This window comes from Spirosoma pomorum (assembly GCF_054776615.1).
In genome coordinates, this window is the sequence record NZ_BAAHBP010000024.1 from 115,343 (window position 1) to 173,013 (window position 57,671).

Here is a 57,671-nt window from a genome sequence, read left to right on the forward strand (position 1 = left end):
TTTTGGCTCACCATTGTTCTGAGCGTACTCGCGCAGGTCTTCCAGCGTCAGCTCGCCTTTTTCGAAGCGGGCACCTTCCCCCGAATCGTAGCTGGCGTAGCGATCAGTCCGCATTTGCTTGTACTTCGATTTTCCCAGAATAGCTTCGGCGGCAATGGCAGCGCGGGCGAAGGTATCCATACCGCCGATGTGGGCGATGAAAATATCTTCGAGGTCGGTCGAATTCCGGCGCGTCTTCGCATCAAAATTTACCCCGCCTGATTTGAAACCACCCGCTTCCAGAATGACCAGCATGGCTTCGGTCAGTTCGTACACATCGACGGGGAACTGATCGGTATCCCAGCCGTTCTGGTAGTCACCCCGGTTCGCGTCGATACTACCCAGCATGTTGTTGTCAACCGCAACCTGCAGCTCGTGGGCAAACGTGTGATTAGCCAGCGTTGCGTGGTTAGTCTCAAGGTTGAGTTCGAAATCGTCCTGTAGACCAAATTTGTTCAGGAAGCCAACTACCGTAGCCGCATCGAAGTCGTACTGGTGCTTGGTGGGCTCCATTGGCTTCGGCTCAATGTAGAACGAACCCTTGAACCCCTGTTTGCGGGCGTAATCGCGGGATATTTGCAGGAACTTACCCAGGTGCTCCTGCTCCCGCTTCATGTTCGTGTTCAGCAGCGACATGTAGCCTTCGCGACCGCCCCAGAACGTATAACCCCGACCGCCCAGCTCGATGGTTGCGTCGATGGCATTTTTCACCTGCCAGCCGCCGTGGGCCAGAACGTGAAAATCTGGGTTCGTGCTGGCGCCGTTCATGTAACGCTCGTGCGAGAATAGATTGGCCGTTCCCCACAACAGCTTAACACCACTGGCCGCTTGTTTTTGCTTGGCGTAATCGACAATGGCCCGGAAGTTCTTTTCAAATTCGGCGTTGGATTTGCCTTCGGGGGCTACGTCCACATCGTGGAAGCAGTAATACTCCATCCCGATTTTGGTGATGAATTCGAAAGCAGCATCCATTTTCTCGTGGGCCGCGCCCAGCGCGTCGGCGTTGGCATCCCAGGGGAAATGCTTAACACCTGGTCCAAACGGATCTCCTCCTGTCCCACAGAAGGTGTGCCAGTAGGCCGTAGCAAACCGGAACAAATCTTTCATGGGCGTGCCCAGGATCGGACGATTCGCATCGTAAAATTTGAATGCCAGCGGATTGTCCGATTCACGGCCTTCGTATTGAATGGGTTTCTCGACAAACGGGAAATACGCTTTGTCGCCAAGGGTTAATTGAGCCATACTTGCTGGTTTTGGAACGAATAAGGTCCCAAAGGTCAGATACCTTTGGGACCTTGTCAACTACAGCAAGATAAATAAGCTGATTTACTACTGTTGGGGTAGAGTAATGTAAAATCCGTCCGGCTTTCTAAAAGGAGCTGGAACGACATACGTGTTGTTGTCTTTAACAACTTGCTGGAGAACTATCTCGGCTTCAGGTAACACCTGTACATCCGATGCCCAGAACTGCGTGTCGATATGAAATTCGTTCTTGAAGTCTTTGTCGGTCGACAGTGTCAGGTAATTTCGGAAGGTGAGCGGTGATTTTTCTTCGGAATAAGTAAAGGTGCTGACCGCGATAGGTTGTTTCCGGCTCGGGTTGACCTTGGATTTCTGCTGCGTAATATCCGGCTGGCCCCTCAAAATGAGATTTCCTTCTGGAAAAACGACAAAGTCCTTTTTCTCAATTTTCGTGTTAGGGGGAATAAAGCCAACAGGATCAGCTTTGGTGATGGTGCCGCTGAGGTTACTAACTGCGTAACGTCGGTATAGTCCAGAACTGTAAGATGTGCCTGATAGATTTACATCGGAGACGTCGTACCAGTAATCCATCTTGTTCTGGCCAATGATGAACGACGAGCGCTTCCAATCGACGTAAAGCGGCTGCTTGAGTTTGTTCACCAGCGTAATATGCATGAGGCCCCGGCTACTGGAAAAGTCGTAGGTGAGCGTCAACGTATCGTTGTCCAGGACTAGTCCTTGAGTTGGAACAGTCTGAACGTTGTTACCACGTAACGTAACGAGTTGGGCCTGAGGAGAGCAGGATGCCAGGGCAAGCAGGCACAGAAGGAGTAAAGAGAACGTTTTCATAGGCGTGTATCAGTTGACCGAAATATAGGCAATGAAACATTACTTTAATGTACATTCATTCGATTCTCGCCTGACAGACCATGAATCTAAAACGGATTGGTTTATAGATACTGAGTGCCATTTTGATAGATTGCCAGACACCCATCTGAGTCTATTTCTTCGTCTACTACGAAAGATTCGATAGTAGGTTTATGAATAGCAAGTAAGGTCACAATCTGATCATTAGCCAGATTGCCTGTTCCGCAACCAGATGATTTTGGGGGGATGCCCGTACAGTGCCGTCAGATTGTAAAGGTCTTCATCAAAGGTCACAACGGCATAGTTCTGCTGGCGACAAAATTCCCAGATGGCGCGGTCTTCCCTGTTATAAAGACCATTCTCCCGAACGCCCTCCACAACAGGAAAAACCTCTCTTAACTTCTTTACAACTCGGAATGAGATATTCTGGTCCAGAAGTAGCTTCATGCTGCGATACGAAGGTGGTTTTCCTTGTGCGCTGCAAAGGCTAGGCTGGCGTAAATGTCGTCGGTGGTTAGTTCCGGGAAATCGCTGATTATCTCATCCATTGTCATCCCCGATGTTAACCAGGCCAAAATGTCTCCTACGGCAATCCGCATACCACGAATACAAGGTTTACCCCCTCGCTTTCCGGGTTCAATGGTAATAATCTGGCGATAGTCTACCATAGTAAAAGTAAGTTTAACTAACAAGTTACAATTTCGATTCAAGTAGTTCCAGCCAGCTGTTGTAGGCATTGCGCGATGCTTCCTGCGCTCGCATGTCGGGCTCGATAGTTTTTGTCACGTTAAGGCCAATGAAGGCGTCCTGCTGATTCTTGTAATGACCCAAGCCAATGCCCGCGCCACGGGCGGCTCCTTGTGCACCATCTGTATTGTATAACTCGATGGTAGCCCCGGTCAGGTTAGCCATTGTGTCGCGGAAGAGTGGGCTCTGGAACATGTTAGCCTCTCCGGCGCGAATGGTCTGAACGCCTACACCCACGCTCTCCATAATCTGGATGCCGTAGTACAACGCAAATACGATACTTTCCTGGGCCGCCCGGATCAGGTGAGGCAGGCCGTGGCGCGTCAGTTGGATTCCGTGAAATGAAGCGCCCAGGTCTTTGTTCTCCAGCATGCGTTCGGCCCCGTTGCCAAAAGGCAGGCAGAGCAATCCTTCTGCGCCGATGGGAGCCTCGTGCGCCAACAGATTCATGTCATTATAACTAATCGACCGGCGTAAAATCTGGTTACGGAGCCAGCTATTCAGAATTCCCGTTCCGTTCACGCAGAGAAGAACACCGTAGCGGGGTGTTTCGGACGTGTGGCTAACGTGCAGGAACGTATTGACGCGCGATTTAGGATCATAGTCCAGTTTGTCGCTCACGCCGTACACCACGCCTGACGTACCAGCTGTCGCTGCAATCTGACCCGGTTCCAGTACGTTCAGCGACAGGGCGTTGTTGGGCTGGTCGCCTGCGCGGTACGTAACGAGTGTACCGGCCGCTAGTCCTAACTCAGCGGCTGCCGACGCGGTCAGTTCGCCTTGTGGAGCAAACGTAGGTTTTATATTCGCTAAGAGCGACTTGTCGAAACCGTAATAGTGAAGCAGGAATTCGGCGGGCTGACTCTCCTGAAAATCCCAGAGAACTCCTTCTGACAAGCCCGAAGCGGTGGTAACAACATCGCCCGTCATCCGCATCGCCAGATAATCGCCGGGAAGCATGAACTTGGCAACGTTGGCGTATACCCCTGGCTCATTCGCTTTTACCCAGGCGAGTTTGGCGGCCGTAAAATTGCCTGGTGAGTTCAACAAGTGCTGCAATGTCCGGTCATGGCCAAGGTCGTCGAATGCCTGATTGCCGAATGGAACGGCCCGGCTGTCGCACCAAATGATGGAGGGACGTAATACATTCTGTTGCTCATCGACCACGACCAGGCCGTGCATCTGATACGAAATACCGATTGCCTTTACGTCTTCGGGATTCACATTGGCCTGTTGCAGCACGGCTTTACTCGCCATACAGGCGTTCTTCCACCAATTTTCGGGCTGTTGTTCGGCAAAACCGGGTTTAGGCGCTTCGATAGCCATTTCGGTTTCGGGAAAGAAGGCTGAAGCAACGGCCACGCCGGTGTCAGCATTGACCAGACAAGCTTTTACAGAAGAACTACCCAGGTCGAAGCCAATAAAGAACATGCGGAAAGAGGTTTATAGAATTCACTGCGAAAGTACAACGAACGTTCGATAATCAGTAAGCGCGCCGAAATTGTCTCTTTGCGCTGTAACTTGCTGCGCTATGAATACGTTTTTCCGCCGGACGCTTCTTCTTGTTCTACTCAGTGGATACGCTACTGTTTGGGCCCAAACGGCACCAAACTGGGCAACCCAGTACTGGACCGCCCGCTGGATTGCGCATCCGACCGCGCCGGCTAAACAATACGGTATTTTTCATTTTCGAAAAGCGATCAATCTACCCCAGAAACCCGCTCGCTTTATCGTGCATGTCTCCGCCGATAACCGCTACCGATTGTTTGTGAACGGACAGCCCGTAGCCATGGGCCCCGCTCGGAGCGACATTCTGAACTGGAATTACGAAACACTGGACCTGGCACCGTACCTACAGGTCGGTCGTAACGTACTGGCCGCTCAGGTTTGGCACCTGGGCGAATCAGCTCCGTTTGCCCAGATGAGCTATCAGCTTGGGTTCATTATGCAGGGGGATGGCGAGACTGAAAAAGTAATCAATTCTGACGCGACCTGGAAAGCAGTACAGAACCAGGCCTATTCGCCAATCAAAAATGACAACGCCAAGCTTCATACGTACATCGTTGTGGGAGACGGCGATAAAGTTGATGCTTCTCAATATCCCTGGGGCTGGGAGCAAACCGCCTTTGACGATGCCGCCTGGGTAGCGGCAAAACCCCACTGGTTCAGGGCCAAGCCACGCGGGTTAGGAACCGATGGTAATTGGCAACTCGTCCCGCGAACTATTCCATTGATGGAGGCTTATCAGGAACGACTGGCAACCGTTCGCCGGGTAGAAAACGGAACGATGGACAATAGTTTTCTAACTGGTCGGTCGCCCGTTACGGTTCCTGCTAACCGAAAAGCCACTTTTCTGATTGATCAAGGTCATTTAACGAATGCCTATCCCGAACTAACGGTGAGCCAGGGCAAAGGGAGTGTGATTACGCTTACGTATGCTGAAGCCTTGGTTGATGCTGCCGGGAAAAAAGGCAATCGAAATGAAGTGAACGGACGGACGATACGTGGCTTCGATGATCAGTTTGTAGCCGATGGAGGCAATCAGCGCCAGTTCAGACCACTCTGGTTCCGTACCTATCGGTATTTACAACTGACCGTCGAAACAAAGGATCAGCCCTTGGTGCTGAACGATCTGGTTGGCCAGTATACGGGTTATCCATTTTCGGAAAAGGCAACGTTTGCGGCTAACGCCACTACACCGATAGCTACTACCGGAAGTGCTGCGGTGGCTACTTCCGTGGCGGGTAATTCTATGAAGGGCGACACTGCACTCCAGGCCATCTGGAAAGTAGGTTGGCGAACAGCTCGGCTGTGCGCGGGGGAAAATTATTTCGACTGTCCGTATTACGAGCAGCTTCAGTACGTGGGCGATACGCGGGTACAATCGCTGATTTCGTTATACGTAACGGGCGATGATCGACTGATGCGCAAAGCTATTCAGGACTTTGACCACAGCCGTTTTAATGACGGGCTGACGCAGAGTCGCTACCCCAGCGCCGACTTTCAGGTGATTCCTACGTTCTCACTGTTCTGGATCTGCATGGTGCACGATTACTGGATGCACCGGCAGGACGACGCCTTCGTGAAATCCATGCTGCCCGGTATACTGAGCGTCCTGAACTGGCACGAACAACGGCTGACAAAGTCGGGCATGAACGGACCGCTGGAGTGGTGGAATTTCGTTGACTGGTCGGCCTGGAAAAACGCCGGTGGCGAAACGGCCGGTGGTGTACCCGCCGGTGCGCGTGCCGGTGGGTCAAGCATCCTGACGCTACAGCAGGCCTATACGTATTTTCGGGCCGGGGATATATTAGCGCACTACGGGCAGAACGAACGGGCCGAATACTACCGCGATTTGGGCCGACGACTCAACAAAGCTGTCTACGAACAATGCTGGGTACCCAGTCGAGGTTTGTTTGCCGATACGCCCGCTAAAACGTCATTCAGTCAGCACGCCAATATACTGGCGGTCCTGACGGATGCTTTACCCACGGCCCAGCAAACGACTCTGCTACAGAAAGTCATGACCAACGTAGCGGCTGATTCTCTGACGCAGGCTACATTTTACTTCAAATTTTACCTATTCGAAGCGCTCAAAAAGACCGGCCTGGGTGATCAGTTGATTGCGCAGTTGAAACCCTGGCGTGACATGCTGGCGATAGGGTTGACGACCTTTGCCGAGAATCCAGAACCCACTCGGTCCGACTGCCATGCCTGGAGCGCATCGCCCCTCTACGAGTTGTTGTCAACTACTTGTGGAATCCGGCCCGCCGAGCCCGGATTCCGATCGGTACGCATCGAGCCGTTCCTGGGCGAACTGAACAGCGTTACCGGCAGTGTGCCACATCCTGCTGGTGATATTGCCGTGAAGTTTCAGAAAACGACCTCGGGCGGGCTGACGGGTATCGTTACGTTACCCGCCAGCATGACCGGTACCTTACGCTGGCGCGGTAAATCGCTCGCGTTGAAGGGCGGAGAGCAGACGATTAGTTTGTAGCGTTATCCCGCTTGGTGCCAATTTTGTACAGCAGAATGGCTAAAGCAGCAAAGGTGAGCGCCCCGAGTAGCATGTAACCTCCTTCGCCCAAAGTATTGGCCAGCGCCGGTTCTAACGTTAGGGAAGCCAGACCATTATAGACCGATTCGTTGACAGAGAGCAGCGCCACGGCAACTCCTGCTAGGGCTCCTCCGGCAACGAGCCCGGTAGCGAACAGATTTCCTTTGCCGAGATCTGCGTCTTCTTCGACGGTGTTTGTGCGTTTGGCCTGCCAGTCAACCAGCGATTTGACAAGCCCTCCGGCGAAGATGGGCAAGGTGGTCGATAAGGGTAGGTAGAGGCCTACTGCAAAGGCTAGGGCGCTAACGCCGACCAGCTCAAACACAAAGGCGATAAATGCGCCGACGAGCACAAACTGCCAGTCGAGGTTGAACGACAGAAGACCTTTGATCAGCGTAGCCATCAGCGTACCCTGGGGGGCCGGAAATTTGTCCGAGCCAATGGCGTGTGTAATACCCTGCGCCAGTAAGTCTGGTGTAGGCGTGTCAAGCACTTTAACGGTTGCCCCAATGACCAACGAAGAAACGATGACACCAATGAATAGCGCAATCTGCTGATAGCGGGGCGTCGCGCCGATCAGGTACCCCGTTTTGAGGTCCTGCGACGTAGCACCTGCATTAGCAGCCGCTACACAGATCATACTACCGACAACCAGTACGGCAGGTTCATACGCCTTCCCCGTTAGCCCAAAGCCAATAAAGACCAGCGACGTACCCATGATCGTGGCGATGGTCATTCCCGATACGGGTGAGGAACTGGAGCCAATCAGACCAACGATCCGGCTGGCGACGGTCACAAAGAAAAAACCGAACACGATCACCAAGATGGCAATCAGGAGTTTGGTCAGAAACGAGTCACCTGGTATCTGCGGAAGCAGGACCATTAGCCCTACCAGAATGATACTGCCGATAATCACGATCTTAACGCTTAAATCCTGCTCGGTACGGGGCACACGGCTGCTTTCGCTAAGCTTACTTTCGGTTTCAATCGCACCAATAGACGATGAACTAAAGCTCTGACGGAATGATGAAACGATGGTTGGAATTGTCTTTAACAGCGTCATAAATCCACCCGCCGTAACAGCTCCTGCGCCGATCTGCCGGATATAAGCCCGGTAGATGGCGGCAGCATTATCGGAAAAGGTATGTGTCGTCGGATTCCACCCTCCCGGTCCCCCCGCCTTTTGCAAATCGGTGAGATACCCTAATTTCTGAAGCTGCAAGGCAATGGTGTCGCCCGGAACGACTGAAGCCAGCAATGGAATCAATCCCAGCCAAGCCAGGATACCGCCACCCACCAATACGGCCGAGATGCGAAAGCCAATAATATACCCCACACCTAAGTATTCGGGCGTGATTTCACCCGCTACCTGCGCCGACGGAAAATACCGATTAGCCTGTTTCGTGGCCCATACGGGTACTTCGGCAACGATATGCAGCACTTTTTGCAGGACGGCGTATACCAGAGCTACACCCAGTCCCTGGTAAGCTGTTTTGGCGAAATTCCCGCCTTTCTCACCGGCGATCAGCACAGAGGCACAGGCCGTGCCCTCGGGGTAGGGGAGTGTACCGTGTTCCTGAACAATTAGCGACCGACGTAACGGAATCATCATCAGGGTACCGACTAAGCCACCCAGAATGGCGAGCGTCAGAATCGTCCAGTAATTAAAGAAATCGGCGCCGGTACCGTTGGTTAGAAAGAGAAACCCCGGCATGGTGAACACGACGCCCGAGGCAATACTCTCGCCTGCTGACCCCGTGGTCTGGATGATGTTATTTTCTAGAATGGTCGTGTTCAAAAACTTACGTCCCAGCGAGATAGCCAGTACTGCAATCGGGATGGAGGCTGATACCGAAAGTCCTGCTTTGAGCGATAGATACACAGTGGCTGCTCCAAACAGGACGCCAAAGACGGCACCCGTAATAATGGCTTTCAGGGTAAACTCGGCGGGGGCTTCAACAGCCGGAACAAATGGCTTATGAGCAGAAGCTGGTTGCATAGAATGACGATTTTGGCGAAAGTACGCGAAAAGGGTCGAAAACAGATGAGTTTGCATGTGTGAGCAATTCTTTCGCCCGCATCTCTTGACAACATCATCCGCTTGAACGTATGTTTGTCTTTCCGCAAGCGGGAGTAGCTCAGTTGGTAGAGCGGCAGCTTCCCAAGCTGCAGGCCGTGGGTTCGAGACCCATTTCCCGCTCAAGTGCAAATATTTAACAAAAGCGCTTATGGCAGTAGCCATAAGCGCTTTTTGCTTTTGTTGATCTGTGGTTGAAACAAATGTCTGCTTGCTTTATGATAATAATCTACGAAGCATATAGTGTTTTATTTGATCCCTACTAGCCATGAATTAAAGGTCATTAGACGTAAACAGTATGCTCAGGCAATGAGTGATCGATGGTAGGGCCCCGGCGGCATTGTATAGCCTATAGTTATATGAGTTAGATAACATTTGTATTATACGCTGGTTGTTGCAATATGACTAAAGCCACCCAGCAAAGTACCGCCCTTTCCCTAACTGATTCCAATGGCCGCGAGCTACTGGAAGCGACCCTCAACGATTACGTTTCATTCTTACGTCGTCAGCCAGCCATTTGTGGGAGCGCAGAGCAGCAGGAGGCTCTGATCAAGCATGTTGCTCAAGGACATGAGCTAATGAAACTGGTGGCCGCTGAACGGCTTAAGATCACCCGGCAGCTCGACCATCAAAAGCATGACTGGATGGAGCTTGAAAAGCAGCTAACTGCCCCGATCCTGTCGGCTATGCAACCACTAAAGGATGCTGTTGAGCACTACAACCGGGAGATGCTGCGAATCCGGGAGCATCAGCAAGCCGAAGCCGCTCAACAGGATGCCGCCGATCATGCCGATACTACCAACTGGCTGACTCCGAAGGTAGCTGTTATCGACAAGCCTAAAGGTGTGCAGATGCGCTGGACATTTGAAGTGATTGATCGTAACCAAATTCCGAATGGTTACTGGACCATTGACGAGGGAGCCATTAAAACTGCCATTGCGGAGGGAGTGCGGGAGATACCTGGGGTGCGTATCTACGAAGAAGCCGTCACGACATTTAGAAAGTAGAAAGCAACTGTGCCACCAACTGATAAGCAAAAATCTATCGCTAGGCGAATCGGCGAGTGGTCACAGCAATGCCCCCCAATTATTAATGAATGATTGTTCCTGTTTCCCGTGTCCAGCGCGCATTTCGTTTGCTTGACTGACTATTGGTGACTGAAAAGGTAGGTACGTAACTGCCCCGCTCGAGAACCGTACGCATCATGCTCACCTGATCCCGGGTAAAACTACGCCGGTGGTTTATATGATAGTCCATTACATAATCCGATACAAAAGCTGCCCGCTGGCAACTATATTTCAGCCCGTTTGCATCAACGTATGCTTCCAGATGCATGGGTACATCGGCAAATTGCCCAGTACCGTTACAGCTCAGCGAAAAAGTATGTCCCAGACCCAGAAAGTGGCCTATCTCATGGGCTATAGTCCCTCCGGCATTTGGTAGGACTTCGGGCGCTATGTATACCGCAGGAAGTTCAGGCTTGGACCAATCGGCCGTTTTTAAGTCAGCGCAGCTGGGTAGTGGACTACCTGTGGGTTGTAGTGTCGGGTAAAAGGCATAGGAATAGCCTACTGGGTAGCGCCGGTACCAATCAATCCCGATTACTACGTTGAGGTATTGACGAGGGCACCACTGGTGGAGCAGATCGCCAACGATACGTTGAGCCTGGCTGGCAGAATCTGGATTGGTAACGCTCAGGGGATGCAAGCCCGCGACGGCCAGTGGCTGGCCAGTTGGGTCCAGCGTAGCGGGGTAGAACTCGATATACGCGTCAGCCTGGTTAGGCGTGCTTGATGGTAACGACCGACGGAAGAGTTGATTGACATGGGCCAGCAGGGCGGCTGGGTCGACCTGATCAACCATTGCCTGGGGAACGTGCATGATAACCGGCAAGCGAACCAGGGGGTAGTTGATGGCTGGGCGAGCGGTCACTAATATGCCATTGGAAGGTACGCCTAAAAATGAGGCATACAACCGGTGATAACCGACTTGGCGGGTCGAATAGTAAGATGCGGTCGGTTGAGGTCGATCGTCGGCTAACAGTTGAAGGGAGGGATAGTCTGCCGGATCCAGTGGTTTGCCCTGTTTAGGAATCAGCTCATAACTCAGAGGGAGCTGACTGACTGAATCGGCATTGAGCAGAAGCATGGGGGCTTTAAGGATGACTTTCTGGAGATAATCAGCGGCCCGACTCACGGTAAGCACGAGTTGGTTATCGCTGGTTCGGTTTTTGACGCGGGCCGAGATGGTGTACTGGCCAGGGCTGGGAAAGACAAAGGTATTACCAGCGAACGGCTGACCATCGACCAGGAACTGAGGTGGCTCGGGTGGAGCGGTGAAGGCCTGATTCTGGTCGTAGTAATAAAGCTCCAAGCTTAGTTGGCGGTGCAGGGAGTCTTCCCAGAAATAAACCGGTTTGAGTGGCTTATTACCAGTTAGGACTAGTTGCAGCCTGGCTTTCTTCGACACCTCATCGGCTGGTGGTCGACAGGTCCAAACGGTCATTGCCAGTAGGGCAAGGCAGCATTGATTTAGCCGGATACGGTTGAGACAAGGCATGGACATGGATCTGTCAAATAACCTAGCAAAAAGAAACAAATCGACGTTGTCTACCTAGCTGCTGGTGAAAGGAAACAACTCTTATGAGGTAATGATCATCATTGTCGTTGATAGTGCTGTTTGATGAAGTTCTACTGACTTTATTTCGTCCAGCTTTCCATCATCTTAATATGCCGTTGGACAAGTAATCAGTGTCTGGTCGACTGCTAAGTATTGTTGCTGCACCGGCCGCCAAACTAGCGGCAGCAAGAGGTCATCAAGATGAGATGTACCAAACTATTCAACAGTGACGTATAACAAGAAGCAATAAACTACTTACTGTTGATTTTATTGATTATTTGGTAAATACTCAAGTATATATACTCTTATCTTTGCCCTTCTATCCATCTAATCCATAATGATTGTGCACAGAGTGAATTTACAGAAACGAGCAAATTCTATTCTATATCTATCCGGAAAAGGAAATTACACCAACGTTCATTTTGACGGCAAAAAGACAGAGCTATACTCGTTGACCTTGGCGCGATTTTGTGAAGATTTACCCGGTTTCATCCGCATTCACAAAGCCTATTTGGTTAATCCTCAATACATACAGGCCTATATTTTTTATCCTATTACACAGGCGCGTGTACTAGTAGGTGATACGTGGCTACCTATAAGTCGACGGCGAATACAGGAAGTGCGTACGCAGCTTACTCTTGCCTTATCCAATTGACAAGGGATAAGATACACTTTCTCAATTCGTCCACTGTACAGGGGTAGAGCAAACAATCAGTGATTCCCCATTCTATGTACTGATCGCGCTCTCCTTCCTGAATCGAGGAAGTAACCAGAAAGACAGGAACGCGTTGGGAGTTGGCTTGCTGTACAAAGCTTTTCAACCGATCTCTATCCTGTTCTAAAGGGAAAAGTTCTGCTTGTAAAATGAAAGCGGGTTTTTGGGAAAGTAAAGCACTCTTATCCCAAAATTCGTTAGCGCTTTTGAACCAATGTAAATTCAGGTCTTTAGCCCAGTTTTTGAAACCGTACTGCCAGAAGATGACATCATCTTCATCCTCATTTAAGAATGCTATCCAAGGGTTGGTGCTTTCCATTTTGCTGGTTAGGTGGCCTACTGGCTTAAAGTATTTATATGACGCAATTGTTTGGCTTTGTCACTGAGTGACAGGGTAGACGGAAGTATGTGATTCTTATTTGCAACAGAGCGTCATTTATGAATTTGCTCTGTATATTTGAGGTCTTTTGGCTACCGCCTAATCAACAACTACTTACTTAATGGATAGCTCACTACCGATTGTTTTTGTCGCTGATGACGATGAAGACGATCGTTATCTGTTGCGTTTATGCTTTACCCGGCACGCACCAGCCTATCGGTTACACTTCTCGGTAAATGGCAAAGAGTTACTAGCTGATCTGGCCAAGCAACTTGTAGTGCCTGGACTGCTATTGCTGGATTTGAACATGCCCTTTATGGGTGGTCTGGAAGCACTGGAAAGACTGCGCAGCACACCTCGGTATGCCACAATGCCGATTGTTATTTTGACTACCTCCAACAACCCGGATGATAAACGAAAAGCGCTGGCGCTAGGGGCGACAAATTTTATTACTAAGCCAATTAGCCAACCCGAACTGGCGAAGATAGTTGTTCAGCTATGCAATCAATGGCTGGACGGCAAAACCAATGATTGATAGTATTATTGGTTACGCATTCATTACGACTTTTTCGTAGCCAGGAAAATCACCTAGTAAATGGTGCTTAGGAGACTGAATAACTAAGCTCAATCCTTAATATGGGCAGTTGAGTGATTCAATTCGTTTTTAATCAACAACTATGTTACTCGGTGCAAGTAGCTCAACTACTCTGTTTACTTTATAGGTCGTTAGTTGCAACGTATTTTGGGTGTATCAAATGGCTCTGGGATTCCAGAGCTTTTTTGTATTAAGTAGATTCTGTAAACAAAACCTGTGTATTTACACTTATTTCTTGCGCGCCCGAAACTGGAGCGTTAATTAGGTGTGGTTTGGAAAGGGCTCTGGATTTTCCGGAGCACCTTTTTTGAACAAGACATAAGCAGTTAGAGGCATGAGTACCATTGTTGTACTAGTTGCTTTAGGATCATTACTTAAATAACTCACAAAGAGTAATAGAAATCGAGTCGTAATTTTTTTCGCAAGTCATTGACCAGTAGCATTAATAGTATGTTCACTGGCCAGCAAACAGGTTTCGATTTTCGGGACCTGTTTCTTTATAGTAGGCTTGCTCATCGCTCAAATTACGTGCGCTTTTAAAGATGAGTGTCATACACTTGGGGTAACGCAGCAAGAAAGATCATTGGGCAGATCTTGCCGAAACTTATCTCGATTTACCTAAACATGAGTAAAGTCGACCAAGCAGGTGACGAGTTGAGTACCGTAAAGCTCACTTCATTTAGTAGAAGCGGTATACGTTGTTATCTGGTGAATTCACTTGTTCGCTGTGTGTCATGCTATCCCGTTCGCTTGGATATATGGTCATTTTTGACCGTTCCCTCGCTGATTTTAACTGGGGACTCAATTTTGTAGTTGTTTACCACCCATTACGCTTACCGTCTAGTAAATAACTAGTAACCTAAAATCTAACAAACGGTTCCTTGCGTAATGTGTCGTAGACACACCTGATTAACGCAGCCCTCACTTTTCGATCAATCGGAGTGAGGGCTATTTTTTTGTGGTTGCCACTAGTCGCTCGACGTTAGGTGAGAAAGGCAATTATGGAACCTTACGTGGTGAAGGCTACCGGGTCTGGGCGTTGATTGCTGAACCCCTGCCACTTAATTCCCAGTAAGCAACTTGTCAAATAGACTAATTCTGGTCAGGCTTTGCCCGCATTTCGCAAATAACCTGCATTTGGGATATAGTGGAGCCGATTATTCAAGCGTTTTGATTGGGAAGTATCGGGCCATAGCCAGCATAAACACCGACATCAGTAAAAAGCCCAGCGCGGCTACCAGTTGTAGACCCCACCCCCCGGGAAAGTTTTGCAACGCCTTCACTAGATCATCCATGTTTCTGACCCAGTCAGGATTCTTGGTCCAGGCGCCCTTCAACAGATACCAGCCAGTGCCGGCCAAAGTAATTCCTAACGTAACAAAGCCGACCAGGCTACTAATCCTGAGAAAACCCCGTTTGACGGCGCTGGCGTTACCTATAGCCAAACTGTGACATACGCTGCCGGATAGCCCTTTGTAGATCTGTAATCCAGCCCAGGCTAAAAACAAACAGCCTACCAGAATAATCGCCCAATCTCCGCCCGGTAGTTGGAGCAGCTGGGTTACCCATAATCGCTTCTGGTTGTCTTCTCCGCTCCCTTGGCCAATCAGCAGCATAAGTGCCGTCCAGCCCAAACCGGCATAGGTGATAGCGCTCAGCAAATAGTTGAGTCGGTAAAGCCACCCCATCGGACCTTTTCCCTTCTTGTAAGGATCATTCCAGATTTCGACCAGCCGCCAGACGGTATGACCCGCCAGTGCTATGGCCATCAAAGCGATGAGGAATTTACCAAACGTATTCCCGGCGAAGTGTTCAAGAACCTGTTTACGGCTGGGATCAGGGCCCCGTGATCCTAGAGCCAGAGTAACAGTAAAAGTGGCAATGGCAGCGTAAAAGATGGCCTTAGCCACGTAGCTGCCCCTGGCCAGCCACTCCACACTTTGTAATGATTTAAGTTTAGCTTGCTGAGCAGTGATCATTGCTGTTAAGACTACCAATTAAGCCACATATGTAGCTATTGAAACTATCCTAATTTCTAACGGAGGCCAAGGTGAAAGGTTTAAGGATGCCATAGCCGGACCTACCATCTACTCAATTTTTGTCAATTGATAAGTAAACAAGACAGGCTATCTGCTTGCTACGTCTATGGTAAAGCGAAACGACTTATTTAACGTAAGAAATATCAGCTTAACGAACCTCGCTACTTGGATAAGTGTCGGACTGATTTCCTGTGGTTTTTTTGTCTTCTTGTTGAGTTTGTTCTTATAGTCTATAGCAGCAAGCACCTGAGAAGCCTAGTCGTTTTTACTGATTGAATACTAAGGTAAGCGACCTGGCGTTTTGCTGTGTCTGCAAGACTTGTGGCCGTTTTCGGGTATTAAAAATAAAAACAACTGTTTACTGTTATCTCGCTCATAGCATTTACTAACTGCTTTGGGAAGCCCAGTCGATGGGCTTTTTTGATGGTTTCTAAAAGTGTAGTGTTGTAAACAACTTCTTCACTATTTGTGCTTCATGGGATCCGTCAAACAAACTGGACCGTCTTCGCTGGAACCACTCAGTCAAATCGGTCTGGCTGTGTCGGGGGGCGGATTTCGGGCAGCTGCCTTCGGTCTGGGTTGCCTGTCTTATCTCGATCACTGCTCGCTACTGGACTCTACTGGAGAGAAGCGCTCTTTACGGGAGGCTGTGACGTTTATGTCGACCACCTCAGGGGGATCTTTTCTCAGTTTGCTCTACGCGGAGAATCTGTATCAGGGAAAATCGTTTGCTCATACTTATGAGCAGCTCCGGGCGCTTATGGATGGCGAAAAACTGCTGAGCGACGCTATGCGGATTCTTAAAGATCCCGATGCCTGGACAGATACGCCTACTAAGCAGCGAAATTTAATCAATGCGTATGCGCTGGCACTAACCGATAGTCAACGATTAGGCAAGGCAACGTTCGATCCGCTTTGCCAGCCCGATAACGATCTGCCCCACTTGCGGCAAATCTGCGTAAACGCGACTGAATTTAAGAACGGGCTTTCGTTTCGCTTTCAGAACGTCGACGGACAGCAGCGCAAAGGGTTCGTTGGTAATTATGTGCTGCATTTTCGGCGTAGCGCTCTGCCCATCATTCGTAAGATTCGCCTGGCCGATATTCTGGCGGCCTCTTCCTGTTTTCCGGCAGGTTTTGAGCCAATCATGTTTCCTCGCGATTTTGCTTACAGGGGTGAAACGACGGAGAAGAGTTTATCCGAGCAGGAGCTTCAACAGGCCATGCTTTATCAGGATGCGCCAACGGAGACGGCGCAACTGACTTCTCAGTTTGACTCAGTTCAACCGAGTCTTGCCGAAGTTTCCCTAACCCTTAAGGCTGAACAGACGGAGGATTCACCAGCAGTGGCCTTTTCGCAAAGTATTCCCCAAAAGCAGTCGATTACGTTCGGGATTATGGACGGGGGAATCGATGACAACCAGGGTATTCAGGGACTGATCCTGGGTGATTACCGCGCCCAAACGAGTGGTCATCCTTTTGATACTCTGATTGCCTGTGATGTGTCCAGTCCACTGCTGGATGATTACGAAGCACCAGCGGTCAATAATCGAGGATGGCGCCAATTATCGTTGTTGAAACTGACTTTTCTAGCTGCCATTGCCTTAGTTGGTCTGCCCTTCATTTGGGGAGCGCTATACGCTGATCCTGACAAACGTAATATTTTCATCACGTTCGCAGGAACCATGACATTACTTTTGGGCGGGGGATTGCTAGGCTTGTGGTACGGGGTTCGGCAGATTGGTGGAAAAGGGACCTGGGGGCCAGTAATACGTACCTATGGCGATTATTTTCTCCGGATACCTTTTGGGTCTTTATGGCAGATGATCGCTGCGCGGACTAGTTCAGTTGTCCTGCTGTCAGGAGACGTATTTATGAAGCAAATACGTCGGTTAATCTATCAGCAATTTTATACTAGCGACACATACAAAAATCGTCGGATGACCGTACTGATCTATGAGTTAAGCACAACTTACTACAAGATCACAAAGGCACGTAATAAGCAGTGGAGTCCGTCGCCTGCCCCATCGGAAACGCTAATGGATATTGCAGAAAAAGCCCGGACGATGGATACTACATTATGGTTTAGCAAAAGTCAGCTTGACATGCGCGACAACATCATCGCAACGGGGCAGTTTACGATGTGTTATAACCTGATGGCTTATCTCAACGAGATGAGAAGGGCTCCACTATCGCCCGCTTACAGAGCCGCATTGGAAGAACTCAACGTACAGCTTGAGGCTGACTGGAAACGATTTTGCTCAAATCCGTTATGGTTAGTGGATGCTCCAATGTCTGCCGAATAAACTTTAGCCCACTATAAGGTTGCCTTTTCGGTGGATCCGAGAGTATTTCCTGGAAGCGATTGACAAGGCTGAAGCAGATAAAGACACTATACTACGAAGCTTTTTCGTGAAAAAAGAAAGCGGCCAAGCAGCCGCTCCTTTTCCTTTAACGTATTTTGTTACATCATTATCTATTCTAACTCGCTAGACATAATGGTTGTACTGGAGAGTAAGGATACGGAACAAAAAGGGACAGCCCACTGGACTGCCCCTTTACACTACACACCAAAAAAGCCTTTCGGCTAACAATGTTAACTACTCTCACCAGAGGATGCCCGAATTAGTAAGGGTATGGAACAAAAAAGAAGCGACCCTCTGAGCCGCCCTTTCTATTGTCACCTGTAACTTATACTATGTTACTTCCGGGGTAGCAAGAATAGTGCCGGTATGCTTGATAGTGAGGTTGGTAAATACTAATAGAGTATCATTGCCCACCGCGCGCGGCTTAGCTGATTAGCAACAGCCAAGTATTCCAACTCAGGGTACACGAAAATGCGGAATCTAAAAGTTGGCTGTGCTGACCAGCATCATGGGCTTTACATCAAGGCTAGGTTTGGTTCGCTAGCTGCTGTTCGCTGCGCTAAGCGCTATTAAAATACACAGACATGCGGGCAAGAAAAGGGTAGCCTAACAGGCTGCCCTTTTTCACTAACACACCAATTCTTTACTCTTACCTTCTGCTTAACCTATATAAATTGTGCGTTGTATAAATGAGTAAGGCAATGTGTAAAAAAAGAAGCGACCTACGAGGTCGCCCTTTTATCTCACACCTTTAAAACATACTACATACTAGCTACGAAAAAGCAAGATTAATGCCGGAGCTACTTGACTAAGACGACATTGAACGTAACGGGCTGTTTTACTAATTGTATTATCGCTGCTGGTTTCTTCGGCCATCCATAGGTAGAACAAGCTTCGAGGCAGCAAGTCCATTGGATATAGAATTTTAACAAAAAGTGAGTAATTTTACTTATCAATAGTACTCCTGAAAAGGGACTAATGTTAATTAGGTGTGGTATTCTAAAGAGCTCTGGATTTCCAGAGCTTCTTTGTTTTACTGTAGTCTATCCAAAACAGTTGCTTCGTAACGACGGGTGGTCATCTCGTCCCCTTTCTAGTCCGTTTCTTTCGGATGGCCTTCCACAGGCTAGTCGATAACATTAACCTGCTTTACTCAACTCCACTGCTTACCTTGTTACGTCTTATTTTCATTTCTATTGAAAACACAATTGACGAAACAGGCGTATCCTTTTCTGGGCGAAGGGGGCGAAATGGGACAGCTTATTCGGGAGTATAACTGGACAGCAACATCAATTGGCGAACCAGACGCGTGGTCGCCGAGTCTTCGTACGCTGGTGGCGATGATGTTACGCTCACGATTTCCCATGCTTATTTTTTGGGGAGAAGAGCTGATTACGTTCTATAACGATGCGTTCCGGCCTAGTTTGGGCAATAATGGGAAGCATCCGTCTTCGCTTGGGCAACGGGGAGAGGAAAGTTGGGCTGAGTCATGGACTGTGATTGGTCCTATGATTCATGCAATTATGGGTGGTGGAGAGGCCGTTTGGTTTGAAGACCAGAAACTTCCAATTTATCGTGAAGGACAAATGAGCTACGCTTACTGGACGTATAGCTTTAGTCCTCTTATCGATGATACGGGAGCAATCGGCGGGGTACTGGTGACCTGCTCGGAAACGACTAAAGCTGTTGAAAATAAGCAGCGTTTAGAAGACAGTCAACATTTTACGAACAGTTTGTTCTACCATTCGCCTATTGCCAATGCCCTTTTTGTTGGGCAGGATATGACGATTCAAATGGCTAATGAGGCCATGTTGTCCGTATGGGGACGTGATGAGTCCGCAATAGGCAAACCTTTTCTTAGTGTACTGCCAGAGCTGTCCTCAACCGTTCAGATGCAACGGCTTCTCAACGTGTTGCAAACTGGCGAAACGTTCACTAAAACAGAGGAACGATTTGATCTGATCCGTTACGGAATGCCTTATGTGGGTTATTACAACTACATCTACAAAGCGTTACGGACCAGTGAAGACGAAATCATCGGTGTTGTGTGTGTGGCCTACGAGGTGACAGAACAGGTGGTTATCCGCCAGCAAATTCTTGATAGTCAGCAGCAGTTACTGAGCTGGTTTGAGCAGGCTCCGGTTGGTATTGCCCTTGTCGAGGGACCGCAGTTCATTTATCGCCTGGCCAATCCATTTTACTGTGCACTCGTAGATCGAACAGCGGATGAGTTGGCGAATCAACCTATGTTGAAGATCATACCCGAACTGGCTGGTCAAGGCTTTGATCAACTGCTCGATCAGGTACTGGTAACCGGACAACCGTATGTAGCGAAAGAATTAGCGGTTATCTTGACACGTCATCAGCAGACGGAAACCATTTACGTCGATCTCACCTACCAACCGAGTCAGGATGCTAATCAGCAGGTAACAGGTGTGCTCATCATTGCTACTGACGTTACGCAGCAGGTTCGTAGTCGTAAGGCTATTGCCGTTCGAGAAGCGCGGTTACGCAGTCTGGTGGATAGTGCTCCCTTCCCTATTGGGGTATACGTGGGCGAACGTATGTATATTCAGCTGGCCAATCGGTCAATAATGGACGTCTGGGGGAAAGGATACGACGTGATTGGGCAGAGTTATCAGGATATTCTACCCGAACTGGCTAATCAACCGATCTTCGCGCAGGTAGAAGGCGTGCGTCGGACGGGAATACCGTTTCATGCGCGTCACCAACAGGTTGATATTGTTGTCGACGGGCGTCTACAAGCTTTTTACTTCAACTATAGCTTTACGCCCTTGCTAGATGATGACGGTCAAGTATATGGCGTCATGAACACGGCTGCCGAGGTAACTGATCTGGTTGTGGCGCAGCGAGGGGTCGCCGAGAGCGAAGCACGCTACCGGGCACTCGCGGAGAAATTAGAGCATCAGGTCGCCATCCGGACGCAGGAACTAGCCAAAGCCAACCAGGAACTGGCAACAAGCAACGCTGATTACGCTGCGGTTAATAAAGAATTAGAATCCACCAACCAGCTACTGGTACGTTCTAACGATAACCTGCAACAGTTTGCTTATGTAGCCAGTCATGATTTGCAGGAGCCACTGCGTAAGATCCAGCAGTTTGGCGATTTACTCAAAACTCACCTGACGGATTTAGTAGAGGACGATAAGCTAATTTACCTGGAGCGAATGCAGTCAGCTGCCAGTCGCATGTCGACATTAATTCGCGATCTACTAAGCTTCTCCCGAATTGCTATTCATCAGGAAAAAAATACGTCAGTATCCCTCAATCAGGTCCTGAACGAAGTGATGACGACCTTAGAGCTAGTGATTGTTGAAACAGGAGCGAAGGTAGAAATCGACAACTTGCCGACAGTCGCCGGTGATGCCGTTCAACTAGGGCAACTCTTTCAAAATCTGCTGTCTAACGCCTTAAAATTTCGTCAGGAGCACGTTGCCCCGTTCATTCGAATCAGTGCGCGCTCAATCCGTGCGTCTGAATTACCACCATCGGTCAACCCTACACGGGCTACCGCATCTTATTACCGCGTTGAGGTAGCTGACAATGGAATCGGTTTTGACGAAAAATACCTCGATCGCATCTTCCAGGTTTTTCAGCGGCTGCATAGCCGGAGTCAATATGCTGGAACAGGGATTGGACTGGCCATTTGTGAGAAAGTCGTTCTAAACCACGGTGGAGCGATGACCGCGACCAGTCGACCAAACCAGGGGGCTACTTTCAGTATTTATCTGCCAGCATAAACCGGTGGGCGCCTTTGTAGACGGGAGAAGAAATTAATTGTTACCGGGAGCGGTTCGCGAGTCTCAAACTTTGTCGTTCATTCTGCTAAAACAATGTATATCTCATGGGCATTCGAATACCTTTTTTTAGAATAATGCCGGCAAGAGATGTACCTTTTACAAGGATTTTTGAAAATTTTGAAAAAAAAAGAGGTAGTATAAATACTTAAGGAACTTTTGCGCGTATATCTGATTGCATGTAGATACAATTAGTTTGCAAGATTGCACCTACCGTACACTTGATCAATTCACTTACTCTACCGTAACTCCGTGAAACCTAGTCGCTTGGCCGATGAGCAGCTCGTCGCCTGTTATCAACAAACCAGTAATGAGGACTGCTTTGAAACACTTTATCAACGTTACGTTAGTAAAGTCTATCAGAAATGCTTATCCATGACAAAGGATACGGATCTTGCTGAAGATTACACGCAGGATATCTTCCTGAAAGTCTTCAACAAGATTGACTCGTTTCAGGAGCGGTCTAAGTTTTCAACCTGGCTCTATTCCATCTCGCATCATTACTGCCTGGATCAAATTCGGATCGGTAAGCGAATGGTGCATGAGTCCTGGTCAGAAACGCTGCAAGATCAACTGCCAGACGAGCCCGAAGAAAACAATCTGGCCGTACGACTAAGTGATTTGGGCAAGCTGCTGGAAGGGACGCCGAGTGAAGAGGTATCACTATTGCAGATGAAGTACGAGCAGAATCTGTCGATCAAGGAAATTGCCCAGTTGCATCAGTTGTCAGAGAGTGCGGTTAAAATGAGACTTAAACGCACGCGGGACAAACTCTACGAACGGCACAGGGAATATATGAGTAAGGACTGGTAATCTGCCACCATAAAACGACGGTGAGCAGCCAGTATCGTACTACGATACTGGCTGCTCACCGTCGTTTTTTTCTTCTGGAAGGAGCCAGTCGATCGGGGGGCTGGGTCGATGCGCCCGGCTGATACGTCAATTCTAGGATGCATCCTCGGCAGGCTGATTCTTTAGCGGCTGCACTCGAAGGTCCCGACGTGACGGTAGAGCTGTCAGTCGCTAGATACAATTTGGTGCCATCCGGTGAAATAGCAACATCACGGTAGCGTACGGGGGACTTGAAATACGTCAATGTATCCCCGGTCACCTGACTACCATCGGCTGACAAGCGCAAACGAATAAGCTGACCCGTTTTTAAGGTAGGAACCAGCAACGAGTTTTTCCAGTCGGGAATAGCCTCGGCGGAGTATACCGCCAGACTGCTTGGGGCTTCGGCTGGCCACTCGGGTTGTTTCGGGTCTTTGGTTCGGATTTTAACAAAAGCGTACTGAAGGGTATCAGCAGGTAACGAGTGCAGACTTTTAATGGGCTCTCTAAACGTATTGATTCCTATTGTTCTGGCATTATCCTGTTCACTACTAATAGTTGGATAGGTCGTATTCCAGACGCCCGGCAGGCTATCGTACTCCGTTACGCCCGCGGCCAGGCCATTGTAGTTACCGTCATTGTAGCCAATGATCAGCGGGTGGCCGTAGTTCTTCCCCTTCTCGATCAGGTTTAATTCGTCGTCGCCGAATGGACCGTGCTCCGATACGTAAAGCCGTTCCTGCCCGCCAATCTGAGCATGAGCCAGCCCCTGTGCATTCCGATGGCCATAGCTCCAAACCGCATTTTGCCCATTGCCATTGAACGGATTGTCATTTGGAATCCATTGATCGGTTGGGGCCTGATCGGTGTCCGGTTCCAGGTTGAAACGTAACACCTTTCCCTCATACACGTTGGTCTGCTGCGCGTGGTTCGGGCGACCAGCGTTTGCAAACTGGCCAGCTCCCAGATCACCCACGGTGTAGAACAGATAAGGCTTGCCGTTGACAGGCGCAATTAACACGCGCCCGGAGTTATGATCGTTGCTGCCGGGAATTGTGTCGCACAGAATAACAGGTTTAATTAACTGCTGAGCGTTTTGGTCGTACGTGTAACGTACCAGCCGCGTTCGGTAATAATAGCCACCATGGCCAGGACGGCCACCGTCCCCAGCTTTTTCTGCTCCCTCATAGGCATACAGGTAAGCCAGATAGACGTAAGGTTTGCCCCGTAACAGTTGAGGATGTAGTGCCAGACCCATCAATCCGCCCTGTGGCCAGGGTTTTCCGCCATCCTGTTCGTCGGGAATAACGTCATAGCGAGGAAACTGCCGTTCGCCGGTTACGTCTAGTAGAATGGTTTTAGTGCCCGTCGTTGGGTCAATGCGACTGACGACATACCCTTTGGCTTCGGTAATCCATAGTACCTTATCTGGCCCATACGTAATTTCCCAGGGATCGCTGAGACTATCTTTGACTACGCGTCTGGTAAACACCTCCCCACGAGGACTGGTATAGGTTTGCGCCCGTGCGGCCTGAAAACAAATGGCCGTGATAAGACACCAATAAAGAAGAGTATAACGCACACAAACTAATGTTGATCCACTACTATAGCCTCTCGGGCTGGGTGAATGTTTCGTTGAACGAAGTAAAAGTGAGCGTGTAGATCAGGCAACAGCACGCAGTTGGTAACGTCCGGTCAGGAAAGAAAACAAAGGTGCCGGGCTTCTACGTAAATTAATGGTCACTCATGATCAACGAGTGGCTGTTAGCCGAAAACCAGTTCTGCTTCAACTCTTGATACACCAGCCAGACCTGTTGTTTTTCGTAGGGAGTGGCCAGGGTTTTATCCGTTTGACCCATGAGTAGGTCAATCTGCTCCCGAATGACAGGGAGTCGTTGCTCGGTGTTGACGTGGTTGCCGATCAAAACCAGCGCGCGTAATAACCGACATAAAACCGCATGATCTCCCTTGGCATTAACGCGGGCCAGGTCAAAGGCTAATCGGATAAAATCCTCGAAGCTGGCGGGCTGCGTCTGAACCCGAAAATGGTCTCCGTCAGAGCGTAATCGCTCCGGGAAGGTACGCTTGGCTAGTTGTTCGCAGATCGTACCGAGATGATCAATGCCCATAATCGCCGTTGTTGTGTCATTGATACCGCTGGACAAGGCTCGCAACGTAATATCGACCAGTTGCTGGATACCAAAGCTGACATCCTGTTCGACGCTGCGGTGGCGACCAATGTCGACGTAATCGAGTAGATCGGTTGGCCAGTCGGGTTTGCTGACATCCGACCGTGTCACATCAGTACGAACGCTGAAAAGAATACTGTCCTGGGCGATAAAGCTCCCCAGTTTCTGCTCCATGCGCACGATGACTTGGTGCTGAGTCGCCCAGTCGAGTAACTGATCGGTGTCGATGTGCTGAAGGTAGCCCCACCGGCTGGAAAAGACGGGATGCCAGCCGGTAGTTTCACTAAAATAGCGTCGTGCAGCGGCCAGCTCTTCAGGGCTGCCAACGGGTTCGCCAACATTACTCGGAAACAGGTTCTCGATCGCTTCGAGCGTTTCGTTGGTAGTGCTTTGCACAATAGTGCCGCTCTGCATCGATTCGGCAATGTGGTGAATAAAAAATATCAGCGCTATGACCCCACCGAGTGCCAGCACTAAACCTGCCAGCACGGCCGTGGCCGGTACAAATTTTTGCTCATCAGTGCCGCGAATGGTACCGAGTACGATCAGGCAGTACGAAAAAACGCCAACGAAATAACCCATCACCAACTGGTTGAGATGGTCGCGCATGAAATTGCGTAATACGCGGGGTGAGTACTGGCTGCTTACTTGAGCAATCGTTGACAGCGTGAGCGAAAACGACAACGTAGCAACGGTCAGCATGGAGCCAGCAATGGCCGAGAGCATACCACGCGAGCCTTCGGCGCCAATCCCAAACAGCAGGGGGAATTCTTTCTGACCCTGCCAGGACGTACTTGCGTCAAACTCAACCAGACCATACGCCAGCAAAAACGAACCAACGAGCATTAGTCCCGGTATGAACCAGAGTGATTCGCGAAGCTGATGCCAGTAGTGACGGATACGGTTTGTCATAGAAAAACTATTTCAGTTGACAACCGCACTTGGTGGAAATGGTTACAACAGTAATCGAATAGGGAAATTAGCAGCCGGTATGCTGAACATTAAATAGTACGTCAATACCTGCCGTAATCAGAGTTAGTATTGACATTGTAGTTTTGCGACGTAGCCTAAAACCCCTGGAGGATAATCGATCAGGCCAGTTTACTTCTGTATATGAAATCGTTACGTATTACTTTCTTCATAATCATACTCCTGGCTGCGTGGGGTTGCGCCAGCGTTCGACAACATAATGAAATTACGGCGCTGAATCAGGTTTTTACCATACCGGCTAACCAGCAACTGTTTGTATTCAGCAAAGGAAAGGTGGTTTCTAAAACGCTGTCGCATCGGGCCAAAGCGGCTCTGTACGAGAAAGGGGATACGTTATACGCCGAGTTCATCGCAAATAGTCTACGCCCTGATGACAAGAATCCCGTCACGATTGACCAGACGGATTCGTTGGCAACCTTATTTGTGCACTACAATCCAGTCCTCAACAAGCTTGAGGAGAAAAGCCCCTGGTTTCGCTACAAAACCTCGGGGCTCGATATTGACCTGGTTACCATGCCATTACAGTATCATTTTGCGACGAATGGTCTACCGGGACAACTAAACGATTACCCGCTGAATTTCCATGTGCACGTCGGACTGCTGTCGGAGATTGGGCGCTACCGCACAACGTATTTTCGGCGCAATCGACGGTCTGAAATCCAATCGTTTAGCTTTGGGATTGGTGGCCTGGTTGGGCTGTCGCCCATGCTGGTCAACTCATTCAACACGAACGGGGCTGTCCCTGACGAATACCAGGCGCTGGGCATTAATTATGGATTGTCGAGCGTATTTAGCTTTAAAAGCTTTTCGGCTGGTTTTGCGCTGGGGTACAGCAAGTTGACCGATCGAAATGATCCTGTGTGGGTTTACAATAGTCAGCCCTGGCTGGGACTCACGCTTGGCGTTAACCTAAACTAACAGCGGTTGAGGCAGATGAGTCTACTACGGTGAGGGAGCGGAGCTAAGTTTACGAATAAATAAACTTATCCTATAGACTAGGGTTGTACTGGGAATCTAATCCGTGTATCAGCAAAGTCATTCATTGTATGAAGGCCGCCGTATTCCACAAAATTGGTGACATCCGTGTTGAAAACACGGCCGACCCCCGCGTCGAAGAACCACGGGACGCACTCATTCGCGTTACGTCAACCGCCATCTGCGGTTCCGATCTGCACATTTACGATGGATTCATTCCGCAGCTTCAGAATGAAGTGCTGGGGCATGAATTTATGGGAATTGTTGAAGACGTTGGCTCCGGCGTGACGAACCTGAAGAAAGGCGACCGGGTAGTGGTACCCTTTACGATTGCCTGCGGTAAGTGTTTCTTCTGCGACCATAACTTGCAGATGCACTGTCAGAATTCGAATCCCGACCATTATGGACCCGATGGCGGACTGTTGACCGAAAAAGGTGGTGGCCTGTTTGGGTACACCGATTTATACGGAGGGTACAATGGCGGGCAGGCTGAGTACGTTCGAGTGCCCTATGCCGACTATGGACTACGTCACGTACCGGAAGGCCTTACCGACGAACAGGTGCTGTTTCTGACCGATATTTTCCCGACGGGCTGGAGTTCGATAGAATGGGGCGAACTGCGAGGTGGTGAAACCGTTGCCATCTTTGGTTCGGGTCCGGTAGGGCTAATGGCACAGAAATCAGCCTGGTTGCAGGGAGCTGGGCGAGTCATTGCTATCGATCCATTGAGTTACCGACTGGAACGAGCCAAACGGGTCAATAAAGTAGAAACTCTAAACCCAAACGAGGTTGACGTAGTTGAAGCTATTCGGCAGATGACGCAGGGCCGCGGTGCCGATGTTTGTGTGGATGCGGTGGGCATGGAAGCCGATCGCTCGTTACTGGAGAAAGCAAAAGCAGCGCTGAATCTGGAGAAAGGCACACCTAAAGTACTCGAATTGTGCATGCAGGCTGTTCGGCGGGGCGGCATTGTGTCGGTAGTGGGTGTCTATGGGACGCCCTTCGATAACTTCCCGGTTGGTCGGCTGTTCGACAAAGGCATCACGGTTCGGTTCGGTCAGTCGCAGGTTCACAAAAACATCGATCACCTGCTGGATCTGGTTGTACAGGGTAAAGTTGTGTTGGACGATATTATCTCGCACACCTTACCGCTATCGGAAGCCGCAAGGGCGTATGATATGTTTAAGAATAAAGAAGACGACTGTACCAAGGTCGTTCTGAAACCTTAAGTTAATCAATTAGTAAACTCAACAATGGAAAAACTAACTGGAAAAACCGTCCTGATTACAGGAGCAACCAGCGGCATTGGTCGTGAACTTACCAACCTGTTTGCTAAAGATGGTCATAACCTGGTGTTGGTAGCTCGTTCGGGCGAAAGCCTCGATCTGATCGCCAAAGAATACGAAGAACAATTCGGCGTACAAACCATGACGATTGCTCAGGATCTGGCTGATCCGAAGGCCGCCGAAAACATCTACGAAAAAACAAAAGGAACTACGATTGATATTCTGGTAAACGACGCAGGCCAGGGGACTTACGGTAAGTTTGCCACTGAAACGGATATTGAGCAGGAGCTGGCTATCATCCAGACCAACGCTACGTCGCTGGTGCACCTGACCAAGTTGTATCTGAAAGATATGGTTGACCGGAATTCGGGTAGAATCCTTCTGCTCGGATCGGAAGTGTCCGTGTTTCCAAACCCCATGATGGCGGTTTACGGTGCAACCAAGGCCTTCGTTAAATCATTCGGGGAAGCCATCCGCAATGAACTGCAAGGAACAAACGTAACCGTTACGGTACTGATGCCCGGTGCCACCAACACTGACTTCTTCCAGAAAGCGGGTGCAAGTCACGTGAGGGGTGCCGATCCTTCCAAAACGGCCGATCCAGCGGAGGTGGCCAAAGAAGGGTACGAAGCGTTACTGCAAGGTAAAGATCACGTTGTAGCTGGCTGGACGAACAAAGCCCGTGTCGCTATGGCGCACGTTCTACCCGATCCGCTGTTGGCAAAAGGTGTACGGCGAGATATGACGCCAAAAGACGAATCGGAGGAGAAGTCGAACGACGCAGCTATGAACATTGCAATTGGTATTGGCGTAGTAGCTGGTCTGTTGGCAGGGCTTTATTTTGCCTATCGGCAAAGCAGCCCTTACGACAAAGTTAAATACCGGTATAAAGCGCATAAAGCACTTAGTGGGTTGAAGAACTCGTCAGCCGCAGCCGCCGATTCGGTTAAAGGGTCGCTACTCAGTGCCAAGGGTAAACTAGAAGACTCACCAGCTGGTCTGATCGACTCTGTCAAAGGATCACTGTATAAAGCAAAAGCAGGTGTAGAAGGAGCACTTGCGTAAGCTGAAACAAATAAACTGTAACTGAAAAGGGCGTCGTTAGACGCCCTTTTTTACTTGTTATGCAGGCTGATGACCGACAGAGTAGCGATAAAATAAGGTGTACGTTTTCGGTAACATATATTACTTTTTGCTGCCAGTCAGCCCGTTCATTAAATCGTATGTAAGTTTATAGATTTGCATTTTTGTAAACATGGAGGAAGGTAGTTCGACACATAGTCCAATTATTTTTCGTCTGATGAAAACATAACGATCTATTTTTCGCGGTGTTAACGTAACTTATTAAAAAGTAACTGATGTGAAGAACAACAGGGTGAGTTACAAGTTGTAACTCACCCTGTTGTAAGTAATTGACATACAGCGATTAGTATATTTATTTTGTCACTTTCATGGTGCCTTGCATTACATAAAAATGGCCTGGGACCGAGCACTCGTACGAGTAACTACCAGGTTTTTCGGGGGCGATAAAATAAATGGATTCGCTGGTATTAGGCTGCAACAGGTTTGTATGGTGCAGAACCTTGTCACTTGTTGGAATGTAATTACGTTCCTGGCCTTCGAGACCTAGCTTCATGGCTAACTCCCCTACCTGAACAGCTGAACCTGGGGTAACTACGACGAAGTTGTGCAGCATGTCATCTTCGTTATTAAACACAACCCGTACCTTACTCCCCGCTTTCACCTGGAATTGCTCTACCGAAAACTTGAGGCCCGGCTTCGTTCCCATGTTAATTGTGTAATCCGGTTCGCCCCAGGAGGCCGGCATTTCAGTAACTCGTTTTGGGCCGGCATTGGTTGTTGCCTTGCTGGCGGGGGCTGGCTTTGTCGCTGCTTTTCCCTTCGGTGCCGTCGCAGCGGGTTTCGCCGTATTCATGGCCATAGCCGAGTGGTCGTGCTTGGGGGCTGCCTGAGCAATGTTGAGTTTCTCGCCATCGGGTAGGTTGTTCAGCGTGTAATAGCCAACCGTGTGCAACAAAGCGCGACCCTTCTCCGAGCGGAGACCTTCCGTTTTGATCTCGTGGATGTAGCCAAGTCGTAGACTATCGACAACTAAACGGGCTTTCATTCCATCTTTTGACACAACAATGCCGCGAATCGGGCTGTTGGCGCGGTTGATAACCGGACTGCCGTAGGTCGAATGATACTTGTACGAAAAGCCAGTTACTTTATACGACTCCGGATTGGCGGCCAGTTCCTGATCAACGGGCTCTGTGAATTCAATCTCGAAGCCATCGGGCATCGCGTGAATAGTTCGCATTTCGAACGGCATCTTACCCGTCCAGACAACCCGTTGCAGGCTGAACAGCTCCTTGCCGGTCGACGACCAGCCCCGGCTGGTCATGCCTACAAACATTGACGCATCATGCCCCCAGACCAGCCGAAGTACGCCCGACGAGAAACCTTCCCGGAAGGGAAATACGACGCCCTGATACGCGCCTTTCACTTTTTCCAGATCAACGCGGGAAAGGATACTCTGCCCCTGATCACCCACGAAAAGTTGGTTGGCAAACGGCCCAAACTTACCGTTCGTGTTATCCGTTAGTAAGCCCGAGGTCGAGATTCCCAGAATACCGTGAGGTAGCCAGACGGCAGGCGCTTTCAGTTCTTTGAATTTTTTCGATACGTCGTAAAGCGGTTCGCCCGTGTTCGGTACGTCCTGCGGCTTAATCTTTAGCGGAGAGCCGGGCAGATCCGTCCAGCGAAGGCTTTCGGCGTTACCCAGAAAGTCGCCCTTTTCGACCTGCGAAATCCGGCCGGAGCCTACCCAGTCGCCCTGGTTTTCGGTGTAGAAGTAATCCCCGGCTGCATTCATGCCGTAACCCGCCGGCGAGCGCATACCGGCCGCAAACGGTGTCATCTTGCCTTGTGGGTCGACCTCGATGGTCCAGCCGCGCCAGGGGGCCAGGCTTACCCCGTGCCCTAAGCTGTTACTCCAGCCCACGTTGAGCGTAATGAGCATGTTGCCGTTGGGCAGGAATGTAGGGCCGTAGGAGTATTCGTGGTAGTTGCCCGATAGCGGCCAGGAATATACTTTGTCGTACGAATCCGCCTGACCATCGCCGTCGGTGTCGCGCAGTCGGGTAATCTCGCTACGTTGCGTAACGTAAATAGCGCCGTCGCGATAGGTCAGACCCAGTGGCTCGTGCAGACCGTAGGCAAAGCGCTTGTAAGTAGGCTGGACAGTCCCCGAAATGTACGGATTCGATACCATCCAGACCTCGCCACGCCGGGTGCAAATGGCCAGATTGCCGTCGGGGAGGGTAACCATACCACCTACCTCCAGGATAATATCTTCCGGAACGGGCAGCGAAATTAGTTTGTAAAAATCATCTTCTTTCTCGGGGTCCGCCTGAACTTTGGCCAGACCTTTCGGCTGGGGGGCGGGTTGTTTGCTGCTGGAACTAACAGGCAGGCCGTCTTTCGACTGAATCTGCCCGAAAAGCAACCCACTGCTACAGACAATACCTGCCGTCAGGAGCGCCGTTTTGAGCAACGAGTTTATGGGGGAAAATGGCTTGTTCATGAATCAAAGAATGAGGTAGGGCCTACCAGATAAAGGAATAGGTGACGACACCGCCTTTTTTAGCGTTGACCGGGAGCAGGAGTTCTTTTGTGTTCGTTGCTGTCGTGCGGATAACGGGTTTTTCTTTATCCGCCAGCTCGATAAAATATTGTTTACCATTGATAGCGTAGAGGCCGTTCGGTAGCTGGGTAATCTCATTGCCCGCGGCCAACCGGCACCAGATTTCGCCCGGTGTGGATTCGCCCGACGTGACGGTGAAGGAGCGCGTTAATTTTCGTCCTTCATCTGCCGTCGTAATCGACTCTCGTACAGAGGCCGCGCCCAGTGTGTATTTGAAGATGGGTCGGCCAGCTTTGTCGATGTCGTATCCCAGGTTATTGTAGGTAGTATTAGAATCTGGCCAGGCGGTTTGCTGATTCGTTAAGACTGCCAGCGACGGTTTGCCCGGCAACTCGATTACACTGCCCCGTGGGACGGCCAACTGGGTTTCGCCCCGACCATGCCACATGGGCGTCGTTTCCAGGAAGTCACCCCGCCAGATGGCGAGCATTTCGCCTTTTTGTAGGTCAAGGCTGTAGCTGGCGCGTCCAGGCTCGCCCACGGCGATGGTATGCGTGTGCTTTTTGCCGTTGTGATTCATAAACCCCCGCTGCATGGTGGTTTCATTATCGGCCCGCAGCCGAATCTGGCCTACGGGCTCCTCCGCCCGGATCACTTCATTGAGCGTGGTGTATTGCACCCCCGGTCCTTCGACTGACAAACTGATGTCATCACCTTTGGCGTACCACAACTTGTAGGTTTTGTAGTAAGTCAGCTCGATAGGATAATCACCCGCTTGTAATTGAGTCGTCAGGATAGCGGTACCACCGTTCTTGCCCGTAATGTCGAGTAATTTCTTACCGTCGATGGTCAGCATACCTGCGCCGTTGGGGCGTTCGGGGTTTGTTTCTGCCGGAATCCAACTTAGGCTTAATTTGAGCAGATACGTTCCTGAGGTAGGTAGATGAAGAGTTCCGGTGATTTTTCCGCCGAATTTATCCCGGCTACCGGTACCCCGGTGCGCCAGCAGATCAATGACCATTTCCGGGCGTGGCGTTTGCGCATTGAGGTCGGCAAACGAGCGGAAGTTGCCTTCGTAGGTCGACAGTTTGAGGTTTGATAACGTAACGGGCTCGGTACCATAAGCCTTGTAACGAATATCCCGCACCGCCAGCGAGCCTTGCTCTCCTTTGATAACCAGTGGCGCTGTGGCTTTCTCGTCCTGCGCGACGGCAGAACGGGTTGGCCCGGTCAGTTCGATGTTTTCATGGAGAGTAACCCCGTTCAGCTTCACGCTCACGAAACGGGCATTGGCAGTTTTACGTCCCTGCGCATCGAAACGGGGTGCCCGGAACACGATGCTGTAATGTTGCCATAGACCCGGTGCCCGATTAACGTTCTGAGCGGGAGCGTGGCCTTCGTAGCCCTGCTGGCCAGCTGTAGCCTGTTCTTTCCAGCGCTCTTCGATAGCTCCCCCGTCGTGAATTGTTGGCGTTTTGATGCCCCAGCTATCGACAAGCTGAAGACCGTAACGGCCCTGAAGCAACAGCAACGCTTTCGCGTCTTTTTCCAGCATGACATCCATCTCCAGCGCTAGGTCGCCATGTTGCAGGCTGGTATTGATCGGATCATTGGCTTTGGCCGTTGGGACGTTAACCAGAATACCAGTGCCTTTGCTCAGGCTGGGCTTGCCAGCTTTGTTCACATCGTAATAGACGTCTCCTGCCAACTGCCAGTTGGAGCCGGTAGCCAGGAACCCCTGCAGGGTTTGTAGTGGTATAGTGGAGTAGGGTAGCTCGTCGGTTTGTGCCGCTGTTCTGAATGCACACGCAAGGAGCAACAGCAGGCAGTACCAGGGTTTGTGTTGCATAAAACGAAAAGTAAGAAAAAGGACTGTTGGTAGAAAGACGTTTACGGCTAGGGATTACTTACCAATAATGCGGTTTTGAAGAAGCATCGAAGGAAGAAATAAGGCCATCATAAAGGTTAGAAAGGCCATAAATAACTGCCGAAACGGAAAATTATATTTTTTGGGAAAGTTCTTACTATTTTAACGAATTTTCACCGGTAAGCAGGCGTTTAATTTCGCTTACTAGTTAAAAAAGTACTAAAGCCGACTTCGGAGTATCCTATTCGTTTCGATTTTCTTTTCGCCCACCAATCGAATCATCTGGTTTTTTCATTCATTTTTGAGCCGTTTTACCAATGGGTACATATGCCCTACTTGTACATGATTCGAGTTTTTACGCTAATACTGACGGGACTGGTGCCTGTCATGATGCAAGCCCAATCGACAACGGACACTGACACAACAAAAAATCTGACCCCTGTTTACGTAACTGCTTCCCGGCTGCAACAAACGGCTGCCGAACTGGGACGGAACGTAACGATTATACCTGGCCGGGAGATTAGCCGCTTTCCGGTCAATTCCCTGGATGACCTACTACGGGTACTACCATCAATTGACGTACAAAGCCGAGGAAGCTTTGGCGCTCAGGCTGATATTACGTTACGGGGTAGCACGTTCAATCAGGTACTGATTCTGATTGATGGTATGCGTATCAACGATCCGCTGACGGGGCATTTTGCGGGGTATTTTCCCATTACACCAGCGGAGATCGAGCAAATCGAGATCGTTCGGGGAGCTGGCTCCGCCGTTTACGGTCCTGACGCGGTGGGTGGTGTCATCAACATCGTAACGAAAACATTTGCCGTTCGCGCGCAGTCGACAAAAACAACGGAAGGGCAGGCTACCGTACAACGGGGTCAGTGGAACCTCTGGAACGTAAATGCCGGCGGTTTTCGGCAGACGGAGAAGTTACGTCTGGGTGGTGGAGTGTTAATCAATACCACGCCGGGCCAGGCCCTGGCGGTCCCCAGCACCCAGCGGAACGATGTCAATCTGAAAACGTACTCGCTGTCGGGAAGATACAGCTTTACGCCAAAGATCAGTCTGGCAGCCCGGGCTGCTTTCGACCGGCGTGATTTTAACGCGCAGTGGTTTTATACGACAAGCTCGGCCGATTTGTCGCGGGAAACGACGTTGCGGAATCTGTACCAGGGGCAGCTGCGGGTTCAGGAAAGCGAGCGGCAGCAGACGGAAGTGCAGTTCACGCACATCTACTCGACGGACCGTTACGTGTTCAATCCTGCCCCAACTTTCGTGCCCAGCAACCACCGGATGCAGTTCTCGCTGGCGCAGCTGAACCATTTCATGCAACTAAGCGACCGCTGGAAAGCCAGTGTAGGTGGTCAGTACGATAACCGGCAGATTCAATCGAACGACCGGGGCAACCACGCAACCTGGCACTGGGGTACGTACGGTATCCTGACAACCCAAACCAGCTTTGGTCTTACGGCGACGGGAAGTCTGCGTTTCGACTGGGATCAGTCATTTGGGCGGGAGCTGGTACCGCAGTTGAATCTGAGCTATTCCCCATCGGCGGAACTTGTGGTGCGGGGTTCGATTGGTAAAAGCATCCGGGCGGCCGATTTCACAGAACGATACACATCCAACAACCTACCCGGTCCATTGTCGGCCGGCCGGAATATTGGTTTGCCAAACCTACAGGCCGAGCGGGCACTAAACGCCGAAGTTGGAGCCGACTGGATGCCTGCATCGGGTGTTACGGTAAAAGCAACGGGATTTCTTCGCAGTGGTACCAACCTAATCGATTACGTAAGCCTGTCTGGTGCCGAAGTAATCCGGCAAACGGGTCTGACCAACGTGGCTACAGATCGCACCTACCGGCTCGCGCAGAACTTGTTCAATGTACAGACCCGTGGCATTGAGGTCGAACTCTGGATTAAGCGCCAGCTCAGCGACAAGGTGCTGCTCGACTTCATCGGCAGCTACACGCTCCTGAATACCGCCAGTCCAGTTGTTTCTCAGTATCTGGCCAACTTTGCTCGTCACCAGGTGAACAGCTCCCTGAGCCTAACCGCTGGCCGGTTTAATCTCGGTCTGACAGGGCAATTCAAAGCTCGTAACCAGGCTGCGGTGGAAGCTATCAACCGACGTATAACGGCCAATTACAAAGTGATCAATGCCAGAGCCGAGTTTGCTGTTTTACCCAACCAACTGTACGTAACGGCACAGGTATTGAACCTCTTCAACGAGCAGTACGCCGATATTCTCGGAGCACAAATGCCCGCTCGTTGGGCTATGGGTGGCCTGCGCTGGCAGTTGCGGAAGAACTAGCTAACATCAGTGCTACCCTACCGATTTCGGTAGTGAAAACCAGCGCTTACTTATGTTTTCAACACTCTTTGCTAGGCTTTTGTGGATAAGTAGCACTTGCTGTCTCGCCGAGGCAGTTAGGTAGACCTACTATGTGTTGATCAGGGGTAAATCCGTCAGCAATGGTTTATACTGCTTTTGTTGTAGCCTACTCTAAATCATACAGATTTAATGGGTTACCTTTCAAAATTTCAGGTATTAAAAGAGGAACTCGGTTTAAGAACTCAAAAAAATCAACCAAGATAATGAAATCGCTTATCAAATCTGCTCTGTTTACGATGTCGGTCATTGCTATGACGACAGCTTGCTCTTCGAACAAATCGTCGGAATCAACCACGACGGTTCCAGGTGATTCGACAACGACGATGATGGCTGATTCGACAACGACGATGGATTCTTCATCGACGATGTCGTCTGATTCTGCTTCAATGCCAATGTCAACGTCGGCTACGTCGACGACGACCAGCAGCACGACCAACTAGTCATTTTTTACTGCTGATAATAAAAAAGCCCGCTGGTTAACCAGCGGGCTTTTTTATTGGGCATCGGGTGTGAGTTGTTCTTCCTGTTTCTGCCGAACCTGCTGACCAATCGGGATATAGTCGACTTCGCAAGGATAACCGAACAGGCAATAGTCCTTAATTCGTTTGGCAACCCGTTCGGGTACCATCTGCTCCCAACCGTCTTCGCCCTGCTGAATCATTTCCAGCACCCGGTCGGTAGAGATATGCAGGTTTTCTTCGTTGTAATCGGTAATGTCCTCGATCTTGTCGTTACGGACCAAATACTGAAACAGCGGCTCCAGCGTTGGTGGTAATTCAAACTCATTGCAGGTATAAACCGTGTCGTCGCGCAGGGTGGGGTAAACAAATAGCTTGACCTTTCGACTGAACAACGTGGCGAACGATTCCAGAATCCCCCCCGGTAAAAATTCGTAATGATCTTCCTCGAAGATGTATTCGAGATTCGGAATCCCGACGACCAGACCAATTTTGAGCCGAGTCAGCCGGGCTAGGTAAGCCACCAGCTTATAGTATTCCAGATAGTTTGAAATCATCACCGTCTGCCCCATCGAGCAGAGAATATCAACCCGATCCAGGAAATCTTTCTCATCAATGCTCTGATCGCTTGACTTCAGGTTGTGCAGCGTTAGCTCAGCAATAGACACCACTCGATTTTCGTCGACGTCGTGCTCGGCTTTGAACTGCTTAACCCCGTTTTCGATCATGTCCATCTGCACATTCGTAACGGGTCGTAGCCGGCCGCGCATAACCAGGATGTTTTTCTTATACAGCGCTTCTGAAGGCTGCAACACCTGCCCGTCGGGCCCGAACAGAGCCGCATCGGTAAAGCCGTTACGAACCAGGTGCAGACTCATCAGCCGATTATCGACTTCCGCAAAGTCAGGTCCGCTAAACCGAATCATGTCGATCTGGATACGATCCGGAGATAGATCGTCCATGAGCGAAAGGACCAGGGTTTCTGGAGACTTCGCATAATAGAAAGCACCATAAATTAGATTAACTCCAATAATACCCAGCGCCTGTTGCTGAACGACATTTTCGTTGTCCAGCATTTTGACGTGAATGATCACATCGTTGTAACCGGACAGGGGCGACTGCTGGAAACGGCAACCGATCCAGCCGTGGGCGTCATTAGTTTTCTGGTAGTTAAGAGCGACTACTGTGTTGGCAAACGCAAAAAACGTGGTTTCTGAGCCACGTTGTTCTGCTAGTCGTTTCTCCAGCAGGCTGTATTCTTTACTCAGCATCTTGACGAGCCGAGACTCGACAACGTAGCGTCCACTCTCTTCAACTCCATAAATCGAGTCACTAAAGGTCATGTCATAGGCCGACATGGTTTTGGCGATGGTACCCGACGAGCCGCCAGCTTTAAAAAACATAGCAGCCGTTTCCTGGCCCGCACCGATCTCAGCGAAGGAGCCGTAAATCCGGCGATCCAGATTGATACGTAATGCTTTTTGCTTAGTGCCTATATTCTTTTCGTACATCGTGTGTTGGATACTTACTCAGTATAAAGATACGCATACTAAGGTATAAACACATATTCGTGCCACTTTGGGCATCCTGGCCCCGGATTTGTCAACTTTTCCCCAATCGATTCTTCGGTGCTATTTGTCGTACCTTTGCCTACGCGTTTATTGTTGCGCTATTTACTACTGAATCAGGGTGAATTTGCCTGCCTTTAGCTGATTAATTCACGAGATCATTTGCATGAACATCCCCGTTTCTCCAACCCAAGAGCCAACGCTACTTACGCAACCCGTCTGGCGTCAGTTTTTGCTGCCGGGCTTGTTGGTATTGGCCTTTTTCTGCTTCCTGTTGGATATCGCGCTGGGGACTGTTTCAATACCATTGAAAGAAGTGACCCGGATCGTTCTGGGACAAGGGTCAGAAAATACAGCCTGGCTGTACATCGTGCAGAAAATTCGGCTTCCCAAAGCAATTACCGCTGTTATCGTTGGTTGCGGCTTATCGGTCAGTGGCTTACAGATGCAGGCGCTGTTCCGGAATCCGCTGGCTGGCCCCTCGGAGTTGGGAATTACGGCGGGGGCTGGTCTTGGTGTGGCCATGGTCATGCTGGGTGGAGGAAGTAGCGCCAGTCTGTACGCGATTCGTCAACTTGGCATTTCCGGAAGCTGGTTGCTGGTGCTGATGGCATCGCTGGGGTCGGCGCTGGTGTTGCTGCTGGTGCTGACAATTGGCGGACGCCTGCGGGACAATGTTGTTCTGCTGATTGTGGGCGTCATGATAGGAACCATCACGTTGTCGGTCATCAGTATCTGGCAATATTTCAGTCAACCCGAACAGCTACAGGAGTACCTGATGTGGACGTTTGGCTCGCTGGGGGGCGTAGTCGAAAGTCACCTACTGGTTTTGAGCGGAACCGTACTACTTGGGCTAACCCTTGCCTTTGTCTCGTCCAAATCCCTGAACGTACTGCTGCTGGGCGAAAATTACGCCCGAAGCATGGGGCTGCACGTTGGCCGGAGTCGCCTGTTCATCTTGATCAGTACGAGCCTGTTGACGGGGAGTATCACTGCCTTCTGCGGGCCTATTGGCTTTATCGGTATTGCGGTGCCACATCTTACCCGGTCGCTATTCGACACGGCTAACCACCGATTGCTAATCCCGGCTACCTGCCTGGTCGGTACGGTATTAATGCTGCTGTGTGACAGCCTGGCGCAGCTACCTGGTACGCAATCCGTGTTGCCAATCAATGTGGTTACGTCATTGCTGGGCGCTCCCGTCGTTATCTGGATTATTGTTCGTCAAACGAACCTACGGGCCGCTTTCGCATGAACGAATCAATTCCTATCCTGTCGGCCCTCGACCTGACGATTGGCTACACCAGTCGGAAACAGGCAGGACGAGTTGTAGCCGAATCACTAACAATCGACCTCTGGCCAGGACAGCTTGTATGTCTGTTGGGTCCGAATGGTGCCGGAAAGTCAACGCTGATGCGGACGCTGGCCGGACTTCAGCCGCCAATTAATGGGATAATCAAGCTGGGGAAACAGAGTATCACTGACGTATCACCTGCGCAGTTGGCACGTAGCTTGAGCCTGGTGCTGGCTGAGCGAGTTGAAGCGGGTAATCTACGGGTACGGGAGCTTGTTACGCTGGGTCGGACGCCTTATACAGGCTGGCTGGGACGTAACACGCAGGACGATTTAGACAAAGTAGAGGCTGCCTTACGGATGACCGATACGCTCCAATATCAGGATCGTCGGGTAGATCGACTGAGCGACGGAGAACGTCAGAAAGTGATGTTGGCCCGCGCCCTGGCGCAGGATACCGACCTGATTCTGCTGGACGAACCTACTGCCCATTTAGACCTGCCCAACCGCGTGGAGATGATGCTGCTGTTGCACCAGCTTACGCGCCAGACGCGTAAGGCGATCCTTCTTTCAACCCACGAGCTTGATTTAGCGCTACAGGCCGCAGATCGGCTTTGGCTGCTCGCACCCGGTGGAAGGCTGGCAACGGGAGCACCGGAAGACGTGGTGTTGAGTGGCCATTTTGAAGCTACGTTTACCCGACCCAATGCCCGTGCCGGATTTTACTTTGATCGGGAAACGGGCTCATTTGCTATCCACGCTGATGGATCGGGACCCGCAATTACGCTGACCGGTGAGGCCGGGTTAGTTTTCTGGACACGTCGGGCGCTGCAACGCGAAGGTTTTCGGGTGAACCAAACGGCTACGTCTGAGTGCTCTATTACCGTGGTCCGGAAGGGTGATGTTGCCATCTGGACGTGTGCGTATCTGGATCGTATACAGCAGGTGAACAGTGTCGAACAAGTGCTGGCGTTTCTTCAACAGTTAAAAGCTACTACTGAGTCAATCAACCCAACGACCAAGATTTTAGTTGACGATGATTATTTACGTAACGGGGGGCGCGCGGAGCGGTAAAAGCCGATTTGCGCAGGAACGAGCCCGTCAGTTGAGCGACGCGCCGGTATACGTGGCCACGGCCCGAATCTGGGATGATGAGTTTGGTAAACGAGTCCAGCGGCACCGCGATGAACGAGGTCCGGAGTGGACAACCTACGAGTCGGAACGGGACCTGTATAAACTTCCCCTGGCCAACCGCGTTGTTGTGATCGACTGCGTTACGTTATGGCTGACCAATCTGTTCATGGCGTATGATAGCGATATCGACCAGACGCTTACAGCCTTCAAAGCTGATCTGGACAAGCTTCGGCAAATTCCCGCTACATTTCTGATTATCTCCAATGAGATCGGTATGGGGCTGCATGCTGACACCGAACTTGGCCGAAAATTCACCGATCTACAGGGCTGGGCCAATCAATACGTAGCCAGCGTGGCAGACGAAGCCGTCTTTATGGTATCAGGCTTGCCAATGCGTTTGAAGTAACCCCAGGAAAAACGAAAGACGGCCTTGTTGAGCCGTCTTTCGCATTCTGTATGATTATGAACTGCTTAAGGATGGACCACAGGTAGCTGTCCCGAAAAGAACATGTTGCTGCCGCCCGCTTTCCGCTCAATAGAAGAACCTACTTCGTAAGTAGGAGTTGATGACTGGGAAGGTATCCGGGCTGAACCTGAAATGCGCGCCAGCGCTGTACTCAGCATGGTTTCCCGCGTGTCACCCAGTTGCCGCCAGGCTTCATTTGTATACTCTTTAACTTCAATCGTTGGCGTAAAACCAGTTGAATAATCAGACTGCCCTAACGAGTTGAACGATTTCGTAACAATAGGCTGCATACCCCATTTGTACTTGCCTGTTTCATCGGAGATGGTGATTGAGCCTACGTTCTTACCATAGGTCGTCGTTCCAATTGTCGTAACAGGCATGAAGGGCTTTAAGCCATTGATTACTAGTTCGCTGGCTGAAGCCGTGCTACTCGTTGTTAACACAATAACGTTGTTCAGGCTATTGCCGATATTCGCTGATTTCTGTAGAAAAAAGCCGTTGAACGAATCCGTATTCTTCGACTTATCATAGGCCTGCAACTCAGCCATGATGTCCTTGTTATACTCTTTACGGTAGAAAATCTTAGACGTATTGATACCTTTCCCGATCAGGCTGGCTAGATTTTGCGCTGAGGAAACGTATCCACCAGGGTTATATCGAAAATCCAGAATCAGATCCGTAACGCCCTGCGCTTTAAATTTGGCGAAGACATTATCAACCTGCGTATCATACGTACGATCATTAGGGCCACTTGGTCCGGTAACGAACTGATTGTAGACAAAGTAACCTACCTTCTTGCTACCAACGGTGTATACGGAATCCAGATAAACAGGGTTTGCCTGAAATACAATTGGCGTAGTTTGCTTCGTCGTTGTCGTGTTAACGATAGCGTTCCCTTCTACCTTGGCTAAGGTATACGTTTTTGTATCGCTGGCTCCATAGGCGAGACTAGAGTAATTCGCTTTGGTCAAGTTCTGGCCATTGATCTGGTAGAAAATGTCACCCCGTACCAAACCTGCTTTTTCGGCAGGAGAGCCTTTCAGCACATAAAGAACCTTTCCGATAATATCATCGCCGGTTGACGAGCGCAGATAAAGCTTGAATTCAAGACCATCTGTTTTGCTGACGCCACTCAACGAAGCTTTCAAGTCATCGGCACTTTCCTGAATCCAGGAAAACCGGTCGCCCGTTGGATTGGTGGTAACGTTGTAGGTATACAACAGGGAGTTAAAAAACTTGTCAGGCGATAACGACTTATCCGGAGTCGCTGGAATCTTATCGTTCCAGTAGTAGTAGTACCGCATATTGTTCAGAATCCAGTCATTGACTGTCGCTGCGTCAGTGGCCGCCAGACTAGTCGTTGCAGCTGTCGCCGTGGCCGCCGGGGTAACATTGTCAACGTCTTTTTTGCAGGAAGTAACTAAAATCGAACCAGTGACTAGCGTTAGCAGAAACGAGCGTCCGACGCGAAGTGTGTTCATAGAATGTTGTTTACTGAGCAAGGAATTGTTTGTTATTGATAAACGTAAAATATGAAACAAAAATTAATAATAAGATCGTCAGGGGCAAATTATTTTTTGGTTAAACGCCCTGTAACCTCGTTAGTTGTCCGGCGTGAATGAGTTCGCTGGTAGAATGTCAGTAAATCAACGTTCTTTGTATTAGAAACCGCTTACACCGAGCCCAAAGCGGATTTTGACTAACTCATGAAAAAGAAAACTACAGGCTGGCCGTTACTGGCCGTCATTTTAGTATTTGTACTTAGTGCTTTTCGGACGGTCGATCAGAATTACGTTTGGGAAACGTATAAGCTGCAGGTAACCGTACCCGAGGACTTTAAAGTGCTTAAGAACACCAACGAAGAATTCGAACTGGAGGGTGACGGTATGACGATTGCCTTCGATACGTTCGAACAAAACGTGTCGGCCGACGAGCTAGGCGAAGCAACAACCGAAGCTGCGGCCGCGCTAAAAATGGAGAATATCCGGGAGCAACAGGATATACAGCCCAACGGTCTGGAGGGACGTTACGTAGAAGGTCGCATCGGCGAAGACCGGGTAATCCTAGCGGGTATGCTGGACCCGGAAAGCAACGTAAATTTTTTCGTAGCCATCACGTTCGATAACGAAGACGACGCTGCGGAAGCTGATGCCCGAACTATCCTGAATAGTATCCGCCGGTTGGCTGATAATTAATAGAAAGCGTCTTCCAGGTGCCTGATACGTTGTTCGTTGCCTGCCAACGTAACGGCTATAATGTCGAACCGTAGATCGTGAGGCCAGTTGGTAGCAAAGACGTAATGTTCGGCGGCTTTCATGACCAGCTTAGCTTTCGTGTAGGAAACGAACTCTTCCGGGTTGCCAAAGCTGAGATTCGTCCGTGTTTTTACTTCGACAAAGACCAGCATCTTTCCTTTCTGAGCAATTAAGTCAATCTCTGCGTGCTGATGGCGGTAATTACGGGCAACGATCTCGTAACCTTTTTCTTCCAGAAACCGTACGGCTTCGGTTTCGCCTTTTTTGCCGACTTCGTTGTGCTGGGCCATGCTTCTATTGATTGACGCTGGAATAACGCGCCGGGATAGGACTGGAAATATCGCAAATAAGACGTATACTTGGTGAGTACAGACGGGGCACAATGATTATCTACGACGCAAAAGACTGGTTCAACGCAATTCGGCATTTTCATACCAGCTATGTAATTCGGGTGCTTCTCCAGCGGGTAGCGTACGTAACGGGCTACGGGGTGGTCGTTACGTTGATTGATCAATATCTGTTTAGTCTGGAGGTGCCTATTGACGGCATCTTTTTTTCGTTACTGGGCATCCTGCTCAGTTTACTACTGGTCTTTCGGACCAATACGGCCTACGACCGCTTCTGGGAAGGACGTCGCCAGTGGGGTTCGCTGGTTAATACCAGTCGTAATCTCGCTGTGCTGCTGGACGCGCTCTTGCCGGATGACGATAGCTTGAACCGACGTTACTTTGCTTCGTCCTTATCCAACTTTTCCCTGGCGCTAAAAGGCCACCTGCGTACCGGGGTTGATTGGACCGATATAATCGAAACGGACGACGAACCGCTGGAATCACTAAAGCGACGCGGGCATATTCCCAGCCGGCTGGCCGCCCTGCTGATGCGCCGGTTTCAGGTACTCAGGCAGGAACGAATCGTTAGCGACGCGGATCTGATCACGTTGCGGCTGTACCACCAGGCGTTGCTGGACATAACGGGGGCCTGCGAACGAATTAAGAAAACCCCGATTCCATTCTCCTACAGCTTTTTTATCAAGTTCTTCATCACGCTATACCTGCTTCTGATGCCGCTGGTGCTGGTCAACACCTACGAGTCGGTTGTCATCATCGCCAGCGCGATGGCAGCTTACGCCCTGATTGGTGTACAGATGATCGGTGATGAAATTGAGGAGCCGTTTGGTCTGGACTGCAATGACCTGCCGTTAAACCAGATTGCGCATACGATTCAGCGAAATATGCATGACATCTTATCGGTTGAGATGCCGGTGGCGTCCGGTGTCAAACCGGAGGTTGAATACACAAAAGTCAATTGACCCAACGGAGGTAAAAACGCCCCGAATGGTCAGCCAATCAGCTATTTCGAACGAAACCCGTCGGTTCTATTGTTAATAGACCAGCGGGTTTTCCTTTTTTGCCGCGTTGTCATGAATTCTCGTTTAAATAAGCAGGTTACCGTTCGCGAGTTGGGGTTGATTGATTACCAGGCCGCCTGGGACGAACAGGAACGTCTGTTCGCGCAAATCGTCGATCAGAAAATGTACAATCGGACGGTGGCCCCCGAAGCACAGGAGCTAACGCCTAACTACCTGTTGTTCTGCGAGCATCCACACGTGTACACCATGGGTACTAGTGGCCACCTGGACAATCTGCTGGTGGATGAAAACCAGCTAACCAACGAACTGGGGGCTTCGTTTTACAAAATTCGGCGGGGAGGTGATATTACGTATCACGGGCCGGGGCAACTGGTAGGGTACCCAATCTTGGACCTGGATAATTTTTTTACTGACATTCACCGGTATATGCGGTTGTTGGAGGAAAGTATTATCCGGACGCTGGCCGATTATGGTTTACAGGCAGGCCGTATCGAAGGGGCCGGGTCTGATCGATTGACTGGCGTCTGGCTGGATGTTGCTGGCGAAAATCCCCGGAAAATCTGCGCGATGGGCGTGAAAGCGAGCCGCTGGGTAACGATGCACGGTTTCGCGCTGAACGTCAATACGGATTTGAGTTATTTTGGTCATATTGTCCCCTGTGGCATCAGCGATAAGGCCGTTACGTCATTATCGGCTGAAGTAGGGCACGGGGTGCCGCTCAGGGAAGTGGCTGGGCACGTGCAGCGGCATATGGCTGATTTGTTTGACATGGAACTAACGTACCCGCAGCCCATTCAGCTGGCGGATAGTAAGAAATAAAAGCGGTTGGCTTCCGCCGGAGCCATACCGCACTGTGTTTACCAATGAAGAAAGATATTAACTTTTTGCCTGTTGAGGGCGTACAGGTTGTCATTGCTCGTAAGGAAAACGAACTAAATGAATATGACTGGCAGGTGTACCTGCTGAACCAGAACGACGTCGCAATTACCAATGTGTTTGTTACGTCGAAAGGATATGGTCTGAAAAACGATGAGGAGCAGAAGACGTCCACACTACGGCACTTCTTCACGGAGGTGAAGCCGGGTGGACACGAAGTCGTCGAAACGATTATGCCCGACGTGTTTCACCTGAACAACGAGTACTGGGTTAGCTATTTTATTGGTGGTCAGATTTTTGATAAAAAATTTATTTTCGTTCCCGATAGTATCGTGGAAGAGAACCTGGTAACTATACCAGCGCTGGGGCTGGAAGGTATCCTACACGATTAATCAACCCTTTACCCGTTTACGCCTATGCCGCAGTCCGTCTCCTGGAAACGTCGACTTAAGAACTTTCTGTTCATTGATCTTAAAACGGTAGCGGGCGAAGCGTCGCTGCTGTCTGTCGACCCGCGGCTGCAACGACAGTGGGAAGAAAAAATTAGGCATTTCCGGAACGAAGAGGATTTGTCGGCGGCTGCCTGGTACGACCGCCGGGCGTCCTATTACGCGGAGTTTGGTAAAATTATTGCCGTTGGTATTGGCGGTCTGTATTTTACCGATGATGATGAACCTCGCTTAAAGGTTAAGGTACTGGCCAACGACGACGAAAAGACGTTGCTGGAGGAGCTGCTGGGGATACTGAACCGTTACCCAGCGGGTGAGTTAACTTTGTGCGCCCATAACGGAAAAGAGTTTGATTTCCCTTATCTGTGTCGGCGGTTAATGGCAAATGGGCTGCCGCTGCCCCACGCCCTACAGATTGCCGGCAAGAAACCCTGGGAAATTACCCACCAAGACACACTCGAACGCTGGCAGTTTGGCGATAAACGGCATTTTGTTCCCCTCGATCTGCTGGCTGCCGTTTTGGACGTACCCACCCGTCCGCTGGAATGGCAGGGTGATCGAACCAGCGAAGTGTATTACCGCGAACACGACTGGCCGCGTATCGAGCAGTACACCCAGGATTCGGTGGTGATGCTGGTACAGGTGTATCTGCGCATGGTGGGAGCCCCGCTCGTGGCCGACGAGCATATTGTAGTTAGTGAGTAAGCCCGCTGAGATAGCTGGGCATTGAATATGAAAAACGAAAAACCAAAACAAAATAAATATAACCGATCGGCTAGCCCGTCGTCGCGTTCTGCTGCCGGAAAGGCACCAAGGTCGCGGGAGAAAGGGGCTGAAAAGGTCGGGCAGCGGCCTATCAAACAGGCTAACTCGTTTCTGGACGAAGTAAAGAACGATTTGATTGCGTTCTTCCAGATCAACGACGACCAGACGTTCACGCAGGATCAGATACTGGAACACTTCGACGTAGGTGATCGCAAAATGAAGCTGATCATGCACGGCCTGATTGGTGAACTGACCGATGAGGGCTCGCTAATTCGGAATGAGAATGGCAGCTACCGCGCTAATGCCGACGGTAACACCATCGAAGGCGTAGTTGACCACGTCAATTCCCGCTTCGCCTTCGTCATTCCTGCTACCGCAACGGGTATCCGCGGGGATCGTGATAACGACATCTGGGTGGCGACCGAAGATCTGAACGGTGCTGTTGATGGCGATCGGGTGAAGGTCATTCGCTTCGCTGATTCGCGCAATGGATCGGGCGGGCGTTCCCGCCGTCGGATCGAAGGTAAAGTGGCCAGCGTTGTTGAGCGCGGGCGGGGAGAGCTGGTTGGTCGGATCGAAACATGGCCGACGTATGGCTTTGTGATTCCGGATAACAAGAAGTTTTACGAAGACATCTTTATTGCGGAAGATAAACTTAGCGGGGCTAATGATGGCGATAAGGTTATTGTTCGTCTGACGAAATACCCGGACGGAAAAGGGAGTAAGCAGCGTTTCGAAGGTGAGGTCATTACCGTTCTGGGCGTAGCCGGACAGAACAACACCGAGATGCATGCTATCCTGGCGGAATTCGGTCTGCCCATCGATTTCCCGAAGGACGTAGAGCAGGAGGCCGAACGGATCTCGACGGAGATTCCGGAGCAGGAAATTGCTAAACGGCGCGATATGCGTACGACAACGACCTTCACGATTGACCCGGTTGACGCCAAAGACTTCGATGATGCCTTGTCGGTGCAAATCCTGGACAATGGCAACTTCGAGATTGGTATCCACATTGCCGACGTAACGCATTACGTAGTACCTGGTTCCAAACTGGAAGAAGAAGCGTACAAACGCGCCACGTCTGTCTATCTGGTAGACCGTGTGGTGCCAATGCTACCCGAAAAACTGTCAAACGGGCTCTGTTCGCTACGTCCGAACGAAGACAAACTGACGTTTTCGGCAATTTTCGAACTAACGCCGGACGCTAAAATCGTAAACGAGTGGTTTGGCCGGACGATTATTCACTCCGACCGCCGGTTTGCTTACGAAGAAGCGCAGGAAATCCTGAACAACGAAAAAGGTGATTTCATCACGGAGCTGTTGCTACTGAACGAACTGGCCTACAAACTTCGTGACGAGCGATTCAAAAAGGGAGCTATTAACTTCGAAACCGTTGAGGTACGCTTCAAACTGGACGAAGAAGGTATTCCTATCGCGGTTTACCCAAAAATCCGGCAGGATACGAATAAGCTCATCGAAGAGTTTATGTTGCTGGCCAACAAGCGGGTAGCCGAATACGTCCATACACTGTCGAAGCGAAACAAGGACGGCGAAGAGAATACGATGGTTTATCGAATTCACGAAGGACCCGATAGCGACCGGCTTCAGCAGTTTGCAGACTTTGCGGGTCGGTTGGGGTACAAACTCAAACTGGACGACGAGCACCTGTCGAATTCGATGAACCGGTTTATGGCCAGTATCGAAGGCAAACCCGAAGCGAACATGCTGTCGCAACTGGCGGTACGTACCATGTCGAAAGCGCGGTATAGCACCGAAGATCTGGGGCACTTCGGGCTGGCGTTTAAGCGATATTCGCATTTTACGTCGCCCATTCGTCGCTACCCGGATATGATGGCGCACCGCCTGCTTCAACATTACCTCGATAAGGGTAAGCCCGTTGACCAGGAACCGCTGGAAGAGCAGTGCAAACACGCATCGGCCCGCGAGAAAATGGCGTCCGATGCCGAACGCGCCAGCATCAAATACAAGCAGGTAGAGTTTATGAGCCGTATGGAGCCCGCCCGTACATTTGCCGGGGTTATTTCGGGCGTAACGGAGTTCGGGATCTTCGTGGAGATCACGGAGAACAGCTGCGAAGGACTAGTCCGGATGCAGGACCTGAGCGACGATTTCTACGAATACGACAAAGACAATTACCGGATCATTGGTCAGCGCAACAAGAAGATGTATACGTTTGGCGATCAGGTTGAAGTTCGCGTTAAGGAAACAAACCTGGCCCGCCGGAGCATGGATTTCTTGCTGGTGAGCGACAAGGCCGGGCGTGCTACGGATACGGGCAGCGACGTACCGTTCGGTGGTCGTCGGCGTTCTGATCGGGGTGAGGAACGTAACGCGAAGAACTCCAGAGGGAGCCGTTCGGGAGGTTCATCGTCCCGTAGTTCGTCCTCCCGCCAGGAGGGACCAGCCGCCAAAGGGCAGAACCGACGTGGTGGCCGCGGCCGGCGGTAATTTCGCTTAGCAACAGAGCCCGGCAGATAGCCTCTGCCGGGCGTTTTTATTTAGTAATTAGACAGCTGAGAATCATGGATGAATTTATGCGGGAAGCCATTCGGCAGGCCCGGAAGAGTTTGAGCGAGGGTGGAATCCCCATCGGCTCGGCACTTATTAAAAATGGTGAACTCGTCGCGTCGGGTCATAACAAACGGGTGCAGGAGGACAACCCAATCCTGCACGGCGAAATGGACTGCCTCAATAATGCCGGTCGGGTAGGGTCCTTTCGTGATACGGTTATTTACTCGACGCTGATGCCGTGCTACATGTGTGCGGGTACGATCGTGCAGTTCAAAATTCCGAAGGTTATTGTCGGTGAATCCCGGACGTTTGCGGGAGCGCGGGAGTTTATGGAGCAGCATGGCGTAGAGGTCGTTGACCTGGATTTACCCGAGTGCGTGGATATGATGAATCAGTTCATCGCCGAAAAGCCAACGCTCTGGAATGAGGATATTGGTGAACTATAAAGTAAGCCGCTTACGAAATAAGTAACGATACTTTGTGTAGTAGTTTACTTCGGTGCGTTCGATGACTGCGTAAAAACGTATTTTGCCAGCAAAGAATCGTAACGTACTGAACCTGTGAAACTTTGCTACACCTTAACTACACTGATGGCGCTGTGCGTTATCGGACTGGATACATACGCCCAGCGTTCTGAAATCTGGCAGGAGAAACCCGGTACCTGGCTACTGAACCTGGGAATAGGAACCACTCATTATACCGGCGACCTGAGTCAATGGGGTGATCTAGCTCACCTGCGATTAGGGACGGCGATAAGTATCGCGACCGCTTATCGATTGTCAAAACAGCTAAGCCTACGAGCCGAAGCCCAGGTGTACTATATCCGGGGGAATCAGCGTGAAACCGCATTGAGCTACAACAATCTTTCCTTCTTCAGCGTCAATCCCGATGTGTGGGCGGGTATTCAGGTCGATTGCTGGCCGGTTGATGATCAACACAAAGCGAGTATCCCGTATGCACTGGCGGGTATTGGCGTTACGTACATGACACCACAGGCAACGTACAAAGGCCAGAATTATAGTCTGGCCCCATTGCATACCGAAAATGTTGAGTACAACCGCCTGCCGCTCATTATCCGGTATGGTCTGGGAATACCCGTCCTGGCGACGGACCGTTTTAAACTGCATCTGGAAGGGACCTACACGCACGTAGTGAGCGACTATCTGGACGACGTCAGCACGGTGTATGCCGACCGCACAAAAATGAGTACCCTAGCTGCTGCGTTGTCTGACCGACGATCCGAAATTGGCTTGCCGCCCAATGAAATCGGTGAGCAACGAGGAAACCCCAGCCGAAAAGATGGCTATTTCATCCTCTCAGCCCGGTTTATTTTTGTGTTAATGACAGCTAATCAACGGAATTACCGCCGGATGTTTGGCGGTTAGGGTTTTGGGGGTATTTGCCTTATTTTTGGCCAAAACTAGGTGAGTTATTGCCCGAACCGAATGAGTCCAGCTATTTTCATTGACGCAATACAAAACGAACTTCAGCTTACCCAATACGGGCAAAATCCGCCCGAACTCTACGATCCAATTCGCTACATCATGAGCCTGGGTGGCAAGCGGATGCGTCCGTTGTTAACTCTGATGGCCGCTTCGCTCTTTACCGATGATTGGCAAAAAGCGGTAAAACCGGCACTGGGCGTTGAGGTGTTCCATAATTTTACGTTGATGCACGACGATATTATGGATCAGGCGCCACTGCGTCGGGGACAGCCAACCGTGCACGAAAAATGGAATCAGAATAGTGCCATTCTGTCGGGCGATGTCATGCTGGTGAATGCCTATGATTTGCTGCTGAATGTAGAGCCAAGTAAACTACAGCCCATTATGGTCCGGTTTAGCCGGACGGCGGCCGAAGTTTGCGAAGGGCAGCAGCTCGACATGAATTTTGAAACGCGCTGGGACGTTACGGAGGCTGAATATATTGACATGATTCGGCTGAAAACATCGGTTTTGCTTGGCTACGCACTCGAACTAGGCGGTCGTGTTGCCGGGGCCTGCGACCAGTCAACTCAGCAGTTATACGACGGTGGCGTAAACATCGGGATTGGCTTTCAGTTGAAAGATGACCTGCTGGATGTGTATGGTGACCCGGCGAAATTTGGTAAGCAGGTAGGCGGGGACATTATTGCCAACAAAAAAACCTACCTACTGATCGAAGCGCTGGAGCAGGCATCGGGAGCAGTAAAAGAAGAACTGATCGGTTGGCTAAACGCCACCGACTTTGATAAAATCGAGAAAGTGCAGGCTGTCACGGCCATCTATGACAAACTAGGTATTCGGGAATTGACCGAGAACCGCATTAACATGTACTTCGACCGCGGGTTCGATTGTTTTGAACAGATCAATGCCGACGCTGATCGGAAGAATGTACTGATTCAATTCACCCGCCAACTGATCGAACGAGAAAGCTAATATGAGCGTCACAATATTGATTATAGTGATTACGGCTGGCCTTAGTGTCTGGGCCTGGAATAATTCCAGTATCATGTATGGCTGGGTGTTGAACCCGTACGATGTGGTGAGTAAAAATCAGTATTATCGGCTGATTACCTCTGGTTTTCTGCATGCCGACTGGGGCCACCTGATTTTTAATATGATTACGCTCTACGCATTCGGGGGCGTTATCGAGTACCTATTTGGTGAGCTATTTGGGCCGCTTGGGGGGCTTTATCTGGTATGTTTCTATCTGGCCGGAATTATTGTATCCGACATTCCGACCTTGATAAAGCATCGCCGTGATCCAGGATATAACTCATTGGGGGCTTCGGGGGGGGTATCGTCGATTGTTTTTGCGGCTATCATGTTCAGTCCGCTACAAAAAATCTATATTTTCTTTATCCCAATCGGGATTCCGGGCTTCATTTTCGGTGGTCTGTATCTGGCCTATTCGTATTACGAAGCGCGTCAAAACCGTGGCAACATTAACCACGATGCCCACTTTTACGGTGCCCTGTTCGGAGTAATCTGCATGATTCTGGTCTATCCGCCGGTATTGCCGCAGTTTATTGATCAGATAAGTAACTGGCGTCTTTTCTAACCCCATGTTCCGGCTATTCAGGCAACCCTATCCCACAAACGACTCGCTCATAAAGACGATCCGGAAGGCGTTGATAATCGGGCTGTTCGTCGGGTTGTTTCTGCTCGTATTTCAACCATTTGGCCTGAATCTCTGGCAAACAGAGAACAAGACATGGAAACTACTGGGATTCGGCGCAATAACGGCGGTTGTTACGGCGCTGAATTTCACCCTCTGGTCGAACCTATTTCCTAAGCAATTCTCAGAAACGAATTGGACCGTTGGCCGCGAGATTCTGCTCATTACGTTTAATATCCTGCTGATTGCCGTTGCGAATGGTTTCTACTTGGCTGCTCTGATTGATGATCTTGGTACTACGGGGCTGAATTGGCTGAGCATGGTACTGATTACCTACCTGGTTGGCCTATTCCCCGTGACGGGCGTAGTGCTGCTCAACTACATTACGCAACTTCGAAAATACAGCCGATCGGCCGCTGAGTTATCTGTCCATCCGACAATCCAGGATGCACCTGTTATCAACTCTGAAATCGAAACGGAAGAAAGGGTAGATACTTCATTGCGACTAACCGCCGAGAACGAGAAAGATCACCTAACCCTTCCAACGGCCGACCTACTGTTTATTGAATCGAGTGACAACTACTGCACGGTCGTCTACCTGAAAAACGGCCAGCCCACTAAGCCACTGTTACGCAGTAGTCTGAGCCGATTAGAAAATCAGTTGAACCGGGCGCATATTGTTCGGTGTCACCGTTCTTACCTGGTGAATCTGGACCGCGTTGAGCGGGTGACGGGCAATGCTCAGGGCTATAAGCTTCATCTTCTGAATGGGCAGTTCATTGTCCCGGTAGCTCGCCAGTATAATGATACGCTGGTAGCAGAGCTGAAGGCTTTGTGATTGACCCCGCCGTTTATCCCGATTAGCTAAACCCGTTACCATTCGTCCCAAAAACTGCCGTACGGCCCTTTAAACCGTCATTTTGTATTTCGTCGCTGTAGGTTTGCTTCATCCAAACGCAAACCAAAAACAGCTATGAAAACGCTGATCGTTACCCTTCTGATTACGCACATTGCTACTGGTATAATTGCCTTATTGACAGGACTGATACCCATGTTCTCAAAAAAAGGGGGTAAGCTGCATAACCGAGCCGGCCTAGTCTATGTCTACTGCATGATTACCGTAGCGGTTACCGCTCTGCTGTTGTGTGGACTACAACCGTTCAAGATGATGCGGTTGTTTCTGACCGGCATTGCCGTATTTAGCTTTTATCTGTGCTTTACAGGATGGCGCGCAACCAGTCAGAAAACAGGACAGATCAGCGGTTTTGATCGGGGGCTGACATACGTAACATTAGTTGTAAGCGTGTCAATGGTTGGGTTTGGGCTGTACCTGATCAGCCAGCCAATTAATTCGTTCTTTCCGATCCTGTTCACGTTTTTTGGGATATTGACGGGCGTATTTGCGTCGCAGGATATTCGGCGGTTTGGCAAGCCAACCGAGAAAATGCACTGGTTCTTCCAGCATTTCATCCGAATGGGCGGTTCCTACATCGCTACGTTTACAGCCTCGCTGGTAACAAACATTGATCGCCTGCTTCCTGATAACGCACCAGGCTGGTCGGCTACAGCGGCCTGGATTCTACCTAGCGTCATTGGTGGTATGATCGTCGGCCAGACAGTGAAGTATTACAAGCGGAAATTCAACAAATCAACAATAAAACCTGCGGCTCTGGCGCTCGGGGTGGTAGTATGGTGTATCAGTTTCTCCGCTTCGGCTCAAGTAGTACCCAGCCAAGTGACGGGGAGTATCGTCGACCAGGCTGGGCAACCGGTGGCATACGCCAGCGTTGGTGTCATCAATAAACCAATCGGAACCGTGGCTGACGGGCGGGGGCAGTTTCAGCTCTTTTTGACGACTGACGTAACCACAACTGATAGTATTCGGGTGTCATTACTGGGGTACGGCACCAGAACAATGAAAGTTACTGAACTGGTGACGGGCTCGACAGTCGAGTTAACGGAGAAGAGTACCACGCTGGATGATGTCTCCGTCCGGACAAGCCGACTGAGCCAGAAAGTAATTGGGAATAAAAATACGGATGCCTCGATGCGCACCAATTTTGCGATCAGTGGCAAACCCCGGCAAAACCTGGGTGCTGAAATCGGTCGGGTGTTTTCGGTGCCCAAGAAAGGGGCATTTCTGGATGAGTTTGCTTTCTACGTCAGCGCCAATAACTTCGATTCGACCCGGATACGTATTAATGTGTACAGCGTTGAGCGGAATTACCCGACTGGTAATCTACTTCAGCAACCGATTTATGTCGACATAAAATCGAAGCAAACGGGCTGGGTTACCGTCGATCTGCGCCCTTACAATCTGTATGCGGAAGACGACGTCGCCGTTGCGGTGGAATGGGTCAACTATAGCCAGAAAGGGTCATACCTGGGTATACCCATCACAATGCCGTCCATTGGCGCTACCCACCTGTACAAATATGGCAGTCAAAACCGCTGGAAGAAATACGGCCAGATGTCGGCCTGTATGAACCTGACATTGGCTTGTAAGTAAGGGCAGTCTCGTTTACAGGCGACTCTTCGCGATGGGTAACGCTTTTTCGGCCCACTGCTTCATCTGCTTGCCTGAATAATGCAGCCCGTCGTTGGCAAACTGCGTAGCATCGCCGGCCGCCTGGCGAGTCAATGGCGTAATATCGACGTAAGAAATTCCTGCTTTCCGGCACTCATCCTGTGCAATCGCATTAAACGCGTCGATTTCGGCCGCAATCTGTTCTGGGTTGCGGCCGTTGGCGTAGGGGGATTTACCCCAGTCGGGTGTGGAAAGAACAAAGACGTGGTTGGCGTTCCCCTTCGCAAACGCGACCGCCGTTTTCAACAGCGCTGCAAACTCGGTTCGATACCGTTCCCGACTTTGCCCCCGGTACTGATTGTTGACACCAATCATCAGCGAAACCAGGTCGTACTGATTTGTATTGCCGCTGGCGCTAATGGCTGCCTGCAACTCGGCCGTTGTCCAGCCCGTGCGAGCAATGATATCTGGGTCGCCAACATCCAGCCCATCTTTACGTAACATACCCGCCAACTGCACACTCCAGCGAGCCGACGCATCGACGCTTTCGCCAATAGTATACGAGTCGCCGAGGGACAAAAAACGGTAGGCTGATTTTGCGCTGTCAGGGTTCAGGATCATGCTGGATTCCGTTGATGATTGCGTACAGGCAAATAAAAAGGGAAGAAGCGCCAAAATAAGTTTCATAGACGTACGGTAAACCGATTGCTGCAAGTTGATAAGGAGATATACGACGCACGGCGCTTCTAAGATGGGTACGGTATAAAAATGGTCAGACGAGACGATCGATTAGTATATAATCCTGATTTGTTTTTATACTTACGCGTTAAAATACAACAAAAGAACTCCTACTCGTGTACAAGCAATCTTCCTCCCGATCGCGGGCTGTTCCTTCCTCTCGACGCTTGCTGGCTCTTTCGGCCGTTGGGGTACTGGCGGGCGGTCTATTCGTGAATGCCTACCAGCACCGGTCGCTGAACGGCGCATCGAAACCGTTTCTGGAACAGCTGTTCGCGCAGCTTACCGACGACGATAAACACGACCCGAAATACGCCGTTGGCAGTCTGAACGTAGCGCCGGGTCTGGAAGCAACGCTGTTTGCCGCCGAGCCAATGCTGATTAACCCGACCGATATCGATGTTGATGAGAAAGGACGCGTCTGGGTCTGTGAAGCATACAATTATCGACCAGCAATCAACGGAAATCCAACCCGTAAGGAAGGCGACCGGATTGTGATCCTGGAGGATCAGAACGGCGATGGAAAAGCCGATGTGAGCAAGGTTTTCTACCAGGGAGCCGATCTGGAATCACCTCTGGGAATCTGGGTACACGGCAATCAGGTGATCGTTTCTGATAGCCCGAACGTATGGGTATTTACCGACGAAAACGGTGATGACAAAGCCGATAAAAAAGAACTGCTTTTTACCGGGATCAGTGGTGAACAGCATGACCACGGCATGCACACGTTCGTTTTTGGCCCGGACGGAAAATGGTATTTCAACTTCGGGAACGAAGGCGGTCAATTAAAAGACAAAGATGGTAATCCGATTATTGATCAGGTAACGGGCAAGCCTATCGACAAACAGAACTTCCGGCAGGGGATGGCCTTTCGCTGCGACCCCGGCGGGAAAAACGTGGAGGTGCTGGGCCAGAATTTCCGAAATCCCTACGAATTGGCGGTCGACTCCTATGGTACGATCTGGCAGTCGGATAATGACGACGATGGTAACAAAGGCACGCGCATCAACTACGTCATGGAAGGGGGGAGCTATGGCTATACCGACGAGTTGACAGGTGCAGGCTGGCAGGCCAACCGGACGAACCGGGAGTCAGACATTCCGTTACGCCACTGGCACCTGAACGATCCGGGTACAGTACCAAATATGCTGCAAACCGGCGCGGGTTCACCAACGGGCATTGTCGTGTACGAGGGTGATTTACTGCCCGAGCAGTTCCGTAATCAGGTCATTCACTGCGATGCAGGACCGAACGTAGTACGGGCGTATCCTACGCAAATGAATGGTGCGGGTTACAAAGCCTCGATTGTCAATCTGCTGGAAGGCGCGCGTGACCAGTGGTTCCGTCCGGCGGACGTATGCGTTGCCCCCGATGGCTCACTGATCATTGCTGACTGGTACGATCCCGGCGTTGGTGGCCACCAGGCCGGTGACCAGCAGCGGGGACGTATTTACCGACTGGCTCCGCCCAATTCGCCGTATAAAGTACCCACTTTGAACGTAACAACGACGGAGGGGGCCATTCAGGCCCTACAAAGTTCAAATATGGCCTTCCGCTACGCGGGCTGGAATGCGCTTCGGGCAATGGGTAGCAAAGCCGAAAAACCGCTGGCCGCTCTGTACAAAAACTCAACTAACCCACGAATGCAGGCGCGAGCACTCTGGTTGCTGAGCAGACTGGATAACGGTAAAAAATACCTGGAAACCGCGTTGAAAAGCCCGAATGCTGACTTGCGTATCACGGCCTTAAGGGCTGCTCGCGAGCAGAAAATAGACATCATCCCCTACGTAAAACAACTCATCAAAAATCCGGTAGCTGGCGCAGGTGACGCTGCTGTGCGCCGGGAGTGTGCGATTGCGTTACGTCGCAATACGTCGCCCGAGGCTCCCGCTCTGTGGGCACAATTGGCCAGCAAGCATGATGGGGTCGACCGCTGGTACTTAGAAGCACTGGGTATCGGAGCCGAAGGCAACTGGGATAGTTATTACGCTGCCTGGCTGAAACAGCAACAGGCTGACCCACTTGCCAACGCGGCTGGCCGGGATATCGTCTGGCGTGCCCGGACAAAAGAATCGGTTCCTTTGCTAGCCAAGTTGGCTGGTGATCAAGCTACACCACTCGACCAGCGGTTACGGTATTTCCGGGCGTTTGATTTTAACCCCGCCGGCGCAGAGAAATCGAATGCCTTACTGGCTCTGTTGCAGGCAAATAGCGGTTCGGTAGCGGTAACGAAGCTGGCGCTACGTCACCTGGACCCAGCTTTCGTGAAAACGTCGCCTGTTGCGGCCAAAGCACTAAGCACGTTGCTCGATGATGTGTATAAAACGCAGCCACAGGAATACATTGAACTCGTTGCCCGCTACGAACCTGCTTCCGAAAACGACCGGTTGAAACAATTGGCGATG

45 protein-coding genes and 1 tRNA gene (2 of these 46 running past the window's edge) are annotated in these 57,671 nt (G+C 50.4%); 29 read left to right on the forward strand and 17 right to left on the reverse strand.

What is annotated here, in order from left to right; all coding sequences use genetic code 11:
• The 5 genes from xylA to ACYVAD_RS14035 form a co-directional block, all read right to left on the reverse strand.
• Window positions 1–1,281, reverse strand: the 5' portion of a protein-coding gene (gene xylA, locus ACYVAD_RS14015; protein WP_461140127.1) for a xylose isomerase. The gene continues 54 nt to the left of window position 1, outside the view; only the first 1,281 of its 1,335 coding nucleotides appear in the window; it begins with the start codon at window positions 1,279–1,281; the stop codon falls past the left edge of the window.
• A gap of 87 nt (window positions 1,282–1,368) precedes the next feature.
• Entirely contained in the window at window positions 1,369–2,130 is a 762-nt protein-coding gene (locus ACYVAD_RS14020) for a hypothetical protein (protein WP_461140128.1), read from the reverse strand.
• A 222-nt stretch (window positions 2,131–2,352) separates the two neighbouring features.
• Window positions 2,353–2,595 (reverse strand): DUF5615 family PIN-like protein, encoded by a 243-nt coding sequence (locus ACYVAD_RS14025; RefSeq protein ID WP_461140129.1) that lies wholly within the window; start codon window positions 2,593–2,595, stop codon window positions 2,353–2,355.
• Entirely contained in the window at window positions 2,592–2,816 is a 225-nt protein-coding gene (locus ACYVAD_RS14030; RefSeq protein WP_461140130.1) for a DUF433 domain-containing protein, read from the reverse strand. The genes ACYVAD_RS14025 and ACYVAD_RS14030 overlap by 4 nt, the downstream gene beginning before the upstream one ends.
• Before the next feature lie 25 nt (window positions 2,817–2,841).
• Window positions 2,842–4,326 carry a xylulokinase gene (locus ACYVAD_RS14035; protein WP_461140131.1) on the reverse strand — a complete coding sequence of 495 codons (1,485 nt, stop codon included), beginning with the start codon at window positions 4,324–4,326 and terminating at the stop codon, window positions 2,842–2,844.
• 100 nt (window positions 4,327–4,426) lie between these two features.
• Here ACYVAD_RS14035 and ACYVAD_RS14040 point away from each other — a divergent pair, with 100 nt between their 5' ends.
• On the forward strand, window positions 4,427–6,892 hold the full coding sequence (locus ACYVAD_RS14040; protein WP_461140132.1) for a family 78 glycoside hydrolase catalytic domain: 2,466 nt from the start codon (window positions 4,427–4,429) through the stop codon (window positions 6,890–6,892).
• Here ACYVAD_RS14040 and ACYVAD_RS14045 read toward each other — a convergent pair.
• Window positions 6,882–8,951, reverse strand: coding sequence for an OPT family oligopeptide transporter (locus tag ACYVAD_RS14045; protein WP_461140133.1), 2,070 nt, complete (start codon window positions 8,949–8,951; stop codon window positions 6,882–6,884). The genes ACYVAD_RS14040 and ACYVAD_RS14045 overlap by 11 nt on opposite strands.
• A gap of 128 nt (window positions 8,952–9,079) precedes the next feature.
• On the opposite strand from ACYVAD_RS14045, the gene ACYVAD_RS14050 reads away from it, so the two are divergent.
• Both ACYVAD_RS14050 and ACYVAD_RS14055 read left to right on the forward strand, forming a co-directional pair.
• Window positions 9,080–9,152, forward strand: a tRNA-Gly gene (locus tag ACYVAD_RS14050).
• Between the two features lie 278 nt (window positions 9,153–9,430).
• Complete coding sequence (locus tag ACYVAD_RS14055; RefSeq protein ID WP_461140134.1) at window positions 9,431–10,036, forward strand: hypothetical protein; 606 nt, start codon at window positions 9,431–9,433, stop codon at window positions 10,034–10,036.
• 82 nt (window positions 10,037–10,118) lie between these two features.
• Here ACYVAD_RS14055 and ACYVAD_RS14060 read toward each other — a convergent pair whose 3' ends face one another.
• Window positions 10,119–11,534 (reverse strand): M43 family zinc metalloprotease, encoded by a 1,416-nt coding sequence (locus ACYVAD_RS14060; RefSeq protein ID WP_461140135.1) that lies wholly within the window; start codon window positions 11,532–11,534, stop codon window positions 10,119–10,121.
• Window positions 11,535–11,985: 451 nt separating this feature from the next.
• Between ACYVAD_RS14060 and ACYVAD_RS14065 the strand changes: the two genes are divergently transcribed.
• Window positions 11,986–12,303, forward strand: coding sequence for a LytR/AlgR family response regulator transcription factor (locus ACYVAD_RS14065; RefSeq protein WP_461140136.1), 318 nt, complete (start codon window positions 11,986–11,988; stop codon window positions 12,301–12,303).
• Here ACYVAD_RS14065 and ACYVAD_RS14070 read toward each other — a convergent pair.
• Window positions 12,281–12,682 (reverse strand): response regulator, encoded by a 402-nt coding sequence (locus ACYVAD_RS14070; protein WP_461140137.1) that lies wholly within the window; start codon window positions 12,680–12,682, stop codon window positions 12,281–12,283. The two genes, ACYVAD_RS14065 and ACYVAD_RS14070, sit on opposite strands and share 23 nt — an antisense overlap.
• A gap of 181 nt (window positions 12,683–12,863) precedes the next feature.
• Here ACYVAD_RS14070 and ACYVAD_RS14075 point away from each other — a divergent pair, with 181 nt between their 5' ends.
• Window positions 12,864–13,277, forward strand: a complete 414-nt coding sequence (locus ACYVAD_RS14075) for a response regulator (protein WP_461140138.1) — start codon at window positions 12,864–12,866, stop codon at window positions 13,275–13,277.
• A 1,217-nt stretch (window positions 13,278–14,494) separates the two neighbouring features.
• Here ACYVAD_RS14075 and ACYVAD_RS14080 read toward each other — a convergent pair.
• Entirely contained in the window at window positions 14,495–15,316 is an 822-nt protein-coding gene (locus ACYVAD_RS14080; protein WP_461140139.1) for a DUF1206 domain-containing protein, read from the reverse strand.
• 535 nt (window positions 15,317–15,851) lie between these two features.
• On the opposite strand from ACYVAD_RS14080, the gene ACYVAD_RS14085 reads away from it, so the two are divergent.
• The 3 genes from ACYVAD_RS14085 (at window position 15,852) to ACYVAD_RS14095 (ending at window position 22,372) form a co-directional block, all read left to right on the forward strand.
• Window positions 15,852–17,681: a patatin-like phospholipase family protein gene (locus tag ACYVAD_RS14085; RefSeq protein WP_461140140.1), complete on the forward strand. Its 1,830-nt coding sequence runs from the start codon at window positions 15,852–15,854 to the stop codon at window positions 17,679–17,681.
• A 1,256-nt stretch (window positions 17,682–18,937) separates the two neighbouring features.
• On the forward strand, window positions 18,938–21,502 hold the full coding sequence (locus tag ACYVAD_RS14090) for a PAS domain-containing sensor histidine kinase (RefSeq protein ID WP_461140141.1): 2,565 nt from the start codon (window positions 18,938–18,940) through the stop codon (window positions 21,500–21,502).
• 309 nt (window positions 21,503–21,811) lie between these two features.
• The gene (locus ACYVAD_RS14095; RefSeq protein WP_461140142.1) at window positions 21,812–22,372 is read left to right on the forward strand and encodes an RNA polymerase sigma factor; all 561 of its coding nucleotides are present in this window, start codon (window positions 21,812–21,814) and stop codon (window positions 22,370–22,372) included.
• A 55-nt stretch (window positions 22,373–22,427) separates the two neighbouring features.
• On the opposite strand, the gene ACYVAD_RS14100 is transcribed toward ACYVAD_RS14095, so the two are convergent.
• Both ACYVAD_RS14100 and ACYVAD_RS14105 read right to left on the reverse strand, forming a co-directional pair.
• Complete coding sequence (locus ACYVAD_RS14100; protein WP_461140143.1) at window positions 22,428–23,972, reverse strand: PQQ-dependent sugar dehydrogenase; 1,545 nt, start codon at window positions 23,970–23,972, stop codon at window positions 22,428–22,430.
• A gap of 151 nt (window positions 23,973–24,123) precedes the next feature.
• A complete protein-coding gene (locus tag ACYVAD_RS14105) occupies window positions 24,124–25,491 on the reverse strand; it encodes a DUF2254 domain-containing protein (RefSeq protein ID WP_461140144.1) in 1,368 nt (455 codons plus the stop codon).
• A 201-nt stretch (window positions 25,492–25,692) separates the two neighbouring features.
• On the opposite strand from ACYVAD_RS14105, the gene ACYVAD_RS14110 reads away from it, so the two are divergent.
• The 3 genes from ACYVAD_RS14110 to ACYVAD_RS14120 all read left to right on the forward strand — a co-directional run bounded on the left by ACYVAD_RS14110 (window position 25,693) and on the right by ACYVAD_RS14120 (window position 28,895).
• Complete coding sequence (locus tag ACYVAD_RS14110) at window positions 25,693–26,487, forward strand: hypothetical protein (protein ID WP_461140145.1); 795 nt, start codon at window positions 25,693–25,695, stop codon at window positions 26,485–26,487.
• 128 nt (window positions 26,488–26,615) lie between these two features.
• Window positions 26,616–27,773: a zinc-dependent alcohol dehydrogenase gene (locus tag ACYVAD_RS14115; RefSeq protein WP_461140146.1), complete on the forward strand. Its 1,158-nt coding sequence runs from the start codon at window positions 26,616–26,618 to the stop codon at window positions 27,771–27,773.
• 24 nt (window positions 27,774–27,797) lie between these two features.
• Window positions 27,798–28,895: an SDR family NAD(P)-dependent oxidoreductase gene (locus ACYVAD_RS14120; protein WP_461140147.1), complete on the forward strand. Its 1,098-nt coding sequence runs from the start codon at window positions 27,798–27,800 to the stop codon at window positions 28,893–28,895.
• 370 nt (window positions 28,896–29,265) lie between these two features.
• Here ACYVAD_RS14120 and ACYVAD_RS14125 read toward each other — a convergent pair whose 3' ends face one another.
• Window positions 29,266–31,416 carry a plastocyanin/azurin family copper-binding protein gene (locus tag ACYVAD_RS14125; protein WP_461140148.1) on the reverse strand — a complete coding sequence of 717 codons (2,151 nt, stop codon included), beginning with the start codon at window positions 31,414–31,416 and terminating at the stop codon, window positions 29,266–29,268.
• A gap of 22 nt (window positions 31,417–31,438) precedes the next feature.
• Window positions 31,439–33,325 carry a family 16 glycoside hydrolase gene (locus ACYVAD_RS14130; protein WP_461140149.1) on the reverse strand — a complete coding sequence of 629 codons (1,887 nt, stop codon included), beginning with the start codon at window positions 33,323–33,325 and terminating at the stop codon, window positions 31,439–31,441.
• 345 nt (window positions 33,326–33,670) lie between these two features.
• On the opposite strand from ACYVAD_RS14130, the gene ACYVAD_RS14135 reads away from it, so the two are divergent.
• Window positions 33,671–35,656, forward strand: a complete 1,986-nt coding sequence (locus ACYVAD_RS14135; protein ID WP_461140150.1) for a TonB-dependent receptor plug domain-containing protein — start codon at window positions 33,671–33,673, stop codon at window positions 35,654–35,656.
• A gap of 284 nt (window positions 35,657–35,940) precedes the next feature.
• A complete protein-coding gene (locus tag ACYVAD_RS14140) occupies window positions 35,941–36,177 on the forward strand; it encodes a hypothetical protein (RefSeq protein ID WP_461140151.1) in 237 nt (78 codons plus the stop codon).
• Window positions 36,178–36,230: 53 nt separating this feature from the next.
• Here ACYVAD_RS14140 and ACYVAD_RS14145 read toward each other — a convergent pair whose 3' ends face one another.
• Window positions 36,231–37,706, reverse strand: a complete 1,476-nt coding sequence (locus ACYVAD_RS14145) for a BCNT domain-containing protein (protein ID WP_461140152.1) — start codon at window positions 37,704–37,706, stop codon at window positions 36,231–36,233.
• 223 nt (window positions 37,707–37,929) lie between these two features.
• Here ACYVAD_RS14145 and ACYVAD_RS14150 point away from each other — a divergent pair, with 223 nt between their 5' ends.
• Genes ACYVAD_RS14150 through cobU form a run of 3 tightly spaced genes read left to right on the forward strand, consistent with a single transcriptional unit; the run spans window position 37,930 to window position 40,596 of the window.
• Window positions 37,930–39,018: an iron chelate uptake ABC transporter family permease subunit gene (locus ACYVAD_RS14150; protein WP_461140153.1), complete on the forward strand. Its 1,089-nt coding sequence runs from the start codon at window positions 37,930–37,932 to the stop codon at window positions 39,016–39,018.
• The gene (locus ACYVAD_RS14155) at window positions 39,015–40,130 is read left to right on the forward strand and encodes an ABC transporter ATP-binding protein (RefSeq protein WP_461140154.1); all 1,116 of its coding nucleotides are present in this window, start codon (window positions 39,015–39,017) and stop codon (window positions 40,128–40,130) included. The genes ACYVAD_RS14150 and ACYVAD_RS14155 overlap by 4 nt, the downstream gene beginning before the upstream one ends.
• Window positions 40,093–40,596 (forward strand): bifunctional adenosylcobinamide kinase/adenosylcobinamide-phosphate guanylyltransferase, encoded by a 504-nt coding sequence (cobU, locus tag ACYVAD_RS14160; RefSeq protein WP_461140155.1) that lies wholly within the window; start codon window positions 40,093–40,095, stop codon window positions 40,594–40,596. The genes ACYVAD_RS14155 and cobU overlap by 38 nt, the downstream gene beginning before the upstream one ends.
• A gap of 65 nt (window positions 40,597–40,661) precedes the next feature.
• Here the strand turns inward: cobU and ACYVAD_RS14165 are convergent, their stop codons facing one another.
• Window positions 40,662–42,137, reverse strand: coding sequence for a S41 family peptidase (locus tag ACYVAD_RS14165; protein WP_461140156.1), 1,476 nt, complete (start codon window positions 42,135–42,137; stop codon window positions 40,662–40,664).
• Between the two features lie 225 nt (window positions 42,138–42,362).
• Between ACYVAD_RS14165 and ACYVAD_RS14170 the strand changes: the two genes are divergently transcribed.
• Window positions 42,363–42,851: a hypothetical protein gene (locus ACYVAD_RS14170; RefSeq protein WP_461140157.1), complete on the forward strand. Its 489-nt coding sequence runs from the start codon at window positions 42,363–42,365 to the stop codon at window positions 42,849–42,851.
• Here ACYVAD_RS14170 and ACYVAD_RS14175 read toward each other — a convergent pair.
• Complete coding sequence (locus ACYVAD_RS14175) at window positions 42,848–43,201, reverse strand: YraN family protein (protein ID WP_461140158.1); 354 nt, start codon at window positions 43,199–43,201, stop codon at window positions 42,848–42,850. The two genes, ACYVAD_RS14170 and ACYVAD_RS14175, sit on opposite strands and share 4 nt — an antisense overlap.
• A 92-nt stretch (window positions 43,202–43,293) precedes the next feature.
• Between ACYVAD_RS14175 and ACYVAD_RS14180 the strand changes: the two genes are divergently transcribed.
• From ACYVAD_RS14180 to ACYVAD_RS14230, 11 genes are all read left to right on the forward strand, one after another.
• Complete coding sequence (locus ACYVAD_RS14180; RefSeq protein WP_461140159.1) at window positions 43,294–44,220, forward strand: bestrophin family protein; 927 nt, start codon at window positions 43,294–43,296, stop codon at window positions 44,218–44,220.
• A 111-nt stretch (window positions 44,221–44,331) separates the two neighbouring features.
• Complete coding sequence (gene lipB, locus ACYVAD_RS14185; protein ID WP_461140160.1) at window positions 44,332–45,099, forward strand: lipoyl(octanoyl) transferase LipB; 768 nt, start codon at window positions 44,332–44,334, stop codon at window positions 45,097–45,099.
• 44 nt (window positions 45,100–45,143) lie between these two features.
• Entirely contained in the window at window positions 45,144–45,548 is a 405-nt protein-coding gene (locus ACYVAD_RS14190) for a hypothetical protein (RefSeq protein ID WP_461140161.1), read from the forward strand.
• 24 nt (window positions 45,549–45,572) lie between these two features.
• Window positions 45,573–46,310: a 3'-5' exonuclease family protein gene (locus tag ACYVAD_RS14195; RefSeq protein ID WP_461140162.1), complete on the forward strand. Its 738-nt coding sequence runs from the start codon at window positions 45,573–45,575 to the stop codon at window positions 46,308–46,310.
• A gap of 27 nt (window positions 46,311–46,337) precedes the next feature.
• Window positions 46,338–48,839 (forward strand): ribonuclease R, encoded by a 2,502-nt coding sequence (gene rnr / locus ACYVAD_RS14200; RefSeq protein WP_461140163.1) that lies wholly within the window; start codon window positions 46,338–46,340, stop codon window positions 48,837–48,839.
• Window positions 48,840–48,913: 74 nt separating this feature from the next.
• Entirely contained in the window at window positions 48,914–49,348 is a 435-nt protein-coding gene (locus tag ACYVAD_RS14205; RefSeq protein WP_461140164.1) for a nucleoside deaminase, read from the forward strand.
• Between the two features lie 114 nt (window positions 49,349–49,462).
• Window positions 49,463–50,287: a hypothetical protein gene (locus ACYVAD_RS14210; protein WP_461140165.1), complete on the forward strand. Its 825-nt coding sequence runs from the start codon at window positions 49,463–49,465 to the stop codon at window positions 50,285–50,287.
• A 60-nt stretch (window positions 50,288–50,347) separates the two neighbouring features.
• Window positions 50,348–51,319, forward strand: coding sequence for a polyprenyl synthetase family protein (locus ACYVAD_RS14215; RefSeq protein ID WP_461140166.1), 972 nt, complete (start codon window positions 50,348–50,350; stop codon window positions 51,317–51,319).
• Between the two features lies 1 nt (window position 51,320).
• Complete coding sequence (locus tag ACYVAD_RS14220) at window positions 51,321–51,944, forward strand: rhomboid family intramembrane serine protease (protein WP_461140167.1); 624 nt, start codon at window positions 51,321–51,323, stop codon at window positions 51,942–51,944.
• Window positions 51,945–51,948: 4 nt separating this feature from the next.
• Window positions 51,949–52,839 (forward strand): LytR/AlgR family response regulator transcription factor, encoded by an 891-nt coding sequence (locus tag ACYVAD_RS14225; protein ID WP_461140168.1) that lies wholly within the window; start codon window positions 51,949–51,951, stop codon window positions 52,837–52,839.
• Between the two features lie 135 nt (window positions 52,840–52,974).
• The gene (locus ACYVAD_RS14230) at window positions 52,975–54,510 is read left to right on the forward strand and encodes a carboxypeptidase-like regulatory domain-containing protein (protein WP_461140169.1); all 1,536 of its coding nucleotides are present in this window, start codon (window positions 52,975–52,977) and stop codon (window positions 54,508–54,510) included.
• A gap of 12 nt (window positions 54,511–54,522) precedes the next feature.
• Here the strand turns inward: ACYVAD_RS14230 and ACYVAD_RS14235 are convergent, their stop codons facing one another.
• Entirely contained in the window at window positions 54,523–55,215 is a 693-nt protein-coding gene (locus tag ACYVAD_RS14235) for an SGNH/GDSL hydrolase family protein (RefSeq protein WP_461140170.1), read from the reverse strand.
• Window positions 55,216–55,382: 167 nt separating this feature from the next.
• Here ACYVAD_RS14235 and ACYVAD_RS14240 point away from each other — a divergent pair, with 167 nt between their 5' ends.
• Window positions 55,383–57,671: the 5' portion of a PVC-type heme-binding CxxCH protein gene (locus tag ACYVAD_RS14240; protein ID WP_461140171.1), read on the forward strand. The gene runs 846 nt beyond the window's last position; 2,289 of the gene's 3,135 nt are visible here — the first part of the coding sequence; it begins with the start codon at window positions 55,383–55,385; its stop codon lies beyond the right edge, outside the window.

Bases quoted from the DNA above. Each gene is read 5' to 3' on its own strand.
- ACYVAD_RS14020 (WP_461140128.1), bottom strand. From the start codon at position 2,130: ATGAAAACGTTCTCTTTACTCCTTCTGTGCCTGCTTGCCCTGGCATCC.
- ACYVAD_RS14025 (WP_461140129.1), bottom strand. From the start codon at position 2,595: ATGAAGCTACTTCTGGACCAGAATATCTCATTCCGAGTTGTAAAGAAG.
- ACYVAD_RS14030 (WP_461140130.1), bottom strand. From the start codon at position 2,816: ATGGTAGACTATCGCCAGATTATTACCATTGAACCCGGAAAGCGAGGG.
- ACYVAD_RS14035 (WP_461140131.1), bottom strand. From the start codon at position 4,326: ATGTTCTTTATTGGCTTCGACCTGGGTAGTTCTTCTGTAAAAGCTTGT.
- ACYVAD_RS14040 (WP_461140132.1), top strand. From the start codon at position 4,427: ATGAATACGTTTTTCCGCCGGACGCTTCTTCTTGTTCTACTCAGTGGA.
- ACYVAD_RS14045 (WP_461140133.1), bottom strand. From the start codon at position 8,951: ATGCAACCAGCTTCTGCTCATAAGCCATTTGTTCCGGCTGTTGAAGCC.
- ACYVAD_RS14055 (WP_461140134.1), top strand. From the start codon at position 9,431: ATGACTAAAGCCACCCAGCAAAGTACCGCCCTTTCCCTAACTGATTCC.
- ACYVAD_RS14060 (WP_461140135.1), bottom strand. From the start codon at position 11,534: ATGACCGTTTGGACCTGTCGACCACCAGCCGATGAGGTGTCGAAGAAA.
- ACYVAD_RS14065 (WP_461140136.1), top strand. From the start codon at position 11,986: ATGATTGTGCACAGAGTGAATTTACAGAAACGAGCAAATTCTATTCTA.
- ACYVAD_RS14070 (WP_461140137.1), bottom strand. From the start codon at position 12,682: ATGGAAAGCACCAACCCTTGGATAGCATTCTTAAATGAGGATGAAGAT.
- ACYVAD_RS14075 (WP_461140138.1), top strand. From the start codon at position 12,864: ATGGATAGCTCACTACCGATTGTTTTTGTCGCTGATGACGATGAAGAC.
- ACYVAD_RS14080 (WP_461140139.1), bottom strand. From the start codon at position 15,316: ATGATCACTGCTCAGCAAGCTAAACTTAAATCATTACAAAGTGTGGAG.
- ACYVAD_RS14085 (WP_461140140.1), top strand. From the start codon at position 15,852: ATGGGATCCGTCAAACAAACTGGACCGTCTTCGCTGGAACCACTCAGT.
- ACYVAD_RS14105 (WP_461140144.1), bottom strand. From the start codon at position 25,491: ATGACAAACCGTATCCGTCACTACTGGCATCAGCTTCGCGAATCACTC.
- ACYVAD_RS14110 (WP_461140145.1), top strand. From the start codon at position 25,693: ATGAAATCGTTACGTATTACTTTCTTCATAATCATACTCCTGGCTGCG.
- ACYVAD_RS14115 (WP_461140146.1), top strand. From the start codon at position 26,616: ATGAAGGCCGCCGTATTCCACAAAATTGGTGACATCCGTGTTGAAAAC.
- ACYVAD_RS14120 (WP_461140147.1), top strand. From the start codon at position 27,798: ATGGAAAAACTAACTGGAAAAACCGTCCTGATTACAGGAGCAACCAGC.
- ACYVAD_RS14125 (WP_461140148.1), bottom strand. From the start codon at position 31,416: ATGAACAAGCCATTTTCCCCCATAAACTCGTTGCTCAAAACGGCGCTC.
- ACYVAD_RS14130 (WP_461140149.1), bottom strand. From the start codon at position 33,325: ATGCAACACAAACCCTGGTACTGCCTGCTGTTGCTCCTTGCGTGTGCA.
- ACYVAD_RS14135 (WP_461140150.1), top strand. From the start codon at position 33,671: ATGCCCTACTTGTACATGATTCGAGTTTTTACGCTAATACTGACGGGA.
- ACYVAD_RS14140 (WP_461140151.1), top strand. From the start codon at position 35,941: ATGAAATCGCTTATCAAATCTGCTCTGTTTACGATGTCGGTCATTGCT.
- ACYVAD_RS14145 (WP_461140152.1), bottom strand. From the start codon at position 37,706: ATGTACGAAAAGAATATAGGCACTAAGCAAAAAGCATTACGTATCAAT.
- ACYVAD_RS14150 (WP_461140153.1), top strand. From the start codon at position 37,930: ATGAACATCCCCGTTTCTCCAACCCAAGAGCCAACGCTACTTACGCAA.
- ACYVAD_RS14155 (WP_461140154.1), top strand. From the start codon at position 39,015: ATGAACGAATCAATTCCTATCCTGTCGGCCCTCGACCTGACGATTGGC.
- cobU (WP_461140155.1), top strand. From the start codon at position 40,093: ATGATTATTTACGTAACGGGGGGCGCGCGGAGCGGTAAAAGCCGATTT.
- ACYVAD_RS14165 (WP_461140156.1), bottom strand. From the start codon at position 42,137: ATGAACACACTTCGCGTCGGACGCTCGTTTCTGCTAACGCTAGTCACT.
- ACYVAD_RS14170 (WP_461140157.1), top strand. From the start codon at position 42,363: ATGAAAAAGAAAACTACAGGCTGGCCGTTACTGGCCGTCATTTTAGTA.
- ACYVAD_RS14175 (WP_461140158.1), bottom strand. From the start codon at position 43,201: ATGGCCCAGCACAACGAAGTCGGCAAAAAAGGCGAAACCGAAGCCGTA.
- ACYVAD_RS14180 (WP_461140159.1), top strand. From the start codon at position 43,294: ATGATTATCTACGACGCAAAAGACTGGTTCAACGCAATTCGGCATTTT.
- lipB (WP_461140160.1), top strand. From the start codon at position 44,332: ATGAATTCTCGTTTAAATAAGCAGGTTACCGTTCGCGAGTTGGGGTTG.
- ACYVAD_RS14190 (WP_461140161.1), top strand. From the start codon at position 45,144: ATGAAGAAAGATATTAACTTTTTGCCTGTTGAGGGCGTACAGGTTGTC.
- ACYVAD_RS14195 (WP_461140162.1), top strand. From the start codon at position 45,573: ATGCCGCAGTCCGTCTCCTGGAAACGTCGACTTAAGAACTTTCTGTTC.
- rnr (WP_461140163.1), top strand. From the start codon at position 46,338: ATGAAAAACGAAAAACCAAAACAAAATAAATATAACCGATCGGCTAGC.
- ACYVAD_RS14205 (WP_461140164.1), top strand. From the start codon at position 48,914: ATGGATGAATTTATGCGGGAAGCCATTCGGCAGGCCCGGAAGAGTTTG.
- ACYVAD_RS14215 (WP_461140166.1), top strand. From the start codon at position 50,348: ATGAGTCCAGCTATTTTCATTGACGCAATACAAAACGAACTTCAGCTT.
- ACYVAD_RS14220 (WP_461140167.1), top strand. From the start codon at position 51,321: ATGAGCGTCACAATATTGATTATAGTGATTACGGCTGGCCTTAGTGTC.
- ACYVAD_RS14225 (WP_461140168.1), top strand. From the start codon at position 51,949: ATGTTCCGGCTATTCAGGCAACCCTATCCCACAAACGACTCGCTCATA.
- ACYVAD_RS14230 (WP_461140169.1), top strand. From the start codon at position 52,975: ATGAAAACGCTGATCGTTACCCTTCTGATTACGCACATTGCTACTGGT.
- ACYVAD_RS14235 (WP_461140170.1), bottom strand. From the start codon at position 55,215: ATGAAACTTATTTTGGCGCTTCTTCCCTTTTTATTTGCCTGTACGCAA.